Origin of the sequence: Streptomyces sp. E2N166, from assembly GCF_003671715.1 — a bacterium.
Lineage (GTDB): Bacteria > Actinomycetota > Actinomycetes > Streptomycetales > Streptomycetaceae > Streptomyces > Streptomyces thinghirensis.
Genome location: NZ_RAIF01000025.1, coordinates 448,246 through 493,317, shown reverse-complemented (window position 1 = coordinate 493,317; position 45,072 = coordinate 448,246). Strand labels below are relative to the sequence as shown.

General features: G+C 72.3%; 41 protein-coding genes. 17 read left to right on the top strand and 24 right to left on the bottom strand.

Annotated elements, in window-relative coordinates:
* The coding region (locus EBH09_RS20340; protein WP_238697376.1) for a histidine kinase at positions 1 to 1,196 on the bottom strand (1,196 nt) is incomplete at its 3' end.
* 118 nt (positions 1,197 to 1,314) lie between these two features.
* Between EBH09_RS20340 and EBH09_RS20335 the strand changes: the two genes are divergently transcribed.
* The 5 genes from EBH09_RS20335 (at position 1,315) to cseC (ending at position 6,056) form a co-directional block, all read left to right on the top strand.
* On the top strand, positions 1,315 to 2,310 hold the full coding sequence (locus EBH09_RS20335; RefSeq protein WP_121748387.1) for an A/G-specific adenine glycosylase: 996 nt from the start codon (positions 1,315 to 1,317) through the stop codon (positions 2,308 to 2,310).
* 250 nt (positions 2,311 to 2,560) lie between these two features.
* The gene (locus EBH09_RS20330) at positions 2,561 to 3,094 is read left to right on the top strand and encodes a SigE family RNA polymerase sigma factor (RefSeq protein WP_121748386.1); all 534 of its coding nucleotides are present in this window, start codon (positions 2,561 to 2,563) and stop codon (positions 3,092 to 3,094) included.
* Complete coding sequence (locus tag EBH09_RS20325) at positions 3,082 to 3,753, top strand: hypothetical protein (protein ID WP_193776425.1); 672 nt, start codon at positions 3,082 to 3,084, stop codon at positions 3,751 to 3,753. The genes EBH09_RS20330 and EBH09_RS20325 overlap by 13 nt, the downstream gene beginning before the upstream one ends.
* 219 nt (positions 3,754 to 3,972) lie before the next feature.
* Entirely contained in the window at positions 3,973 to 4,677 is a 705-nt protein-coding gene (cseB, locus tag EBH09_RS20320; protein WP_121748384.1) for a two-component system response regulator CseB, read from the top strand.
* A gap of 23 nt (positions 4,678 to 4,700) precedes the next feature.
* The gene (gene cseC / locus EBH09_RS20315; protein WP_121748383.1) at positions 4,701 to 6,056 is read left to right on the top strand and encodes a two-component system sensor histidine kinase CseC; all 1,356 of its coding nucleotides are present in this window, start codon (positions 4,701 to 4,703) and stop codon (positions 6,054 to 6,056) included.
* A gap of 22 nt (positions 6,057 to 6,078) precedes the next feature.
* On the opposite strand, the gene EBH09_RS20310 is transcribed toward cseC, so the two are convergent.
* The 4 genes from EBH09_RS20310 to EBH09_RS20295 form a co-directional block, all read right to left on the bottom strand.
* The gene (locus tag EBH09_RS20310; protein WP_121748382.1) at positions 6,079 to 6,525 is read right to left on the bottom strand and encodes a VOC family protein; all 447 of its coding nucleotides are present in this window, start codon (positions 6,523 to 6,525) and stop codon (positions 6,079 to 6,081) included.
* A 73-nt stretch (positions 6,526 to 6,598) separates the two neighbouring features.
* The gene (locus tag EBH09_RS20305) at positions 6,599 to 7,009 is read right to left on the bottom strand and encodes a helix-turn-helix transcriptional regulator (protein ID WP_121748381.1); all 411 of its coding nucleotides are present in this window, start codon (positions 7,007 to 7,009) and stop codon (positions 6,599 to 6,601) included.
* Between the two features lie 243 nt (positions 7,010 to 7,252).
* A complete protein-coding gene (locus tag EBH09_RS20300) occupies positions 7,253 to 7,450 on the bottom strand; it encodes a DUF397 domain-containing protein (protein WP_121748380.1) in 198 nt (65 codons plus the stop codon).
* Positions 7,410 to 8,258: a helix-turn-helix transcriptional regulator gene (locus EBH09_RS20295; RefSeq protein WP_121748379.1), complete on the bottom strand. Its 849-nt coding sequence runs from the start codon at positions 8,256 to 8,258 to the stop codon at positions 7,410 to 7,412. The genes EBH09_RS20300 and EBH09_RS20295 overlap by 41 nt, the downstream gene beginning before the upstream one ends.
* A gap of 95 nt (positions 8,259 to 8,353) precedes the next feature.
* On the opposite strand from EBH09_RS20295, the gene EBH09_RS20290 reads away from it, so the two are divergent.
* Entirely contained in the window at positions 8,354 to 8,797 is a 444-nt protein-coding gene (locus EBH09_RS20290; RefSeq protein WP_345940947.1) for an ATP-binding protein, read from the top strand.
* A 114-nt stretch (positions 8,798 to 8,911) separates the two neighbouring features.
* Here the strand turns inward: EBH09_RS20290 and EBH09_RS20285 are convergent, their stop codons facing one another.
* Entirely contained in the window at positions 8,912 to 10,531 is a 1,620-nt protein-coding gene (locus tag EBH09_RS20285) for an MDR family MFS transporter (RefSeq protein WP_121748377.1), read from the bottom strand.
* 149 nt (positions 10,532 to 10,680) lie between these two features.
* Here EBH09_RS20285 and EBH09_RS20280 point away from each other — a divergent pair, with 149 nt between their 5' ends.
* Positions 10,681 to 11,280 carry a TetR/AcrR family transcriptional regulator gene (locus EBH09_RS20280; RefSeq protein ID WP_193776424.1) on the top strand — a complete coding sequence of 200 codons (600 nt, stop codon included), beginning with the start codon at positions 10,681 to 10,683 and terminating at the stop codon, positions 11,278 to 11,280.
* Positions 11,281 to 11,289: 9 nt separating this feature from the next.
* Here EBH09_RS20280 and EBH09_RS20275 read toward each other — a convergent pair whose 3' ends face one another.
* Positions 11,290 to 11,967 (bottom strand): M23 family metallopeptidase, encoded by a 678-nt coding sequence (locus EBH09_RS20275; RefSeq protein ID WP_121748376.1) that lies wholly within the window; start codon positions 11,965 to 11,967, stop codon positions 11,290 to 11,292.
* A 399-nt stretch (positions 11,968 to 12,366) separates the two neighbouring features.
* Here EBH09_RS20275 and EBH09_RS20270 point away from each other — a divergent pair, with 399 nt between their 5' ends.
* The 4 genes from EBH09_RS20270 to EBH09_RS20255 all read left to right on the top strand — a co-directional run bounded on the left by EBH09_RS20270 (position 12,367) and on the right by EBH09_RS20255 (position 21,410).
* The gene (locus tag EBH09_RS20270; RefSeq protein ID WP_121748375.1) at positions 12,367 to 14,943 is read left to right on the top strand and encodes an NACHT domain-containing protein; all 2,577 of its coding nucleotides are present in this window, start codon (positions 12,367 to 12,369) and stop codon (positions 14,941 to 14,943) included.
* Between the two features lie 9 nt (positions 14,944 to 14,952).
* Entirely contained in the window at positions 14,953 to 17,517 is a 2,565-nt protein-coding gene (locus EBH09_RS20265) for an NACHT domain-containing protein (protein ID WP_121748374.1), read from the top strand.
* A gap of 133 nt (positions 17,518 to 17,650) precedes the next feature.
* Positions 17,651 to 18,328: an HAD family acid phosphatase gene (locus tag EBH09_RS20260; RefSeq protein ID WP_121748373.1), complete on the top strand. Its 678-nt coding sequence runs from the start codon at positions 17,651 to 17,653 to the stop codon at positions 18,326 to 18,328.
* Between the two features lie 43 nt (positions 18,329 to 18,371).
* Complete coding sequence (locus EBH09_RS20255) at positions 18,372 to 21,410, top strand: NACHT domain-containing protein (protein ID WP_121748372.1); 3,039 nt, start codon at positions 18,372 to 18,374, stop codon at positions 21,408 to 21,410.
* Positions 21,411 to 21,482: 72 nt separating this feature from the next.
* On the opposite strand, the gene EBH09_RS20250 is transcribed toward EBH09_RS20255, so the two are convergent.
* A complete protein-coding gene (locus EBH09_RS20250) occupies positions 21,483 to 24,008 on the bottom strand; it encodes an ATP-dependent Clp protease ATP-binding subunit (RefSeq protein ID WP_121748371.1) in 2,526 nt (841 codons plus the stop codon).
* Positions 24,009 to 24,533: 525 nt separating this feature from the next.
* Here EBH09_RS20250 and EBH09_RS20240 point away from each other — a divergent pair.
* Entirely contained in the window at positions 24,534 to 25,181 is a 648-nt protein-coding gene (locus EBH09_RS20240; protein ID WP_121748447.1) for an SCO3374 family protein, read from the top strand.
* Positions 25,182 to 25,219: 38 nt separating this feature from the next.
* Here the strand turns inward: EBH09_RS20240 and EBH09_RS20235 are convergent, their stop codons facing one another.
* The 10 genes from EBH09_RS20235 to EBH09_RS20190 form a co-directional block, all read right to left on the bottom strand.
* Complete coding sequence (locus EBH09_RS20235; RefSeq protein ID WP_121748369.1) at positions 25,220 to 25,555, bottom strand: Lsr2 family protein; 336 nt, start codon at positions 25,553 to 25,555, stop codon at positions 25,220 to 25,222.
* A 265-nt stretch (positions 25,556 to 25,820) separates the two neighbouring features.
* Positions 25,821 to 26,330, bottom strand: a complete 510-nt coding sequence (locus EBH09_RS20230) for an amino-acid N-acetyltransferase (protein ID WP_121748368.1) — start codon at positions 26,328 to 26,330, stop codon at positions 25,821 to 25,823.
* Between the two features lie 9 nt (positions 26,331 to 26,339).
* A complete protein-coding gene (locus EBH09_RS20225) occupies positions 26,340 to 26,750 on the bottom strand; it encodes a BlaI/MecI/CopY family transcriptional regulator (protein ID WP_193776423.1) in 411 nt (136 codons plus the stop codon).
* A 144-nt stretch (positions 26,751 to 26,894) separates the two neighbouring features.
* Positions 26,895 to 27,074, bottom strand: coding sequence for a hypothetical protein (locus EBH09_RS20220; protein ID WP_121748366.1), 180 nt, complete (start codon positions 27,072 to 27,074; stop codon positions 26,895 to 26,897).
* A gap of 23 nt (positions 27,075 to 27,097) precedes the next feature.
* Positions 27,098 to 27,703: a hypothetical protein gene (locus EBH09_RS20215; RefSeq protein WP_121748365.1), complete on the bottom strand. Its 606-nt coding sequence runs from the start codon at positions 27,701 to 27,703 to the stop codon at positions 27,098 to 27,100.
* A 233-nt stretch (positions 27,704 to 27,936) separates the two neighbouring features.
* Positions 27,937 to 28,734, bottom strand: a complete 798-nt coding sequence (locus tag EBH09_RS20210) for a type III pantothenate kinase (protein ID WP_121748364.1) — start codon at positions 28,732 to 28,734, stop codon at positions 27,937 to 27,939.
* 5 nt (positions 28,735 to 28,739) lie between these two features.
* Entirely contained in the window at positions 28,740 to 29,720 is a 981-nt protein-coding gene (gene nadC, locus EBH09_RS20205) for a carboxylating nicotinate-nucleotide diphosphorylase (RefSeq protein ID WP_193776434.1), read from the bottom strand.
* Between the two features lie 5 nt (positions 29,721 to 29,725).
* Positions 29,726 to 31,459 carry an L-aspartate oxidase gene (locus EBH09_RS20200; protein WP_121748362.1) on the bottom strand — a complete coding sequence of 578 codons (1,734 nt, stop codon included), beginning with the start codon at positions 31,457 to 31,459 and terminating at the stop codon, positions 29,726 to 29,728.
* Entirely contained in the window at positions 31,456 to 32,466 is a 1,011-nt protein-coding gene (panC, locus tag EBH09_RS20195; RefSeq protein ID WP_121748361.1) for a pantoate--beta-alanine ligase, read from the bottom strand. Before panC ends, EBH09_RS20200 begins: the two co-directional genes overlap by 4 nt.
* Positions 32,463 to 33,527, bottom strand: coding sequence for a DUF2520 domain-containing protein (locus EBH09_RS20190; protein ID WP_121748360.1), 1,065 nt, complete (start codon positions 33,525 to 33,527; stop codon positions 32,463 to 32,465). Before EBH09_RS20190 ends, panC begins: the two co-directional genes overlap by 4 nt.
* A gap of 212 nt (positions 33,528 to 33,739) precedes the next feature.
* Here EBH09_RS20190 and EBH09_RS20185 point away from each other — a divergent pair, with 212 nt between their 5' ends.
* On the top strand, positions 33,740 to 34,936 hold the full coding sequence (locus tag EBH09_RS20185) for a beta-eliminating lyase-related protein (RefSeq protein WP_121748359.1): 1,197 nt from the start codon (positions 33,740 to 33,742) through the stop codon (positions 34,934 to 34,936).
* Between the two features lie 28 nt (positions 34,937 to 34,964).
* Here the strand turns inward: EBH09_RS20185 and EBH09_RS37920 are convergent, their stop codons facing one another.
* The gene (locus EBH09_RS37920) at positions 34,965 to 35,180 is read right to left on the bottom strand and encodes a hypothetical protein (protein WP_193776422.1); all 216 of its coding nucleotides are present in this window, start codon (positions 35,178 to 35,180) and stop codon (positions 34,965 to 34,967) included.
* 171 nt (positions 35,181 to 35,351) lie between these two features.
* On the opposite strand from EBH09_RS37920, the gene EBH09_RS20175 reads away from it, so the two are divergent.
* Positions 35,352 to 36,458, top strand: a complete 1,107-nt coding sequence (locus tag EBH09_RS20175; RefSeq protein ID WP_121748358.1) for a DUF5937 family protein — start codon at positions 35,352 to 35,354, stop codon at positions 36,456 to 36,458.
* Positions 36,459 to 36,496: 38 nt separating this feature from the next.
* Here the strand turns inward: EBH09_RS20175 and EBH09_RS20170 are convergent, their stop codons facing one another.
* Both EBH09_RS20170 and EBH09_RS20165 read right to left on the bottom strand, forming a co-directional pair.
* The gene (locus EBH09_RS20170) at positions 36,497 to 37,171 is read right to left on the bottom strand and encodes a response regulator transcription factor (RefSeq protein WP_121748357.1); all 675 of its coding nucleotides are present in this window, start codon (positions 37,169 to 37,171) and stop codon (positions 36,497 to 36,499) included.
* 69 nt (positions 37,172 to 37,240) lie between these two features.
* Entirely contained in the window at positions 37,241 to 38,443 is a 1,203-nt protein-coding gene (locus EBH09_RS20165; protein ID WP_121748356.1) for a sensor histidine kinase, read from the bottom strand.
* A 118-nt stretch (positions 38,444 to 38,561) separates the two neighbouring features.
* Here EBH09_RS20165 and EBH09_RS20160 point away from each other — a divergent pair, with 118 nt between their 5' ends.
* Positions 38,562 to 39,662, top strand: a complete 1,101-nt coding sequence (locus tag EBH09_RS20160) for an SAM-dependent methyltransferase (protein WP_121748355.1) — start codon at positions 38,562 to 38,564, stop codon at positions 39,660 to 39,662.
* Here the strand turns inward: EBH09_RS20160 and EBH09_RS20155 are convergent.
* Positions 39,627 to 40,778: an NADH-quinone oxidoreductase subunit D gene (locus EBH09_RS20155; RefSeq protein ID WP_121748354.1), complete on the bottom strand. Its 1,152-nt coding sequence runs from the start codon at positions 40,776 to 40,778 to the stop codon at positions 39,627 to 39,629. The genes EBH09_RS20160 and EBH09_RS20155 overlap by 36 nt on opposite strands.
* Before the next feature lie 31 nt (positions 40,779 to 40,809).
* Here EBH09_RS20155 and EBH09_RS20150 point away from each other — a divergent pair, with 31 nt between their 5' ends.
* Both EBH09_RS20150 and EBH09_RS20145 read left to right on the top strand, forming a co-directional pair.
* Positions 40,810 to 41,331 carry a PH domain-containing protein gene (locus EBH09_RS20150; protein ID WP_193776421.1) on the top strand — a complete coding sequence of 174 codons (522 nt, stop codon included), beginning with the start codon at positions 40,810 to 40,812 and terminating at the stop codon, positions 41,329 to 41,331.
* 104 nt (positions 41,332 to 41,435) lie between these two features.
* The gene (locus tag EBH09_RS20145) at positions 41,436 to 42,788 is read left to right on the top strand and encodes a PH domain-containing protein (RefSeq protein WP_238697380.1); all 1,353 of its coding nucleotides are present in this window, start codon (positions 41,436 to 41,438) and stop codon (positions 42,786 to 42,788) included.
* Between the two features lie 36 nt (positions 42,789 to 42,824).
* On the opposite strand, the gene EBH09_RS20140 is transcribed toward EBH09_RS20145, so the two are convergent.
* Positions 42,825 to 44,123, bottom strand: a complete 1,299-nt coding sequence (locus EBH09_RS20140; protein WP_193776420.1) for a hypothetical protein — start codon at positions 44,121 to 44,123, stop codon at positions 42,825 to 42,827.
* 144 nt (positions 44,124 to 44,267) lie between these two features.
* Positions 44,268 to 45,072, bottom strand: an 805-nt coding sequence (locus EBH09_RS20135) for an alpha/beta hydrolase-fold protein (RefSeq protein WP_121748352.1), incomplete at its 5' end; no start/stop codon positions are given.

Genomic DNA, 45,072 nt, shown 5'->3' with positions numbered 1-45,072 from the left:
TACGCCCGGACTCGGAAGCCGTCCCCGTGCGGGCCCGCGTCGAAGTCGCCGCCGGCCGAGGCGACGGCGGCGCGCAGCCCGAGCAGGCCCGAACCGCCCGACGAAGGGGGCGCCTCCTGGGCGGCCGGTCCGCTGGTGACGGTGACCGTCGTGCCGCGGGCCTGCCCGGTGACCGCTACGACGACGGGGGCGCCCGGCGCGTGCCGGGCCGCGTTGGTCAGGGCCTCGCGCACCACCCGGTGCAGCAGGCGCTCCGTGATGCCGCCGGGTTCCGGGGCCGGGGCGGCGGTGTCGTCCCGCGGTTCCCAGCGAACGGGGAGGCCCGATTCGGCGGCGCGGGCGACGAGGTCCTCGACGCTCTCGCCCGCCGGGGTCAGCGGGGCGGGTTCGTCGTTGACGGACACCTCGCGCAGTACGCCGATGATGCGGTGCAGGTGGTCGGTGGCGTCGGCGGCGGCGACGCGCAGGTCGGCCGCGGCGGCACGGTGGTCGGCGGCGAGGCCCGGTGCGACCTGGAGGGCCGCGGCGCGCAGGGCGAGCAGGCTCAGTTCGTGGCCGAGGGAGTCGTGCATGTCCTGGGCGATCCGGGCCCGTTCGCGCAGTCTGGCCCGTTCCTCGGCGTGCCGCTGTTCGTCCTCCAGCCGGGCGGCCCTGAGCCAGCCGGCCTCGGCGAGCACCCGGCTCTGCCGCCAGTAGCGTCCGGCGAGCCAGGGGAAGACGCAACCGAAGAGCAGCGTGCCGGTCAGGACCAGCCACTCGGGCGCCGGGTCGACCCCGACCAGCGCGATCCGCGCCGTGCCGACGACACCGGCACCGACGAAGCCGGCCACCGCGGGACGCGGCCGCCGCGCGCGCAGGCCGAGCAGCAGGGCGAAGACGCCGAGGGCGGGGCCGTAGGAGACGCTGAACAGAGCGGGGGTCGCGGCGAGGCTCAGGCCCGCCGCCAGCGCGAAGGCGGCGAGCGGCTGCCGCCGGGAGAGCGCGACGGCCACGGCGAGGACTCCCAGGCCGGCCAGCTGCTGCCAGAGGGGGCGCGGCTCGTTCATCCCGAGCCGGTCCGCGGTGACCGCGGGAAGGACGAGGGCGGCCCAGAGGAGGGCACCGCTGCCGAGGGCGGCGAGGCGGGTGGGCCCGACGCCGTCACCGACGCGCCCACCGCCGGCCCCGGGCTCGTCGGCCGGGTGAGTTACGTTCACGGGCCGACGCTACAAGCGGGCGGCGGGGCGGCGCCCCTGTCGATCGTCAGGGGTCGTGGCCGATACCGGGTGGCGGTGCGCCCGTGCGGTGGTCCTCCCGTGGCAGGATCGGAGGGTCATGACTGCGCCCACGAAGCCCTCGCACAACGGCCCCTCCGACCCCGCCGCGACCCCGGCCTCCGCCGCCGTCTCCGGTGCCCCGGCGTCCGCCGCCGTCCCGGTCGGTGAGCGGGCCGTGTCCGGTGTGCCGCTGCACGCCCCCGTCATCGACTGGTTCGACGAGCACGCCCGCGACCTGCCGTGGCGGCGCCCGGAGGCCGGCGCTTGGGGCGTGATGGTCAGCGAGTTCATGCTCCAGCAGACGCCGGTGAGCCGTGTCCTGCCCGTCTACGAGCAGTGGCTGGCCCGCTGGCCGCGCCCCGCCGACCTCGCCGCGGAGGCGCCCGGCGAGGCCGTCCGCGCCTGGGGCCGGCTCGGTTATCCGCGTCGCGCCCTGCGCCTGCACGGCGCCGCCGCGGCCATAACGGAACGGCACGGCGGCGACGTACCGGCGGACCACGCCCAACTGCTGGCGCTGCCCGGCATCGGCGAGTACACGGCCGCCGCGGTCGCCTCCTTCGCCTACGGCCAGCGGCACGCCGTACTGGACACCAACGTCCGCCGGGTGTTCGCCCGGGCGGTCACCGGTGCGCAGTACCCGCCGAACGCCACCACCGCCGCCGAGCGGAAGCTGGCGCGGGCGCTGCTGCCGGACGACGAGGCGGGCGCGGCCCGCTGGGCGGCCGCCTCCATGGAGCTGGGCGCGCTCGTCTGCACGGCGAAGAACGAGTCGTGTCACCGCTGTCCGATCGCGGACCGGTGCGCGTGGCGGCTGGCCGGCAAGCCCGCGCACGACGGGCCGCCACGGCGCGGCCAGACGTACGCGGGTACCGACCGGCAGGTGCGCGGCCGGCTGCTCGCGGTGCTGCGGGAGGCGCACGGGCCGGTGCCGCAGGCGGCACTCGACCAGGTCTGGCACGAACCGGTCCAGCGCGCACGAGCCCTGGACGGCCTCGTCGCCGACGGTCTGGTGGAGCCGCTGGCGGACGGGCTGTACCGGCTGCCGCTGAGCTGACGTACGGCCGGAGCACAGCGGTGAGCACAGCCGTGGCAGTACTTTCGTGACAGGTCACATAGCGGGGGAATCGGTCATTACCCGCACCAAGTGGCCGGTCGTTCCAGCCGGTCTCTCCTTCCGTTACACAACCGACGGACAGCCGAGGCCCCTCCGCAGGCTGCATCGCACAGCGCCGTGACAACGCTTCCCTAACTTCGTTTCCGTGCCCCGCAGGCACAGCAGGGCTACGGATCGGAAGGCGGTTGACATGGGCGAGGTGCTCGAGTTCGAGGAGTACGTCCGGACCCGGCAGGACGCGCTGCTGCGCAGCGCCCGGCGCCTGGTCCCGGATCCCGTGGACGCCCAGGACCTCCTGCAGACCGCGCTGGTGCGCACGTACCGCCGCTGGGAGACCATCGAGGACAAGCGGCTGGCGGACGCCTACCTGCGCCGGGTGATGATCAACACGCGTACCGAGTGGTGGCGGGCGCGGAAGCTGGAGGAAGTGCCGACCGAGCAGCTCCCGGAGTCGTGCGTGGACGACTCCACCGAGCAGCACGCGGACCGCGCCCTGCTGATGGACGTCATGAAGGTGCTCGCCCCGAAGCAGCGCAGCGTCGTGGTGCTGCGACACTGGGAGCAGATGTCCACGGAGGAGACCGCCGCCGCCCTCGGCATGTCGGCGGGAACGGTCAAGAGCACGCTGCACCGGGCGCTCGCCCGGCTCCGCGAGGAGCTGGTCGCCCGCGATCTGGACGCACGGGCGCTGGAGCGTGAGGAGCGGGAGCGTTGCGCGGCCTGACCGTCGGTCGATCACCCGGGGATGCCCGGAGGAGTAAACAGGCGGCGGGTACGGCGGTGGCCGTGCTCGTCGCCCTCGGCCTTTCCCTCTCCGGCTGCGGCGCGGGCGGCACCGGCGCCCGTGACGAGGGGCCGGCCCACGCGGAAGCGGTGGCGGGCGCCGCCTCCTCCTCGCCCACGGCCTCCCCCTCCAAGGCTCCCGACCGCGTGAACGCGGTCCGGCTCGTCAAGGCCGACCCCAAGGTCTCCGCCGAGGTCAAGCGCGAGCTGAAGCCGTGCGTCGCCGACGAGTACCCCGTCGACGTGTCGTACGGGGAGCTGACCGGAGGGTCGGGATCGGCCGAGGACGTCGTCGTCAACGTGCTGACGTGCGGTGACGCGGTCGGTGTGGGCAGTTACGTGTACCGCGAGGAGGACGGCGCGTACCAGAATGTGTTCAAGGCCGAGGAGCCGCCGGTCTACGCGGAGATCGACCGCGGCGACCTGGTGGTGACCAAGCAGGTGTACGAGAAGGGCGACCCGGTGTCCAGTCCGTCCGGCGAGAACGTGATCACGTACCGCTGGGCCTCGGGCCGGTTCACCGAGGAGTTCCGCACCCACAACGACTACAGCAACGCCGCCGGGAACGTGCCGACCCCGGCCCCGGAACCGGACAGCTGACGCGCACGGCGAGAGAACCGGCCGGGCCGTGTGAACCGATCGGGCCGCCCGGACCGATGGAGACATGAAGACCCCGATGGAGACTTGGACACCGGCGGAGACGTGAACCCCGCGGAGAGACGACCACCGGCGGAGACGTGAACCCCGGTGGAGAAATGAACGCGGCGCACGCCCCCCGCGTCTACCGAGTGACCGCACACGAGGACTGAGAGCACCCGGATGGCAGACCAGACCCACGTCCTGTTCGTCGAGGACGACGACGTCATCCGCGAGGCCACCCAGCTCGCCCTGGAGCGGGACGGTTTCGCGGTCACCGCGATGCCCGACGGGCTGTCGGGCCTGGAGGCGTTCCGGGCCGACCGCCCCGACATCGCGCTCCTCGACGTCATGGTCCCCGGTCTGGACGGCGTCAGCCTGTGCCGCCGTATCCGGGACGAGTCCACCGTGCCGGTGATCATGCTGTCCGCGCGGGCGGACTCCATCGACGTCGTACTGGGGCTGGAGGCCGGCGCCGACGACTACGTCACCAAGCCGTTCGACGGGGCCGTGCTGGTCGCCCGCATCCGCGCGGTGCTGCGCCGCTTCGGGCACGCGGGCGGCGGCGACCGGGGGGACGCGGGGGCCGCCGACGACACCGGGGGCGTGCTCGCCTTCGGCGAGCTGGAGGTCGACACCGACGGCATGGAGGTGCGCCGGGCCGGGCGGCCGGTGGCGCTCACCCCGACCGAGATGCGGCTGCTGCTGGAGTTCTCCTCCGCGCCGGGCACGGTGCTCTCGCGCGACAAGCTCCTGGAGCGCGTGTGGGACTACGGCTGGGGCGGTGACACCCGCGTCGTGGACGTCCATGTGCAGCGACTGCGCACCAAGATCGGCCAGGACCGTATCGAGACGGTCCGCGGCTTCGGCTACAAGCTGAAGGCCTGAGCGGGGATTCGGGGATACAGGACATGCGGGGGTTCTTCCGTACGAGGCTGAGCATCCGTACCGGGCTGCGCTGGAAGCTCAGCGCGGCCATCGCGCTGGTCGGCGCGCTGGTCGCGGTGGCGCTGAGCCTGGTCGTGCACAACGCGGCCCGGGTGTCGATGCTGGACAACGCGCGTGACCTCGCGGACGACCGGGTCCTGATCGCCCAGCGCAACTACGAGCTGTCCGGACGGCAGAACTTCCCCAACGCCAAGATCGACGACCCCGAGCTGCCCGCGGAGCTGCGCCGCAAGGTCGAGAACGGGCGGCGGGCGACGTACGTCGCCGAGCGGGCCGACGGGGTGACGGACATCTGGGCCGCCGTGCCGCTCAAGGACGGGCACGTGATGTCCCTGCACTCCGGGTTCACCGACCGCAGCGCGGACATCCTCGATGACCTCGACCAGGCCCTGGTCATCGGCTCCATCGCGGTCGTCCTCGGCGGCAGCGCGCTCGGCGTGCTCATCGGCGGTCAGCTGTCGCGGCGGCTGCGCAAGGCCGCCGCCGCCGCGCACCAGGTAGCCAACGGCGAGCCGGACGTCCGCGTGAGGGACGCCATCGGCGGGGTCGTCCGGGACGAGACCGACGACCTCGCGAGCGCCGTGGACGCGATGGCGGACGCCTTGCAGAAGCGGCTGGACGCCGAGCGCCGGGTCACCGCGGACATCGCGCACGAGCTGCGCACCCCGGTGACCGGCCTGCTCACCGCCGCCGAGCTGCTGCCGCCGGGCCGGCCGACCGAGCTGGTCCTCGACCGCGCGAAGGCGATGCGGACGCTCGTCGAGGACGTCCTGGAGGTGGCCCGGCTCGACGGGGCCTCGGAGCGGGCCGAGCTGCAGGACATCATGCTGGGCGACTTCGTGTCCCGGCGGGTGGCGGCCAAGGACCCGGACGTGGAGGTGCGGGTGATCCACGAGTCGGAGGTCACCACCGACCCGCGACGCCTGGAGCGCGTGCTGATCAACCTGCTCGCCAACGCGGCCCGGCACGGCCGGCCCCCCGTCGAGGTCAGCGTCGAGGGCCGGGTGATCCGGGTTCGCGACCACGGGCCGGGCTTCCCCGAGGCCCTCCTCGCCGAGGGCCCGAGCCGCTTCCGCACCGGCAGCACGGACCGGGCGGGCCGCGGGCACGGGCTGGGCCTGACCATCGCCGCCGGTCAGGCGCGGGTACTGGGCGCCCGGCTCACCTTCCGCAACGTACGGCCCGCCGGCGCCCCGGAGCACGTACCGGCCGAGGGCGCGGTCGCCGTGCTGTGGCTGCCGGAGCACGCGCCGACGAACACCGGGAGCTACCCGATGCTGCCGGACCGGGCCCACAGCGGCTCCCCGGGCCGGTCTTAGCCCCGCTCGGCTGCTCAGCCGCTCAGCAGGCGAAGTCCTGGTCCATGTCGAGGCCGCCCTCGCGGGGCTGGGTGAAGGAGAACCAGTTGCCGGAGTCGTCGCGGAAGAGGGCCTCCGTGCCGTACGGGCGCTCCTGCGGCTCCTGGAGGAACTCGACCCCGCGGTCCTTGAGCTTCTTGTAGTCGCCGTGGACGTCATCGGTGGTCAGCACGCCGGCACCGAGTGCGCCCTTGGCGACCAGCTTCTTGATCATCTCGGCGGACTCGGGGTCCATCGAGGGGCCGGACGGGACCATCAGCGTCAGTTCGACGTCGGGCTGGTTCGGGGAGCCGACCGTCAGCCAGCGCATGCCGCCCTCGCCCATGGTCATGTCGGTGCGGACCTCCAGGCCCAGCTTCTCGGTGTAGAACTCCTTGGCCCGGTCCTGGTCGAGGACCCAGACGGTCGAGATGGCGAGGCCTTCGATCATGGCGTGCTCCTGTTTGTACGCGCTGATTGCGCGGCCGTTCCCGCTTGCCCTGCCACGGTAGGCAGCGGGGGTCTCAGTCCGCTTCTCCGGAATTGCGCCGCACTCCGCCGGCCCAGTGCATGACGTAGCAGCCGGGTATGAGGGCGGTGCCCCGGCCCACGTACTTCGTCCGGTACTCGCTCGGGGGCAGTCCGGTCAACGCCTTGAACCGGGTGGAGAAGGTGCCCAGGCTGCTGAAGCCGACCAGGTGGCAGACCTCGGTCACGGACAGGTTGGCGGTGCGCAGCATGTCCTCGGCGCGCTCGATACGGCGGCGGGTGAGGTACTGGCCCGGTGTCTCGCCGTACGCCTCCTTGAAGGCGCGCAGGAAGTGATACCGGGAGTATCCGGCATGCGCGGCCACGGCGTCGAGATCGAGCGCCGGGTCGGCCCAGTCACGGTCCATGGCGTCCTTCGCCAGCCGCAACTGCCGCAGCTTGTCCATACGCCGATGGTGGCACGGGCCACTGACAGCGGCCGGTGGAGGCACGGGCGGTGGTCGCCTCACGCCTGGACCCGGCGAGGCGCACCGGCTTGAGGAGAAGGCCCGCGAGGAGTTCCTTGCCCGGCAGGCGGACCGGGGGGAGTAGTGGCGAGCGTGAGCATATTAGGGGCAACTGTCATCGAGCCGCTCATTTGAGCGGCTCGATGACAGTTTGGGGTGCGGTGTTCGGGCTGTGGGCGGTGACTACCGCAGGCCGTGGACGAACGCCTGCCAGGCCCCGGCCCCGACGGTGACAACCGGCCCGGCCGCGTTCTTACTGTCCCGCACGGGCACGGAGCCGGTGGGGCACTTGTCGGCGACCTCGACGCAGTCACCACCGGTATTTCCGCTGTAACTGGACTTACGCCACTGACTGTTCCTCTGGCTGGGAGCCGTGTCCATAGCGTTCCTCCATCACCCGGATGATCAGTTCCGCCGAATCCTCCACGGAGAGGGCAGCGGCCTGCAAGCGAGCGTAACGGAGCGCGGCTTCCCTGATGGTCTCCGGATTGGCCGTCATGTGGCCGGAGATGATGTCCTCCGTGTAGACGATGTCCGGGTTGTCGTCGAAGCGGAGGAAGTTGAACGAACCAGCGAGGCTGGCGTGAGCCCCGGCTTTGTTCGGCAGCACCTGCACATGCATCCACCGGTGACCGGCGAACTCCAACAGCCGGGCCAGTTGCCGCCGCATGACCTCGGGGCCGCCGATGGGGCGGTGCAGCACTGCCTCGTCCAGCACCACCCAGGCCAGCGGCGGCTGCTCGCGCTCCAGAATGCGCTGGCGTTCCATTCGGGCGGCCAGCAGGCCTCCCAGGTCGTCCGGCATGCCGGTAGCCAGGACCGCCCGCGCATACTCCTCCGTCTGCAGCAGCCCGTAAACCAACTGCGCCTGGTACGTGGAGATGTACGCCGCCTTCGCCTCCATCTCCGCGTATGGCTGGAACCACGTGGGGAGTTGACTCCGCAGGACCAGGCCGATCAGGCGCGAGAACAGACCGTCCGTGCCCAGCGCAGCATCCACCCGCTCGGAGAAGTCCCGCGTCGGGACCTTCTTCGTGGTCTCGATCTGGCCGACCAGCGAACCGGTGCAGAAGATGATCTCGCCGAGCTGACCCTGCCGGAGACCGTGGGCCTCGCGCTGGCGGCGCAGCTCCCAGCCGTAGTAGTCGAGTGGGGACGCGGTCGGGTCGAGGGACTGGATGTTGGCCACTGCGGCACCTCACTCCGGAACTACCGACGGCAACGCCTTCCGGCGTTCGTTTCTGTGCGTAGTCGAACGTACGCAATGAGTCGCAGCCTTGTGTCGTGAACCACGTAACCGGTCCGCAAGAGACGGACGTTCGGAGTCAGTACCACGCCGAGTTCGCCATGGGCGCGCACTCGGCCCGCCATCTGCGCCGCGTGCTGCGGCTTTACCTCGTCCGCTCGGGCCTGCGGGACGTCGCCGACGCCGCCGAGCTGGCGCTCACCGAGCTGGTCGCCAACGTCGTACGGCACGTGCCCGGCCGTCGCTGCCGCGTGTGCTTCCTGCTGTACCCCGGCGGAGTGCGGGTGGAGGTCGCCGACGGCTGCCCGGAGCTGCCGGTCGTGGCGGCTGCCGACACGCTGAGCGACGGCGGGCGCGGACTCGTGATCGTCGCGGCGGTGGCCGACCGGTGGGGTGTCGCACCGTACGCCGACGGGCGGGGCAAGACGGTGTGGTTCGAGTGCGTCAGCCGAGCGGCTCCCCTGCCTGCCCGGATCCGCTGAGACACGGCCCTGGGCCGGCAGCCGAGAATGGCGGACACGACGAGGCCCCCGGGCGGCCGAAACCCACCCGGAGGCCTCGTCGGCGAGCGGCGGACACCGGGCCGCCGCCCATGGTCAGACCGCCTCGGTCACCGGCGCCTTCCCCGTGGCCGTGTCGCCGTCGCCGTCGGCCGGGGCGTCGGCCGCCTTCGGGCCCGCCCCCTTCAGCGGGACCTCCTTGACGAAGACCGCCGCGACCAGGGCGACCACCGCCACCAGGGCGCCGAGCAGGAACGCGCCGTGGGTGCCGGAGGAGACCGCGTCCTGGTACGCCACGCGCGCCGCCTCCGGCAGCTTGGCCAGGCTCGCCGCGTCCAGCTGCGCCGACTGCTCGGTGACCTCGGAGCCCAGCGCCCCGGTCTTCTCCGCCATGACGTCCTGGACCCGGTGGTTGAACAGGGCACCCATGATCGCCACGCCGAAGGAGGAGCCGAGGGTGCGGAAGAGGGTGGTGGAGGAGGACGCGACGCCCATGTCCTTCATCTCCACGCTGTTCTGCGCCACCAGCATGGTGATCTGCATCAGGCAGCCCATGCCGAGACCGACGACGGCCATGTACACCCCGGAGGTGAAGCGGCTGGTGTCGGTGTCCATCAGCGACAACAGGTACAGCCCGACGGTCATCAGGGCGCCGCCGGCCACCGGGAAGATCTTGTAGCGGCCAGTGTTGGTCGTCACCCGCCCCGCGACCATCGACGTGACGAGCATCGCGCCCAGCAGCGGCAGGAGCAGCAGCCCGGAGTTGGTCGCGGACGCGCCCTGCACCGCCTGCTGGTACAGCGGCAGGAAGAGGGTGGCGCCGAACATCACGAAGCCGACGATGAAGCCGATGAGGGACATCAGCGTGAAGTTGCGGCTGCGGAAGATGTGCAGCGGCATGATCGGCTCGGCGGCCCGGGTCTGCCAGAACACGAACCCGACCAGCGCGGCGACGCCGATGCCGATCAGCTCCATGATCCGCACGGAGGTCCAGGCGTACTCGGTGCCGCCCCAGGTGGTGACGAGCACGATCGCGGTGATGCCGACGGTCAGCAGCGCGGCGCCCAGGTAGTCGATGCGCGCCTGGCTGCGCTTCCTCGGCAGGTGCAGTACGGCGCTGACGGCGACCAGCGCGACCGCGCCGAGCGGGATGTTGATGTAGAAGGACCAGCGCCAGCCCCAGTGGTCGGTGATGGTGCCGCCGACCAGCGGTCCGCCGATCATCGCCAGCGCCATGACGCCGGCCATCATGCCCTGGTACTTGCCGCGCTCCCGCGGCGGTATCAGGTCGCCGATGATGGCCATGACGCCGACCATCAGACCGCCGGCACCGAGGCCCTGGACGGCGCGGAAGCCGATGAGCTGGCCCATGTCCTGGGCCATGCCGCTGAGCGCCGAGCCGATCAGGAAGATCACGATCGACGTCATGAACGAGCCCTTGCGCCCGTACATGTCGCCGATCTTGCCCCAGAGGGGGGTGGAGGCCGCGGTCGCGAGAGTGTAGGCGGTGACGACCCAGGAGAGGTGCTCCAGGCCGCCCAGCTCGCCCACGATCGTCGGCATCGCGGTGCCGATGATCATGTTGTCGAGCATCGCGAGCATCATCGCGATCATGAGCGCGAGCAGGACGACCCGTACGCTCCTCGGCTGCTTGCCGCCGGCCTCGCCGGCTTGTACTCCCGGCGCGTCAGCGCCCGCTCCCGGTGTGTCCGCCATCGCTCCCACTCCCCCAGCTGCCCGCTGTTCCACTCGCCCACTTACTTGCCGCCCGGCAAGCTGACTACACTCGGGAAGGTAGACGCGTAACTAGCCGGTCGTCAAGTAAGTTTTTCGGAAAGTGCGCGGAACAGGAGGTGCGTAGGAGGATGGGCGGCACGATGGACGGCACCAAGCAGCAGCGACGCCGCGGGAACACCCGCCAGCGCATCCAGGACGTGGCACTCGAACTCTTCGCCGAGCAGGGGTACGAGAAGACCTCGCTGCGCGAGATCGCCGAGAGCCTGGACGTCACCAAGGCCGCGCTCTACTACCACTTCAAGACCAAGGAAGAGATCCTCGTCGGCATCTTCGAGGATCTCTCACGGCCCATGGAGGACCTGATCGCGTGGGCGCGTGAGCAGCCGCACACCCTGGAGACCAAACAGGAGATCATCCGCCGCTACAGCGAGGCGCTGGCGGGCGCGGCGCCGCTGTTCCGCTTCATGCAGGAGAACCAGGCGACGGTGCGGGACCTGCGCATCGGCGAGATGTTCAAGACCCGCATGCTCGGCCTGCGCGACAGCCTCATCGACCCGGAAGCGGACCTGGTCGACCAGGTCCGCTGCGTCAGTGCGCTGTTCACGCTGCACGCCGGGATGTTCGTCCTCAGCGACCTCGAAGGCGACCCCGAGGAACAGCGCGCGGCTGTTCTCGAGGTCGCCACCGATCTGGTCACCCAGGCGCACCGGGGCTCATCGGGCGCGTAGCCCTGCTCCTCAGACGGTCACGCCCTTGGCGCGCAGGAAGGAGACCGGGTCGACGGCCGAGCCGTAGTTCGGGGTCGTACGGATCTCGAAGTGCAGGTGCGGGCCGCTGGAGTTGCCGGTGTTGCCGGACTTGGCGATGGACTGGCCGGTCTTCACGATCTGGCCGGCCTTCACGTTGATCTTGGACAGGTGCGCGTACTGGGAGTACGTGCCGTTGCCGTGCTTGATGACGATCGCGTTGCCGTAGGCGGGGCCGTCACCGGCGCCGTTGCCACCGGCCTTGACGACGGTGCCGCCGTGCGTGGCGACGACGTTGGTGCCGATCGGCACGGCGAAGTCCTGGCCGCTGTGCTTGGAGGCCCACATGCCGCCGTTCTGGGCGAAGCTCGCGGTCAGCTTGTACTTCTTGACCGGGTCCACCCAGGAGGCGGCCTTCTTCTTGGTGGCCGTCTTCTTGGCGGCGACGGTCTTCGCGCCGGCCTTCTCGGCCTTCGCCGCCTTGGCCTGCGCCGCGGCCTGGGCCTCGACTGCGCTCGCGGCGGTGGAGGTGCTGGAAGCCGCCGTGGTGCCGGTGGCGGCCGCGACCCCGGCTCCCAGTGCGACCGAGGCTCCAAGGCCTGCGGCCATCACCGCGGCGCGGGTGCGGATGGTCGTACGGGAAGAACGGGACGTGACACGCGGGAACATTCGAACCTCATGGGGACGGGTGCAGAGGAAAGCCCCTCCGGCGGGACGCACAGGGCGCTCGTCGGGCGGGCTCCACCTTGGTAACCCGGCGGGCCCGAACCGCACAAAGGTGTGATCTACGACGCTATTTAGTACTTCAGCCCGAAACTTCACGAGTCTCGACAGAGCCCTCATTCGGGACAAAACCAGCTCAGAGCCCCGGAAACCGACCACCACTCTGGCCCGATGTGTCCGTTTTCGTAGTTCTTGCGGCTTCCACTATTCCTCGTAGTACAGGCCGAATCGCCTGTGCGGCATGTCACCGGCGCCCATGATCGAAGGCCCGGTGAATGTGACGGGGGCTACTCCCGTCCCGGCTAACCCGCCCCCCTCGCAAGGGCGTTCACCTAGGCTCGGAACATGGTCGACGTCACAGCACTCGGGGCCCGTGTCGCGTCCAGCGCGGTCGCTCCACTCGTCCGCAGACTCTTCGTCCGGGACGGGCCGGGGGCCGGGCTCGTCGACCGGCCGGTGCGGATATCCGCGCTGGTCTCCTTCCGGAGCGAGAAGCGGAGCGTCACGCCCGGGGACGTCGACAAGGTCGCCGCGGAGCTGGTCCGCAGGGCGCTCGCGGCGACCGGCCCGCGGGAGCGGCCCGTCGACGCCGCCGACGCGACGGCGGTCAAGGACGCCCTGGCCCGCACCCTCGCCCGGCTCGGCGAGATCACCATCGAGGACTACGAGGCCGTCGGACTCGGACCGGACCGCTTCGCCCGCGAGCTGCGTACGAACGTGCCGCTGTCCCCGTACGGCCTGGACGAGGGCGGCCTGCTGCTGTACGAGCGGCTGCTGCACACCGCCTCGCTGCACATCCTGAACTTCCTCACCCAGCGCTCCACCTACGTCGCCCGCCAGCAGACCGTCCAGACCCGGCAACTGGCCCGGCTGGTCCAGGCCGTCGACGTACTCCTGGAACGCCTGCCGTCCCAGTCGGCCGAGGACGCCGGGTTCGAGGAGTGTTACGCGGACCACATCGCCGACCGGTACGGCACGCTCACCATCTACGGACTGGACGCCGGGACCCGTGAGTGGCCGCTGGACACGGCGTACCTGAGCCTGGAGGCGACCCGGCCGCAGGACGGACGCCGGGACGCGGAGTACTCGGCCGTCGCCGCCGAGCAGGTGCTCGCCGGGCATGACCAGGTGTTCCTCCGTGGCGTCGCCGGCTCGGGCAAGACCACGCTCGTGCAGTGGCTGGCGGTCACGGCGGCGAGCCGCGCCTACGACCACGGGCTGACCCACCTCATCGGACGGGTCCCGTTCGTGCTGCCGATGCGCCGGATCGTCCGGCCGGGGGCCGAGCTGCCCTTCCCCGGCGACTTCCTGCGGGCGGTCGGCTGTCCCGTCGCCGGGGAGCAGCCGCCGGGGTGGGTGGAGCGCGTCCTGCGCGCCCGGCGCGGGGTGCTGCTCGTCGACGGCATCGACGAGATCGCCGGCGACCGCCGCGCCGCCGCCCGGCGGTGGCTGCGCGAGCTGGTGCGGGCCTTCCCCGGGAACCTGTGGCTGGTCACCTCCCGCCCCTCGGCCGTGCCGGAGGACTGGCTGGCCGCCGAGGGATTCGGTGAGCGCGCGCTCGCCCGGATGTCCCAGGACGACGTCGCCACCTTCGTACGGCGCTGGCACCGCGCGGCAGGCGCGGACCCCGCCACCGGCGAGTCGCTGCTGCGGTCCGTGCGGACCACGTCCGAGCTGAACAGGCTGGCCACCAATCCACTGATGTGCGGCATGCTGTGCGCCCTGCACCGCGACCGGCGCGGCTTCCTGCCGCAGGACCGCAGGTCCCTGTACGAGGCCGCCCTGACCATGCTCCTGGAACGCCGGGACCGGGAGCGGGAGCTGCACGGCCCCGACGGGGCACGGCTGCCGTACGCGGTCCAGGTGCAGCTGCTGCAGAAGCTGGCGTGGTGGCTGATCCGCAACGGCCGCCAGGAGATGGACCGGGCCGAGGCCCACCAGATCATCGGCCGGGCGCTGCCCGCGCTGAACCTGGCGGACACCGGCCACGAGGAGGTCTACCGCGCGCTGCTGCTGCGCTCCGGGCTGCTGCGCGAGCCCGCCGAGGGGCGGGTGGACTTCCTCCACCGCACCTTCCGGGACTATCTCGGTGCCCGGCTGGCCGTGCAGGAGATGGACTTCGACCTGCTGGTCAACCACGCGGAGCTGGACGACTGGGAGGACGTCGTCCTGCTCGCCCTCGCGCACGCCCGGCCCAGGGAAGCGGAGTACATCCTGCGCCGGCTCGCGGACTCGGGCCACGCCCGCGGCACCCTGCTGGCGGCCGCGGGGCTGCGGTACGTGGCGGAAGCCGAACCCGGGGTGCGCAAGCGGGTGGAGGACGGGCTGCGGACGCACATACCGCCGGCGACCTTCGACGCGGCGCAGGAGCTGGCGCGCGCCGGGGGCGATCTGGTACTGGGCCTGCTGCCGGGACCGGAGGAGGTCGATCCCCGCGCGGCGGCCCGCGTGGTGCACACGGCGGTGGGCGTGGGCAGCGAGGCGGCGCTCCGGTTCCTGTGCCGTTTCCGCGATCACCACGGCTCCGGTGTGCAGCAGGCCCTCGCCGGCGCCTGGCACCTGTTCGACCGGGAACGGTACGCCCACGAGATCCTCGCCCATGTGCCGCGCCAGTGGGCCGTCGGCGTGTCCACGGCCGACGACCTGCGCACGCTGCGCTCACTCGGCGGCTGGGAACACGTCCATGTCCGCGGCGCGTACCGCGTCGACGACCTGACCGAACTGATCGTCGCGGAGCGCCTCGTCCACCTGACGCTGGACGCGGCGCATCCGGTGGAGGGGCTGGCCTGGCTCTCGGCCTTTCCCGGTCTGCGCTCCGTGACCGTGCTGATGGACACGGACCCGGCCGTGACCCGGCAGGTACCGGACGGAGTGGTGGTCCAGCTCCCCGCATCCGACTCGTTCTCCCGACCCCAGGGGTAAGCCGTATCCATGGATCCCGCCGTCCGCACCCCCTCCCGTCTCGCCGCCCCTCTCGTCCGCAGGCTCTTCCGCGACCCCGTCCGGCCTCCCGTGTTCTCCGAACCGGTCCCCGGCCTCGTCACCTGGCACGGCCGGGACGCGCCCGCCACCCCGGACGACGTCCACCGCACCGCCGCCGACCTGGTCCACCTCGCCGCCGAGCGGCACGCCGCGCCCACCGCGGAACTGGCCCCGGTCGTCGACGTCCTGGCCCGCACCCTCCTCGCGGTCGCCGAGGTCGACATCACCGACGCCGACGCCGTACGGCTCGGCCCGCAGGACTACGCGCGGCGGCTGCGGGGCGCGGTGCAGGGCGCGGACCGGGAACTGTCGCCGGACGCCGCCTGGTTCCACGACGCGCTGCTGGTCTCCGTGTGCCTGCACGTCCTGCACCATCTGGTGCGGCGCTCCCCCTATCTCCAGCGCCACCTGGCGGGGCGGGCCGGCCGGATCGCCCAGCTCGTCGACCTGGGCGACGCGGAGGCGGCGGCCCGGCAGCCCGAACGGTCTCAGGAGGACGCGGTGTTCGAGGCCGAGTACGCCCAGTGGGTGGCCCGGCGGCACGGCTGGCTGACCATCGTCGGCGTGGACTTCCCCAACGCCCCGGACCGTTGGCCGCTGGAGGAGACCTACTTGAGCCTGGAGGCGGAGGAGCGCAGCGGCGGCGCGGAGGACGAGCAGCGCACCGTGCTGCTCGCGGACCGCGCCCTGGAGGACCACGAACGCGTCCTGCTGCGCGGCGGCGCGGGGTCCGGCAAGACGACCCTGGTCCAGTGGCTGGCCGTGGCCGCCGCCCGCCAGGGCCCCCGGGTCCCCTTCGTCCTGCCCGTACGCCGCTTCGCCCGCGAGGGCTTCCCCGCACCGGACGACTTCCTGCACGCGGTCCGGCACCCGCTGGCCGACCGGGCGCCGGAGGGGTGGGTGGTGCGCACCCTGCTCGCGGGCCGTGCCCTGCTGCTCGTCGACGGCATCGACGAAGCCCCGGAGAAGACGCGCGGCGAACTGCGCGACCGGCTCCGTCGGCTGCTGCGCGTCTTCTCCGGCAACGCCTGCCTGGTCACCTCCCGGCCCTCCGCCGTGTCGGACGGCTGGCTCTCGGGGGGCGGGCTGGCCGAGGAGGACTTCGTGGAGCTGTCCCTCGCGCCGATGTCGCGGGACCAGGTGACGCGGTTCATCCGGGACTGGCACTCGGCGGCCCGGCTGGACGAGCGGAGCCGCTCGACCGGGCCGCGGGAGCTCGGCGCACTGGACGAGTACGAGCAGCGGCTGCTGCACTCCGTACGGATCTACCGCGAGCTGCGCCAGCTCGCCACCAACCCCCTGATGTGCGGCCTGATATGTGCCCTGAACCGGGACCGCGCCGGCTCCCTCCCCAGCGGCCGCAAGGAGCTCTACGACGCCGCCCTGGAGATGCTGCTCCAGCGCCGCGACCCCGAACGGGACGTGCTGTACGCCGACGACGTGCGGCTCCAGCAGAGCACCCGGGAACGGCTGCTCCAGAAGCTGGCCCACGCGATGCTGGAGGAGGACGCCTCCGAGCTGACGCGCGAGCGGGCGGTCGGCATCCTGGACGCCGCGCTGCCCGCCATGCCCGCCGCCCGTGCGCAGGGGGACGGCGCGAAGATCTTCCGCCATCTGCTGCACCGCACCGGCCTGCTGCGCGAACGGTCCGGCGAGTCGGTCGACTTCGTCCACCGCACCTTCCAGGACTACCTGGCCGCCAAGGAGATCGTGGCGCGCGGACGGTTCCCCACTCTGGTGGACCGCGCCCACCGGTCCGAGTGGGAGGAGGTCATCCGCATGGCCGCCGCCCACGCCCGCCCCGAGGAGTGCTCCCAGTTCCTGGAGCGGCTCCTGGCTGCGGCTCCCGGACTGCGCCGCCCGCAGATCAACCACCGCCGGCTGATGGCCGCGGCCTGTCTGGAGCACGTCACCGAACTCGACCCGGCCGTCCAGCGGCTCGTCCACGACCGTACGAAGAACCTGGTGCGCCCCACGACCGAGCCGGCCGCCCGCGGGCTGGGCTGGGTCGGCCCCATCGTCCTGGAGCTGCTGCCCGACCCGGGGCAGGTCCCCGACGACCGGCAGGCGCTGCTGCTCGCCATCACCGCCACCCGGGTCCAGGACGACGCCGCCATCGACTACCTGGTCCGCCTCCGCTCCCGCTCCGCCCTGCCGGTTCGCGCCGAACTCGCGCGGGGCTGGCGGCACTTCGACACCGAGCGGTACGCCCACGAGATCATCGCCCACCTGGACCCGGACGGCCTCTACTTCCCCGTCGCCGACACCACCGAACTGGCGGCGCTGCGCGAACTCGGCGGGCGCCCGCGCATCCAGGTGGCCGGCGTGATGCGCGCCGAGGAACTGCTGGCGGGACTGGCCCCCGATCAGCTGACCCACCTCTGGCTCAACGCGGAGCTGCCCGACACGGACGTCTCCTGGCTGTCCGGCTTCCCCCGGCTGCGGGTGCTGCGGGTCAATCCCCGCCTGCCGCGGGTGCGGAACGTGCCGAACGGGGTGGAGATCACGGCGTGAGGTCGGCGCGACAGAGCTGACTACTACTCAGTAACCCAATCGTTGCCCTCCGGCCACTTGTTCGGGCAAGCATGCACGCGACAACTTTGTTGCCGTCCAGCATCCGCGCAGGCATGAGAGGACCCAACCCCCCATGACCGAACAGACCGGACAGACCAGACAGACCCGCCAGTCCCGGCGTACGTGGAAGCGGGCGGCGGGCACGGCCGCGGCCACCGCTGCGGCGCTCACCGCGACGGTCACGCCGGCCGTCGCCGCCCCGGCCGAGACACCGCGCGCCGCCGCGACCTCGGCCGCGTCCGCCTCTGCGGCCGCGGACGTCGACTACGACACCTGGCAGCGGGACTGCAAGGCCGTGATGGACCGGGCCCTGCCCTACCTGAAGGAGCGGATCGCCGACGCCGCCCCCGGCGAGAAGCAGGCGATCGTCCTCGACATCGACAACACGTCCCTGGAGACCGACTTCGGCTTCAGCTACCCGCAGCCCGCCAACCGGCCGGTCCTGGAGGCCGCCCAGTACGCCCAGGAGCACGGCGTCGCCCTGTTCTTCGTGACCGCCCGCCCGGGCATCATCGAGGCGCCCACCGAGTGGAACCTCGACCACGCCGGCTACGAGTCCTCCGGTCTGTACGTCCGCGGCTTCCTCGACCTGTTCCGGGACGTCGCCGAGTACAAGACCGAACAGCGCGCCGAGATCGAGTCCAAGGGCTACACGATCATCGCGAACATCGGCAACAGCGCCACCGACCTGTCCGGCGGCCACGCCGAGAAGACCTTCAAACTCCCGGACTACGACGGCCAGCTGTCCTGACGCTCGATAGGCTCCCCTCGTCGATCAACCACGGGGGTGGCGCATGGAACCGGCGGTACTCGGCGGGAAGTTGGCGTCCAGCCTGGTCGCCCCGCTGGTGAGGAAGCTCTTCGTCACGGGCGGCCCCGGCGCCGGACTGGTCGACAAACCGGTCCGGCTGGCCCACCTCGTCGCGTTCCGGGGCGAGCAGCGCACACTCGGCGAGAGGGAGGTGCGCAGGCTCGCGGAGCGGCTCGTCGGGGACTCCCTGGACTCCCCGGGCGAGCCGCCCTTCCCGCGCGACGAGGCGACCGCCGTCACCGACGCCCTGGCCGCCCGGCTGCTCGCCCTCGGTGACCTGGACATGGACGACGTGCAGGCGGTGCGCATGGGGCACCGGGAACTGGCCAAGCAGTTGCAATACCGGGGGAACGGCGTCTTCGGCGTCCTGTCCGCCGACGCCTGCTACTTCCTCGACTCCGCGACGGAATGGGCCTGCCTGCACATCCTGGAGTTCTTCACCCGGCGCTCCACCTTCGTCGCCCGCACGCTCGTGGAACAGACCCGCGGGCAGGCCGAGCTGATCGCCAAGGTCGACGAACTGATCACCCGCACGCCGCGGCCGGACTCCCGGGACACCGCCTTCGAGCGCCGGTACCTGCCGTACGCGGCCGAGCAGCACAACCGCATCACCATCTACGGCATCGACCTGCGCGACTCTCCGGACAGATGGCCGCTGGAGGTCGCCTACCTGAGCCTGGAGGCGACGGGCACCGAGGAGCGTGCCGCCCTCCCGGGGGAGCACACCGAACCGGAGCGCACCGTCCGCCTGTCCGCCGAGGACGCCCTCCTCACCCACGACCGCGTGCTGCTGCGCGGCGACGCGGGCTCCGGCAAGACGACCCTCGTGCAGTGGCTGGCGGTGACCGCCGCCGGGGACGGCGACCGGGTCCCCTACGTCCTGCCGCTGCGCACCCTGATCCGTGCGGGCACCCTTCCTCCCCCGGCGGCCTTCCTCACCGCCGTGGGCTGCCCGCTCACCCCACCCGAGGGCTGGGCCGAGCGCGTCCTCACGGCCGGCCGGGGCCTGGTCCTCGTCGACGGCCTGGACGAGATCCCCGCCGCCGAACGGCACCGCACCCGCGACTGGCTGCTCGCCCTCATCCGGGCCTTCCCCGGCAACCGCTGGCTGCTCACCTCCCGCCCCACCGCCGTACGCCCCGACTGGCTGGCCACCGAGGGCTTCCGGGAACTCGCCCTCACGCCGATGCGCCAGGACGACGTGACGACCTTCGTACAGCGCTGGCACGCGGCCGCCCAGGCACCCGAGTACGAGGCGCAACTGCTGGACGCCCTGCGCACCAAGCGCGACCTGGCCCGCCTCACCACCAACCCGCTGATGTGCGGCCTGATCTGCGCCCTGCACCGCGAACGCCGCGGCTACCTCCCCACGGGACGCAAGGAGTTGTACGACGCCGCCCTCACGATGCTGCTCGCCCGCCGGGACCGGGAGCGGGGCATGGCCGCGGTGGAGCTGAGCGAGGAGGCCCAACTGGAGCTGCTCCAGCGGCTGGCGTACGCGCTGGTGCTGAGCGGGCGTACGGAGATGGACCTCGCCACGGCCGAGGGGATCGTGGAACGCGCCCTGCCTTCGGTCGCCTCGGCGGCGGGGCAGGGAGACGCGGTGACGGTCCTGCGGGCGCTGGTCCTGCGCAGCGGGCTGCTCCGGCGGCCCGCCGAGGGGGTGCTGGATTTCGTCCACCGCACCTTCCAGGACTACCTGGGGGCGCGGTACGCGGTCGAGGAGGGCCACCTCGACGTCATCGCGGGCCGCGCGGACGACACCCAGTGGGAGGACGTGATCCGTATGGCCGTGGCCCACGCCCGGCCCGGCGAGCGGGCGGCGCTGCTACGGCGGCTCCTCGCGGAGAACACCCCGCGGCTGACGCTGCTGGCCCTGGCCTGCCTGGAGCACGCCACCGCGCTGGACCCGGCGGTGCGGGCGGAGGTGGAGTCGCGGGCGGGGGCGCTGATCCCGCCGGGCTCCAAGGAGGACGCGAAGGCCCTGGCGGAGGCGGGGCCACTGGTCCTGGAACTGCTGCCGGGGCCGGAAGGACTCACGGACGCGGAGGCGCACGGGGTCACGGTGACGGCCTCGCTCCTCGCCGAACGTGAACCGGGCGGGGCGCTCGCCGTGCTGCGCCGGTTCCGGGAGCATCCGGCGCTCGATGTGCGGCGGCAGCTGGTGGGGACGTGGGAGCGGTTCGACGCGCGGGAGTACGCCGCCGAGGTACTGGACCACCTCGACCGGACAGACCTGTTCCTGAGCTGCTCGTCGGACGAGCAACGCGCGGCGATCGCCGGGATGAGGCCGTGGCGCGGGCTGGAGTTCATCGGAGCGCACGGTTTGTCCGACGTCCTCGCCTGCGTGGCGGAGCCGCACGCGGTCGAGGAACTGCACGTAGCGGACAACCCGGAACCCATCGATGCCAGTGTGCTGCCTGCTTTCGGGTCTCTGCGGCGCCTTGGTCTGTTCCACTCCGGGCCGGCAGGGGGCGTCGGGCAGCTCACCGCGCTGTCACTCGAGGAGCTCGCGATAGTCCAGATCCCCGACCTCGGCGGTCTTCGAACGCTGGGCTCACTGAACATGCTGTCCGTGGTGCAGCGGCTCCCCGGCACGCGGCTGACTGACGTCCTCCCCACCTCCGCTCCCCTGCAGTACCTGTTCCTCGGCCAGGACACCACCGCGGAGACCGGCCTTCTGGGCTTGTCCCACTGGAGTGCTCTGGAGTGCCTGGTCCTGCCTGTCGAGACGCCCCTCACCCCTGAAGACTGGGCCGAAATGGCTCGGCTACCACTGCTGACCACGCTGGGCCTGGGAGCGTCGCTCTTCCCGGACGACCTCGAGGCGGCAGTCGCCCTCCCCAAGGTCACCGAGCTGAGTTTCTCGGACGTCCTCGGCGACGAGGACTTCTCCGCTCTCCCGGCCCGCTTCCCCGGCGTACGCGCCGTCACCCTCGAGACCGCCCACGGTGCTCGCTTCAGCACCGTCCGGTACGAGGCGCTCTTCCCGAACGCCCAGGTGATCCTGGACGAACGCTGACGCGGCCGAAAGAAAGGGGCTGCCCGGGACCGAAGTCCCGGGCAGCCCCTTTCCAGGCTCACCCCCGGAGGGCTACGCCTCCTTGCTCAGGTTCGGTCCCGCGCCGCCGGCCGCCTGCTCGATCGGCGGGACGTCGGGGAGCGCCGACTTCTCCTCACCCCGGAAGGTGAAGGTCTTGGCGTCGCCCTCGCCCTCGGTGTCCACGACCACGATGTGGCCGGGGCGCAGCTCGCCGAAGAGGATCTTCTCCGACAGCGTGTCCTCGACCTCGCGCTGGATCGTGCGACGCAGCGGACGCGCGCCCAGCACCGGGTCGTAGCCCTTCTGGGACAGCAGCTCCTTGGCGGACTGGGAGAGCTCGATGCCCATGTCCCGGTCCTTGAGGCGCTCGTCGACCTTGTCGATCATCAGGTCGACGATCCGCAGGATGTCCTCCTGGCTCAGCTGCGGGAAGACGACCACGTCGTCGACGCGGTTGAGGAACTCGGGCCGGAAGTGCTGCTTCAGCTCGTCCTGGACCTTGTTCTTCATGCGCTCGTAGTTGGTCTTCTTGTCACCCGAGGCCGCGAAGCCGAGGTTGAAGCCCTTGGAGATGTCCCGGGTGCCGAGGTTGGTCGTCATGATGATGACCGTGTTCTTGAAGTCCACGACCCGGCCCTGGGAGTCGGTCAGGCGACCGTCCTCCAGGATCTGCAGCAGCGAGTTGAAGATGTCCGGGTGGGCCTTCTCGACCTCGTCGAAGAGGACGACCGAGAACGGCTTGCGGCGCACCTTCTCCGTCAGCTGACCGCCCTCCTCGTAGCCCACGTAACCGGGGGGCGAACCGAAGAGACGCGACACCGTGTGCTTCTCGCTGAACTCCGACATGTCGAGGGAGATCAGCGCGTCCTCGTCACCGAAGAGGAACTCCGCGAGCGCCTTGGACAGCTCGGTCTTACCGACACCGGACGGACCGGCGAAGATGAACGAGCCACCGGGACGCTTCGGGTCCTTCAGGCCGGCACGGGTACGGCGGATCGCCTTGGACAGCGCCTTAACGGCGTCGACCTGGCCGATGACCCGCTTGTGGAGCTCGTCCTCCATGCGCAGCAGACGGGACGACTCCTCCTCCGTGAGCTTGAAGACCGGGATGCCCGTCGCCGTGGCGAGGACCTCGGCGATCAGCTCGCCGTCGACCTCGGCGACGACGTCCATGTCGCCGGCCTTCCACTCCTTCTCCCGCTTGGCCTTGGCGGCCAGGAGCTGCTTCTCCTTGTCACGGAGGGATGCGGCCTTCTCGAAGTCCTGCGAGTCGATCGCGGACTCCTTGTCGCGGCGGACGCCGGCGATCTTCTCGTCGAACTCGCGCAGGTCCGGCGGCGCGGTCATCCGGCGGATGCGCATCCGGGAACCGGCCTCGTCGATCAGGTCGATCGCCTTGTCCGGCAGGAAGCGGTCCGAGATGTAGCGGTCGGCGAGCGTCGCCGCCTGGACCAGGGCCTCGTCCGTGATGGAGACGCGGTGGTGGGCCTCGTAACGGTCCCGCAGGCCCTTGAGGATCTCGATCGTGTGCGGCAGCGACGGCTCCGCGACCTGGATCGGCTGGAAGCGGCGCTCCAGGGCCGCGTCCTTCTCCAGGTGCTTGCGGTACTCGTCCAGCGTGGTCGCACCGATGGTCTGCAGCTCACCTCGGGCCAGCATCGGCTTGAGGATGCTCGCGGCGTCGATGGCGCCCTCGGCGGCACCCGCACCGACCAGCGTGTGCAGCTCGTCGATGAACAGGATGATGTCGCCGCGGGTGCGGATCTCCTTGAGCACCTTCTTCAGGCGCTCCTCGAAGTCACCGCGGTAGCGGGAGCCGGCGACCAGCGCGCCGAGGTCCAGGGTGTAGAGGTGCTTGTCCTTGAGGGTCTCGGGCACCTCGCCCTTGACGATGGCCTGCGCGAGGCCCTCGACGACGGCGGTCTTGCCGACGCCGGGCTCACCGATGAGCACCGGGTTGTTCTTGGTACGGCGGGACAGCACCTGCATGACCCGCTCGATCTCCTTCTCGCGCCCGATGACCGGGTCGAGCTTGGACTCACGAGCGGCCTGGGTGAGGTTCCGGCCGAACTGGTCGAGGACCAGGGACGTGGAGGGCGTGCCCTCCGCAGGACCGCCGGCGGTGGCGGTCTCCTTGCCCTGGTAACCGGAGAGCAGCTGGATGACCTGCTGCCGCACCCGGTTCAGATCTGCGCCCAGCTTGACCAGGACCTGGGCGGCGACGCCCTCGCCCTCACGGATCAGGCCGAGCAGGATGTGCTCCGTGCCGATGTAGTTGTGGCCCAGCTGGAGGGCCTCGCGGAGCGAGAGCTCCAGAACCTTCTTGGCACGGGGGGTGAAGGGGATGTGACCGGAGGGGGCCTGCTGGCCCTGGCCGATGATCTCCTCCACCTGCTGGCGGACCGCCTCGAGCGAAATCCCGAGGCTCTCAAGGGCCTTGGCGGCGACACCCTCACCCTCGTGGATCAGGCCCAGGAGGATGTGCTCGGTGCCGATGTAGTTGTGGTTGAGCATCCGGGCTTCTTCCTGAGCCAGGACGACAACCCGCCGCGCGCGGTCGGTGAACCTCTCGAACATCGTTAATCGCTCCTCAGAGCGGTCAGGCAGTAAGGGGAACTTCCCCTCCCTGTCCTTCCGCAGCTTAGTCCCGCAAGCGGGGACCGCTCATTCCAACTGCCGACACCGTCGATGGCCTCCTGACCCCTGACGCCGACATCTGCCACAACCCGATGGTGCGAGACGATGTTCCCGCAGGCCAGGCACTTACCCCACTCGCCAGTACGCCGATGGCGAACGTGAGACGGCCCAATCTGCGTGTCGTCCCCTCCCACTAGGGATGTCTTACCCGCTCGGACTGACACTCCATGCCGCGCGCCCCGGTTCCCTCCGCTACGGGCGAACAACCTTGCGCCTCCCCACACCCCCGCACGCCCCTCCTTCGGAACTCAGCGCATTCACCTCGCGACCCAGCGTAACCTGAGCGCTCTTTCGGCTGTTGCACTTGGCATGGTCGGCGCCCCGCCCCCGTTCCCTCCGGTCCCCCCGGCCCGGACGGCAGCCTCTGCCCACCCCTCCGCCCCGGCGGCACCCGCCGCCCCCTCGGTGCCGTTCCCCCGCCGGCCGCTCGACGCGGATGGCACGTGGGAGCGGGTGCGGTGGTGGTACGAGGGCGTGCTCGGCTGGCCGACGGCGCCCGGGGCCCCGGTACGGCTCCGCGTGGGCGTCCGCTTCGACGTACTGGACGTCCCGGCCGAGGCCGGCCGCGCGGCACTGGAGCGGTTCGGGCTGCTCCGGCGGTCCGGGCCGGTCCCGCGGCGGCCCGGCTTTCCGGTGGCCGTCCGGGGCGAGCGGATGCTGCTGCTCGTGGCGGCGGGTGGCGCGGAGGAGATGCCCGGGCTGCTGGAGTGGCTGGAGTGGGGCTCGCTGCCGCTCGACCTGACGGCGGTCGGCGCGGGCGGCCTCATGGAGGCGCCCCTGGCCCCCGAACCGGACTCGACCGGCCTGCCGCCGCGTCCCCCGGGTCGCGACGGCCTGCAGGGCGCCGCCGTCTGGCTGCGCGCCCCGGAGCCGGGGTACGAGGACGAGGCCTCGCTGCCGACGCTGTCGGCCATGGGGGGCGCCGGAACCGCTCCCGATCTCGCGCGGCTGGTCCAGACGCTGGCGACTGAGTGCCACCGGGTCCGGCTCTCCCTGCCCTCGCCGTCCTCCCCGTCCCTCCCGGTCTCCCCGTTCCAGCGGATGACGTTCTGAGGGCGTTCGGGGCGGAGTCCGTGGCGCGGGTCGGGTGATCAGCCGTTGGCCTTCTCGTACGCCTCGCGAATCATCGCGGGAACACGGCCGCGGTCGTTGACCTCGTAGCCGTTCTCCTTCGCCCACGCGCGGATCGCCGCGGTGTCCTGACCGCCGCCGGAAGAGGCGCGCGCCTTGCCGCGTCCGCCCGAAGCACGGCCCCCGGTACGACGACCGCCCTTCAGGTAGGGATCGAGAAGCCCACGGAGCTTGTCCGCATTGGCGGTGGTGAGATCGATCTCGTACGTCTTGCCGTCCAGCGCGAACGTCACGGTCTCGTCTGCCTCGCCACCGTCGAGGTCATCGACAAGAAGGACCTGAACCTTCTGTGCCACCGGATTTCCTTTCATCGATAACTGAGGGCCGGAGATCCGCCGACGTCCGCCGTATCGCCGTCCCTTGTTATATGCAGTACTGCAGTACGTCGGAAAGCAAACCGCTTTTGCCGGAAAAACACAAACCCTCGACGGAGACCGGCAGCTCACCTCCGGGCCGAAAAGATGCGCGTTTCGGACATAGGGAACCCGCGAGCGGTCCGTCGGTGGAATAAACCTGGCGAAGGGCTGCGAAGAGCTACGGATGCCCGCTGTTGCCCGACGATCACAGATGCAGAAGCATCCGGCTGTTGCCCAAGGTGTTCGGTTTCACTCGTTCGAGACCCAGGAACTCCGCTACGCCCTCGTCATAGGAACGCAGCAGCTCCGCGTAGACATCGGTGTCGACGGGCGTCTCCCCGATCTCCACGAAGCCGTGCTTGCCGAAGAAGTCCACTTCGAAGGTCAGGCAGAATACGCGGCGAACACCGAGCCAGCGTGCCGTCTCCACCAACTTCTCCAGTAGCCGGTGGCCGACGCCGTAGCCCTTCAGGCCCGGCTTCACCGCGAGAGTGCGTACTTCCGCGAGGTCTTCCCACATCACGTGCAGGGCGCCGCAGCCGACCACCTCGGCGTTGTCGTCCCGTTCCGCCACCCAGAACTCCTGGATGCTCTCGTAAAGCGTCACCATCGCTTTGTCGAGCAGGATGCGGTCACGGACGTACGTGTCGAGGAGCCGGCGTACGTCGGGGACATCGCTGGTGCGGGCCCGCCGGACGGTGATGGCTTTTGACATGTGGGGACGCTATCGCTCGCCCGCGTCCGGTACCGAGCCGGGGTTGGGCGCGGGGGTTTCCGGTCCCTGCACGATGCGGATGGCGTCTCTGAGCGCCTCGCGCTGTTCCTCGCTCATCATGCCGAAGAAGGCGATGAGGGCGGCGGTGGGGTTGTCGCTCTGGGACCACGCGTCGTTCATCAGCGCGGCGGCGTAGGCGGCGCGGGTGGAGACCGCCTCATATCGATAGGCCCGGCCTTCCGCCTCGCGGCGCACCCAGCCCTTCTGATGGAGATTGTCCAAAACGGTCATCACCGTGGTGTACGCGATGGACCGTTCCTGTTGCAGGTCTTCCAGGACTTCCCGAACGGTCACGGGGCGGTTCCACTTCCACACCCTCGTCATGACCGCGTCTTCGAGTTCTCCCAATGGGCGAGGCACGCTCTGAACGATAGTGGGAGATCTGGTCGATGGCGTGCCGGACGGGCGATTTTGCGAGCAAATGAGCACAAAAAGGGCGTACGACTCCTCGTGGTGGGTGCGGGGAGTCGTACGCGAGTGCGGTGGCGGGCGTCCGGGGCTCGGTCAGGCCTCGGGGTGGGCGGGCGACTGGCGGGCGCCCTCCGCTCGGGCGAGGGCGGCGTCGACGGCCGCGTCCTCCTTGGCCTTGTTGGCGCCGCCCTGGGTCTTCACGATCACCCTGATCACGCCGATGAAGAACACGGCCATGACGGCCGGGGGCAGGAGCGCGGAGACGTAGTCCATGGATCCAGGGTAGCCAGGCCGCATCACCCGGCCGCGAGGTGGTGCCGGGAGCCGGGGGCCGGCGGAGCCGGCCTGCGGCGCGGGAAAACCTCGCCCGGGGTGGGGACGGGGCGCTTCGGGGTGGCCGGGGCGGGGTGGGGGGCCGGTTTCTGGGCGGGCTTCTGCGCGGGCTTCTTGTCGGGCTGCTGGCCGCCGGGGAGAGCGTGGAGGCGGGTACGAGCGGCCGGGAGGACGACTGTGGCCGCGCGGGACGCCGTGGGCGCCGCCGGGCCGCAGCGGGCCAGGAGAGCGGCTGCGGCGGGGTTGCCGCGCAGGGCCCCGAGGGCGGCGAGGTCGTCCGCGTCCGGGCGGTGCCCGGCCCCCAGTGCCTCGTCCAGGAGCGCGAGGTAACCGGTGACGGTGCCGGGGAGCGCGGCGCGGTACCGGGCGAGGTCGGCCACCAGGAAGGCGCGCAGCCTGGCGCTCTCCCGCATCGCCTCGTCGAGCGACTCTGCGAGGCGGAGACAGTCCTGGGCCTCCTCCGCCGAGACGGGGCTGGGGTTCAGGGCGAGGGCGAGGGCGCGCCGGAGCACACGCAGCTCCTGAGCACCGAACGCCATGCCGCCGCGGGATCCGTAGGGCGTGGGCATGCGGCGACGATACGCGCTAATCAGACAAACTCGGCATAGGGGGCGGGTGTGGCGTGGGGTGCCACTCGTATGCGGGTGGCACCCCCTCACCTCCCCGTTGCGGGCAGTCGTGCCTGGTAGGTGCCCCGATCCCCAGGGGCGGCGCGGGTGGGCGCAGCGGCCCCCGCAGCGCCGGGCCACGACACCCGCACTCCCACCCGCACCCGCACCCGCACCCGCACCCACGCCGACCGCTACATGCGGGACACGTTCCGCTCGTACACCAGGCGGAGCCCCATCAGCGTCAGCCACGGCTCGTGTTCGTCGATGACCGAGGACTCGCCGAGGACCATCGGCGCGAGCCCGCCCGTCGCGATGACCGTGACCTCGTCGGGGTCGTCGGCCAGCTCGCGGGCCATGCGGTTGACGACCCCGTCGACCTGGCCGGCGAAGCCGTACACGATGCCGGACTGCATCGCCTCGACCGTGTTCTTGCCGATCACGCTCCGCGGCCGGGCCACCTCGATCTTGCGGAGCTGGGCGCCCTTGACGCCGAGCGCCTCGACCGAGATCTCGATGCCGGGGGCGATGACCCCGCCGATGTACTCCCCGCGCGCGCTGACGGCGTCGAACGTCGTCGCCGTGCCGAAGTCCACGACGATCGCCGGCCCGCCGTAGAGCTCGACGGCCGCGACCGCGTTGATGATGCGGTCGGCGCCGACCTCCTTGGGGTGGTCGGTGAGGATCGGGACGCCCGTCTTGACGCCCGGTTCGACGAGGACCGCCGGGACGTCGCCGTAGTAGCGGCGGGTGACCTCGCGCAGTTCGTGCAGGACCGAGGGGACCGTCGCGCAGATGGCGATGCCGTCGATGCCATCGCCCAGCTCGTCGCCGAGGAGCGGGTGCATGCCCATCAGGCCCTGGAGGAGGACCGCCAGCTCGTCGGCGGTGCGGCGCGAGTCCGTGGAGATGCGCCAGTGTTCGACGATGTCCTCGCCGTCGAAGAGACCCAGGACGGTGTGCGTGTTGCCTACGTCGATCGTCAGCAGCATGGGCTCTACTCCGCCGCTCGCAGGTCCAGGCCGATGTCCAGGATCGGGGAGCTGTGGGTGAGGGCGCCCACGGCCAGGTAGTCGACGCCCGTGGCCGCGTACGCCTTGGCGTTGGTGAGGGTCAGGCGGCCCGAGGCCTCCAGTGCGGCCCGGCCGGCGACCAGGGCCACCGCTTCCTCGCACTCGTCCGGGGTGAAGTTGTCCAGGAGGATCAGGTCCGCGCCCGCGTCCACGACCTCGCGGAGCTGGTGCAGGGTGTCGACCTCGACCTCGATGGGGACTTCGGGGAAGCGCTCGCGGACGGCCTGGAAGGCCGCTGCCACGCCGCCGGCGGCCACCACGTGGTTGTCCTTGACCAGGGCGGCGTCCGAGAGGGACATGCGGTGGTTGACGCCGCCGCCGCAGCGGACGGCGAACTTCTCGAGGGAGCGCAGCCCGGGGGTCGTCTTGCGGGTGTCCCGGACCTTCGCCTTCGTGCCCTCCAGGACGTCCGCCCACGCGCGCGTGGCCGTCGCGATGCCCGACAGGCGGCACAGGAGGTTCAGTGCGCTGCGCTCGGCGGTGAGGATGTCGCGGGTGCGGGTGGTGACGGAGAGGAGCTTCTGGCCGGCTTCGACGCGGTCGCCGTCCTCGACGTGGCGTTCCACCTCGAACTCGTCCGTGCAGACGACCGACATCACCGCCTCGGCGACCCGGAGACCGGCCACCACACCCGCCTCACGCGCGGTGAAGTCGGCGGTGGCCACGGCGTCCTCGGGGATGGTCGCGACCGTCGTCACGTCCACGCCGCCCGCCAGGTCCTCCTGGATGGCGAGGTTCGCGAGGTCCTCGACCTCCACGGGGTCGAGTCCGGAGTCCAGCATCAGGGCCGCGAGCGCGGGGTCGAGGCCGCACTCCATGAAGGCGTCCTCGTCGGTGTCCGCGCCGCAGGCGCAGCCGTCGCCGCAGCCTCCGGTGGAGGCGAGGGGAAGGTCGGGGGTGTTCACTGCTGTCACTGCTCCTGGGGACGCTGCGCCGGCTGGGGGCCGTGGGTGGTCGGGGGGAATTCTGGCGTGTCCGTGGTGTGCACGGCGAGGGATCGGTCGGGGTTCAGGCGTACGACGATGTGGCGGCGCCACGTCGTGTCGTCGCGGTCCGCGTGGTCCTCGCGCCAGTGACAGCCGCGGGTCTCCTCGCGCCGCGCCGCCGCGGCCACCAGGACGCGGGCCACGCAGAGGAGATTGGTGGCCTCCCAGGTGTCCACGCCCGGCTCGGACGTCTTGCCGTTCTCGTGCAGGGCTTCGCGGGCATCGGTGTGGAGGTGGAGCAGCTGGTCCGCCGCCCGCGTGAGGGAGTCGGCCGAGCGCAGGACGCCGGCGCCGTCGGTCATGATCCGCTGGATGGTCAGGCGGGACTCGGGCGGCAGGAGCGGGTGCGCCGGGTGAGCGGGCTGCCGGAGGGGTGCGGGCACACGCGCGTGGAGTGTGCCGTCCGCGTGGCCGGCGGCTATGTCCGCGGCGATGCGCTCGGCGTAGACCAGGCCCTCCAGGAGTGAGTTGGAGGCCAGGCGGTTGGCGCCGTGCACACCCGTGCAGGCGACCTCGCCGCACGCGTACAGGCCGGGGACCGTCGTACGGCCGCGGGCGTCGGTGCGGACGCCGCCGGAGGCGTAGTGGGCGGCCGGGGCGACCGGGACCGGCTCGGTGACCGGGTCGATGCCGTGGGCGCGGCAGGCGGCGAGGATCGTGGGGAAGCGGTGCTCCCACATCTCCGCGCCGAAGTGGCGCGCGTCCAGGTACATGTGCTCGGCGTCCCGCTCCTGCATGCGGCGCGTGATGCCCTTGGCGACGATGTCCCGGGGGGCGAGTTCCGCCAGTTCGTGCTGCCCCCGCATGAAGCGCACTCCGTCGGCGTCCACCAGGTGGGCGCCCTCGCCCCGTACCGCCTCCGAGACCAGGGGCTGCTGGCCCTCGGCGTCCGGACCGAGGAAGAGGACGGTGGGGTGGAACTGGACGAATTCGAGGTCGCTCACCTCGGCGCCCGCGCGGAGGGCGAGCGCGACACCGTCGCCCGTGGAGACGGACGGGTTCGTCGTCGCCGAGAAGACCTGGCCCATGCCGCCGGTGGCGAGGACGACGGCGGGGGCGTGCACCGCTCCGACGCCGTCGTGCTGGCCCTCGCCCATGACGTGCAGGGTGACGCCGGCGGTACGGCCGTCCGCGTCCGTGAGGAGGTCCAGGACGAGGGCGTTCTCGATCGTGCGCATCCCACGCGCGCGTACCGCCTCGACCAGGGCACGGGAGATCTCCGCGCCCGTGGCGTCGCCGCCCGCGTGGGCGATGCGGCGTCGGTGGTGGCCGCCCTCGCGGGTGAGGGCCAGTCCGCCCTCGGTGGACTCGTCGAAGTGCGCGCCGGTCGCGATGAGCCGCCGTACCGCGTCGGGGCCCTCGGTGACCAGGATGCGGACCGCCTCCTCGTCGCACAGCCCCGCGCCGGCGACCAGGGTGTCGTCCAGGTGCTGCGCGGGGGTGTCGCCCTCGCCGAGGGCCGCCGCGATGCCACCCTGCGCCCAGCGGGTGGATCCGTCGTCGAGGCGGGCCTTGGTGACGACGACCGTGCGCAGACCGGCCGCCTCGCAGCGCAGGGCGGCGGTGAGGCCGGCGACGCCGGAGCCGACGACCACCACGTCCGCGGCGATGGCCCAGCCGGGTGCGGGTGCGTGCAGTCGTATGCCTGTGCTGGTCACGAGGCGGCTCCGAAGCTTCCGAAGGTGAGGGGGACGTTGTCGATCAACCGGGTCGCACCGACCCGGGCGGCGACGGCGAGGACGGCCTCGCCGGTGTGGTCGTCGCCGATCTCGGTGAAGTCGGACGGGTCGACCAGGGCGAGGTAGTCCAGCTCCAGCGGCGGATCGGCGCGGGCCGCGTCGTCCAGCACCAGGTGGGCGGCGGCCCGGACGGCCGTGACGCTGCCGGGAGCCGACGTGGCGACGGCGTGGGCGTCGGCCGCCGCGCGGGACTCGCCCAGGGCGCTGAGCGCCTCGGCACGGGCGTGTGTGGCGGGCACCTCGCGGGCCCGTGCGCGCAGCGCCTCCTGGGCCGCGTGCCGGTCGAGGCCGGCGAACAGGGCCTGGGAGAGCGCGAGGGCGGTGCGGCGCTCCCGGGTCGAGAGGTAGCGGTTGCGGCTGGACAGGGCCAGGCCGTCCTCCTCGCGCACGGTGGGGACGCCGACGATCTCCACGCCGAAGTTCAGGTCGCGGACCATGCGGCGGATCAGGGCGAGCTGCTGGGCGTCCTTCTGCCCGTAGAGGGCCAGGTCGGGGCGGGTGAGGTGGAGCAGTTTGGCGACGACGGTGAGCATGCCGTCGAAGTGGCCGGGGCGGGAGGCGCCCTCCAGGCGTTCGCCCATGGGGCCGGCCGTGACGCGCACCTGGGGTTCGCCGCCGGGGTAGACCTCGTCGACGGCGGGGGCGAAGACGGCGTCCGCGCCCGCCCGTCCGGCGATCCCCAGGTCGGCTTCCAGGGTGCGCGGGTAGCGGTCGAGGTCCTCGCCGGCACCGAACTGCAGCGGGTTGACGAAGACGGTGACGACGACCTCGCCGTCCGGGCCGACGAGGTCGCGGGCCGTGCGGACCAGGGTGGCGTGGCCCTCGTGCAGGGCGCCCATGGTCATCACGACGGCCCGGCGGCCGTGCCGCACGCGCGCGTGCAGCTCGTCGGCGGTCCGCAGCAGGGCGGGCGGGGTGGTGGTCATCGGGCGTCTCCCCCGGGGCCGTCGGTGCCGTCGCTTTCGTCCGTGCCGTCGCTGTCGTCGATGCCGTCCGTCCCGTCGATGCCGTCGATGCGGTCGATGCCGTCGATGCCGTCGGTGCGGTCGGTGCGGTCCTCCGGGGCCGTGCGGTTGCCGCCGTCCGTGCCGTCGGCGAGTACCCCCAGCAGGTCCTCGGCCAGTTCGGCCTTCAGCAGCCCGTGGTCCAGGGCCCGGTCGGCGGTGGCGCGGGCCATGGCCAGGTAGCCGGCGACGGCCTGCGGGGCGTGTGCGCGCAGTTCCACGATGTGCGCGGCGACCGTGCCCGCGTCCCCGCGCGCGACCGGGCCGGTGAGGGCCGCGTCGCCGGAGCGCAGGGCGTTGTCGAGGGAGGCGCCCAGCAGCGGGCCGAGCATCCGGTCGGGGGCCTCGACGCCGGCCGTGCGCAGCAGCTCCATGGACTGGGCGACCAAGGTGACCAGGTGGTTGGCGCCCAGGGCGAGCGCGGCGTGGTAAAGCGGGCGCTTGTCCTCGGCGATCCACTCCGGCTCGCCGCCCATCTCGATGACCAGGGCCTCGGCGGCCAGCCGCAGCTCCTCGGGCGCGGTGACGCCGAAGGAACAGCCGGCCAGGCGCTGGACGTCCACGGGGGTGCCGGTGAAGGTCATCGCCGGGTGCAGGGCCAGCGGCAGGGCGCCGGCCCGCAGCGCGGGGTCCAGGACCCTCGCGCCGTACCGCCCGGAGGTGTGCACGAGCAGCTGGCCCGGTCGCACCGCGCCGGTCTCGGCGAGCCCGGTCACCAGGCCGGGCAGGGCGTCGTCGGGGACCGTCAGCAGGACCAGCTCGGCGCGCTGGAGGACCTCGGCGGGCCGCATGAGCGGCACGTCGGGGAGGAGCGCGGCGGCACGCCGCCGGGAGGCGTCGGAGACACCGGAGACGGCCACCGGGCGGTGCCCGGCGAGCTGGAGGGACGCGGCGAGCGCGGGGCCCACGCGTCCGGCGCCGACGACGCCTACGGTGAGACGCGCGGGGCGGTCCCTGGGATCTGGCTGTGGGGTTGTATTCACGCGACGGCGGCCTTCCCGTTCCAGTCCGCTCGGGGTACCGGACGATTTCTCGTCATGTTAACGCGATTGGTTCGGAGGGCGTCCGGTTGTCCACAGGCTGTGGGTTTCCGTGCGGTGACGGGGCACACCCTCACGCGCGCGTGCAAACGTGTGACGGAACCCGTGGGAAAACCCGGGTGCCCGCGCCGACGTCCGCGCGGCATGATCCCGGGATGAGCGATACGGCAGCGGGACAAGCGGAATCGACGCGATCGACCGAGTCGGCGAAATCGGCGGAGGAGCGCGGCGCGCGGCTCCGGGAGCGGCGCGTGGCCGCCCATCGCGACGCCCGGCGCGTACTCGTCGGCCCGGGTTTCACCACGACCCTGCGCGAGCGGCTCGCCCTGCTGGACGGGGCCGCCGAGCTGTACGACCTCGACGAGCCGTCCGACGTGTACGGCAACGGCATCGTGGAGTCCCTGGAGGAGAAGGTCGCCGCTCTGCTCGGCGCCGAGGCCGCGGCTTTCTTCCCGACCGGCACCATGGCCCAGCAGGTGGCCCTTCGCTGCTGGGCGGGCCGCACCGGCAACCCGGTCGTCGCCCTGCACGGGCTCAGTCATCCCGAGATGCACGAGCGCGATGCCTTCAGCCGGGTCAGCGGGCTGCGCCCGGTGCGGGTGACCAGCGAGCCCCGGCTGCCGACCGCCGACGAGGTGCGCGACTTCGACGAGCCGTTCGGGGCGCTGATGCTGGAGCTGCCGCTCAGGGAGGCCGGTTTCGTACTGCCCACCTGGGAGGAGCTCACCGAGGTCGTCGAGGCCGCGCGGGAGCGCGACGCGGTGGTCCACTTCGACGGGGCCCGACTGTGGGAGTCAACCGTCCGCTTCGGCCGCCCACTGGACCGGATCGCGAGCCTGGCGGACAGCGTGTACGTGTCGTTCTACAAGTCGCTCAAGGGCTACGGCGGCGCCGCCCTGGCCGGTCCCCGGACGCTGATCGAGGAGGCGAAGGCCTGGCGGCACCGGTACGGCGGCGCGGTGTTCCAGCAGTTCCCCACGGTGCTGTCGGCCCTGGCCGGTCTGGAGCGCGAGCTGCCGCGGCTGCCGGAGTACGTGGCCCACGCGCGCGTGGTGGCCGCCGCGCTGCGGGAGGGCTTCGCGGCGGCCGGGCTGCCATGGGCGCGGGTGCACCCCGAGGAGCCGCACACCCACGAGTTCCAGGTCTGGCTGCCGTACGACGCCGATGTGGTCGGCGAGGCCGCGGTGCGGCAGGGCGAGGAGACGGGGACCCTGCTCTTCTCCCGCGGCTGGGACACAGCCGGACCGGGACTCGCCGTCACCGAGGTCGGGGTGGACGCGGCGGGCCTGGACTGGACGGCCGACGAGGTGCAGGCGGCGGTCGCCGACTTCGCGGCCCGGCTGACGGGCTGAACGGCGGCGCGCCCGACGGCCGCCCGCGTCAGCCGAGAGCCCGCGGCCACAGGGACCACCACCGGCGCAGGGCGCGCCGCACTCGGCCGCGCGCCGGGCGACCGGCGAGCACGGCCCAAAACCGGCGGCGGTCGTGCCACTCGCGCACGACCCGCCGGTCGTGGGTGCCGGGCGCGGGCGGCGAGGGCTCGCCGAGCTGCCGGGCACGGTAGGTGTCGAGGAGGTACTGCTGCGTGATGCTCATGGGAATCGCCTTCTCGGGGGACGTGGAAGTGGAGACGAGCGGAAGAGGGAACGGGCTCCGCGGCTGCCCCGGTGACTCCAGCCTGCTCCGGCACGGCTCCGCGGTCGCGCCGATTGACGGCGGCGGTCAATCGGCGGCGGCGTTGTCGGTGGCGGGGGGCACCATGAGGGCATGAGCGTGCGCATCGACATCGCGGGTCTGCGGCCGGAGAGGATCGCCGTCGTGCCCTCGCCCCTGGCCGAGCTGGGCATGGCGCTGCACGCGCTGTCCGAGCCGGGGCACCACCCGGGCCTGCAGGGCTGGGCGACGGGGGTGACCGCCCGGCTCGACTCGCATCTGGCCGACCGGATGTGCGAGGCCGACTTCCTGTGGCGGACGACCTTCTCGGACCTGTTCATGCCGTTCGCCGGCGTGCCGGGCCGCAGCACGCTGCCCGGCGCCACCCTCGCCGAGGACCTGGACCTGCTCGACAAGCTGTCCGACGATCAGTTCGTGGACGCGGCGCTGGAGTTCACCTGCGCCCTGCCGTACAGCAACGGCGGGGCCTCCGCGCTCGCGGACGCCGAGGTTCGCCGGCGCGCACTGGACCTGGCCGCCGCGCGCGGACCGCAACAGCTGCGCTTCAGCGAGCGGCTGCTGGCCGATCCGCCGCTGATCCGCGGCTGGCTGCGGCAGTTCGCGCAGGACTGCGACGAGGCATTCTTCGCGGAGGCCTGGTCGCGGCTGCGCCACCAGCTCGCGGCGGACGCCCGCCACAAGACGGACCTGCTGCACCGCAAGGGCCTCGCCGAGGCGCTGGCCGCCGTGTCCCCGGCGGTCACGCTGGACGAGGGCGCCGCGCGGATCACGGTCGACAAGCTGGGCGACGGCCGTTCGGCGACGGCGGACGGCGGGCTCCTGCTCGTCCCGACGAGTCTGGGCTGGCCGCATCTGATGGTCCTGCACCGGCACGACTGGCAGCCGGTACTGCACTACCCCGTCGGCTCCCCCGAGCTGGCCTCGCCGCCGTCGGTCGAGCAGCTCACGCTGCGGATGACCGCGCTGTCCCACCCGGTCCGGATGCGGATCTGCCGCCACCTGGCCCGCAGCGCGTACACCACGAGCGAGCTGGCGCAGGCGCACGGCATGACGGCCCCGGAGATATCCCGGCACCTGGGCGTGCTGAAGAAGGCCGGCCTGATCACCACCCGCCGCCGCGGACGGTACGTCCTGCACCAGCTGGACGTGACGGTGGTGGCCCGGCTGGGCAGCGACTTCCTGGAGGGCATACTCCGGTAGCCGCCGTGCGGCCGGTCAGGCGCCCATCGCAAGGGGTGTCAGCCCTGTCCCCCGCCCGCCCGCACCAGCCCGGTCTCGTAGGCGAGGACCACCACCTGCACCCGGTCCCGCAGGCCCAGCTTGGTCAGGATGCGGCCCACGTGCGTCTTCACGGTCGCCTCCGACAGTACGAGCCGGGCCGCGATCTCCCCGTTGGAGAGCCCCTGCGCCACCAGCACCATCACCTCGCGCTCCCGCTCGGTGAGCCGCTGGAGTTCCTTGTGCCGGGGCTCCTGACCGGTGGCCGGCAGCATCGGCGCGAACCGGTCCAGGAGCCGGCGCGTGGTCGAGGGGGCGACCACCGCGTCGCCGCTGTGCACGGAGCGGATCGCGGCGAGCAGCTCGCTCGGCGGCACGTCCTTGAGCATGAAGCCGGAGGCGCCCGCCTTCAGCGCCGAGAAGGCGTACTCGTCGAGGTCGAAGGTGGTCAGGATCAGCACCTTCGGCGCGGCCGGGTCCACACAGATCCGGCTGGTGGTCTCGACGCCGTCGAGCTTGGGCATGCGGACGTCCATCAGGACGACGTCCACGGCCGTCGAACGCAGCACTTGGAGGGCCTCGACGCCGTCGCCCGCCTCCGCGACGACCTCCATGTCCGGCTGGGCCGCCAGCACCATCCGGAACCCGGTGCGCAGCAGCACCTGGTCGTCGACGAGCATTACGCGGATCGCCATCGGCGCCTCTTCCTTACAGGCTTACAGGCTTACAGGTGTAAACGCGGTACGTGCGTACGGGCGCGGGTGTCAGTGTGCGGGTTTCAGCGGCAGCAGCACACTGATGCGGAATCCTCCGCCCTGCCGCGGCCCGGCGTCCAGGGTGCCGCCGACCATGCCGACCCGCTCGCGCATGCCGATCAGTCCGTGGCCCTGGCCGTCGAAGCCGCCCTCCTCGTACAACTCGTGCGGGGCGCCCTTGCCGTCGTCCTCGATGAGCAGCCCGAGCCCGTCGTCGAAGTAGACCAGGCGCACGCTCGCGCCCGCGTTGGGACCGCCGTGCTTGCGCGTGTTGGTCAGCGCCTCCTGCACGATGCGGTACGCGGTGAGCTCAAGGCCGCTGGGCAGCCGGCGCGGGGTGCCCTCGACCTTGAAGTCGACGGGCAGCCCGGAGCTGCGGCACTCCTCCACGAGGTCCTCGATCTGCTGGACGTCGGGCTGCGGGACGTACTCGCCGGCCTCCTGGTGCTCACCGGTGCGCAGCACGCCGAGCAGGCGGCGCATCTCCGCGAGGGCCTGGCGGCCCGTGGAGGAGATGGTCTCCAGCGCCTTCTTCGCCTGGTCGGGGGCGGCGTCCAGGACGTAGGCGGCGCCGTCGGCCTGCACCACCATCACGGAGACGTTGTGCGCCACGACGTCGTGCAGTTCGCGCGCGATCCGGGCGCGTTCGGCGGCTACCGCCACCTTGGCCTGCGCCTCGCGCTCCTTCTCCAGCCGTGCGGCCCGTTCCTCCAGCTGCGCGAAGTAGGCGCGGCGGGTGCGGATGGAGTCGCCGAGCACCCAGGCGAGGGCGAAGGGCACCGCCTGGAAGACCGTTATGGCGATGTTGCCACCTATGCCCGCGTCCTCCATCGGCCAGCGGAGCTGGGCGACGGGGGCCGCGCACAGCCCCATGGCCAGTGCGGTCCGGGAGGCCCAGCGGGCGCCGGTCGCGGCCACGGTGTAGACGATCACCAGGAGGGCGAAGTCGGCCGGCATGGTCGACACGTCCAGCGCCAGCTGCCCCAGGCCCAGCGCGGCGGCCAGCAGCAGCATCTTCTCCGGCATCAGCCTGCGCAGCGCGATCACCACGCACAACAGCAGGACGAAGGGAAAGATCAGCGCCGTCATGTCCGTCCCCCGGGCCTCCTCCTGCGGAGCCACGGACATGACTGAGATCCCGACCAGGACGAGGGCCCAGAAACAGTCGACCCCGATCGGGTGTCTGCGGAGGAAATCGTAGAGGCGCTGCACGTAACCCAGCGTAGGGAAGGGTGATAGGTGCAGGGGTCAACCGGAGGGCCGATCCGCATCACCCGCGCGTACTCCGCAAGGTGGAGGCTCCGTTCTCCTGTGCGCCTAGCCTGGCCCTGTGACGCGAGGGACAGCAGGGACCACAGGGACGCCAGGGGTGCAGCGCGAGTGGCGGGGCTGGAGGGAAGCGACGCAGGACGCTCTCTACGGACCGGCCGGTTTCTACCGCGGATCCGAGGGGCCTGCCGGGCACTTCCGAACGTCCGTGCACGCGTCGCCGCTGTTCGCCGGGGCCGTGGCGCGGCTGCTGTGCCGGGTCGACGAGGCGCTGGGACGGCCTGCGGCCCTGGACTTCGTGGACATGGCGGCCGGGCGGGGCGAGTTGGTCACCGGGGTGCTGGCCGCGCTGCCCGCCGAGGTGGCCGGCCGCACGCGCGCGTACGCCGTCGAGGTGGCCGGCCGCCCCGAGGGGCTGGACCACCGGATCGAGTGGCTCGCCGAGCCGCCGGGCGGTGGGGTGACGGGGCTGCTGTTCGCCAACGAGTGGCTGGACAACGTCCCGTTGGAGGTGGCGGAGGTGGACTCGGCGGGCGTGCCGCGGCGGGTGCTCGTGCGGGGCGACGGGGCCGAACGGCTCGGGGAGCCGGTGGACGGGGCGGAGGCCGAGTGGCTGGCGCGGTGGTGGCCGCCGGCCGGTGAGGAAGGGCCGCGGGAGTGGCTGCGGGCCGAGATCGGGCTCCCCCGGGACACCGCCTGGGCGTCCGCCGTGGCGGCCCTGGACGGCGGGCTGGCCGTGGCCGCCGACTACGCGCACACCAGGGACGCCCGCCCGCCGTTCGGGACGCTCACCGGCTTCCGGGAGGGGCGGGAGACGCGACCGGTGCCGGACGGGTCGTGCGACATCACCGCGCATGTGGCGCTGGACGCGTGCGCGGCGGCCCACGCGGCGAGGTGCGCTCCGGAGCGCACGCCGCCGGCTGCTCTTCTGCTCCCCCAGCGCGATGCCTTGCGCGCCCTGGGCGTCACGGGCGCACGCCCCCCGCTCGCGTTGGCCTCCACCGACCCGGCGGCGTACGTACGCGCCCTCGCGGGCGCCTCGGAGGCCGCGGAACTGCTCGCGCGCGGCGGGCTGGGCGACTTCGTGTGGCTGCTCCAGCCGGTGGGGTCCCTCGACGCCGCCGCGCTACTTGTCGATGTCCCCGACCACGAAGAAGAGTGACCCGAGGATCGCCACCATGTCCGCGACCAGCGTCCCGGGCAGCAGCTCCGCCAGCGCCTGGATGTTGTTGTACGAGGCCGAGCGCAGCTTCAGCCGGTACGGGGTCTTCTCGCCCTTGCTGACCAGGTAGTAGCCGTTGATGCCGAGCGGGTTCTCGGTCCACGCGTAGGTGTGGCCCTCGGGCGCCTTCAGCACCTTCGGGAGCCGCTGGTTGATCGGCCCGGGCGGCAGCTCGGCCAGGTGGTCCAGGCAGGCGTCGGCGAGGTCGAGGGCGTTGTGGGTCTGCTCCAGGAGGCACTCGAAGCGGGCGAGGCAGTCTCCGTCGGCGCGGGTGACGACCTTCAGGGTGTCCCGGAGTTCGCCGTAGGCGAGGTACGGCTCGTCGCGGCGCAGGTCGAAGTCGACGCCGGAGGCGCGGGCGATCGGGCCGCTGACGCCGTAGGCGTGCACGGCCTCGGGCGACAGGGCGCCCACCCCGCGCGTACGCCCCCGGAAGATCTCGTTGCCGAGTACCAGGTCGTCGAAGACGTCCATGCGCGAGCGCACGGCGGCGACGGCGGCACGCGCGCGCGTGTGCCAGCCCGCCGGCAGGTCCTCCTTGAGGCCGCCGACGCGGTTGAACATGTAGTGCATGCGCCCGCCGGAGACCTCCTCCATGACGTTCTGGAGGATCTCCCGCTCCCGGAAGGCGTAGAAGACCGGGGTGATGCCGCCCAGCTCCAGCGGGTACGACCCCAGGAACATCAGGTGGTTGAGCACCCGGTTCAGCTCGGCGAGCAGCGTCCGCGTCCACACCGCGCGCGTGGGGACCTCCATGCCGAGCATCCGCTCCACGGCGAGGACCACACCCAGCTCGTTGGAGAACGCCGACAGCCAGTCGTGGCGGTTGGCGAGCACGATGATCTGACGGTAGTCACGGGCCTCGAACAGCTTCTCCGCGCCGCGGTGCATGTAGCCGATCACGGGTTCCGCGCTCGTGATGCGCTCACCGTCCAGGACGAGCCGCAGCCGCAGCACGCCGTGCGTGGACGGATGCTGGGGCCCGATGTTGAGCACCATGTCGGTGCTCTCCGCGGCGCCGCCGATACCGACCGTGGTCTCCGTCGTAGGAGTCATGCGCACAGTGTCTCCTACGTACGCTGGCCCCATGGAGACGGGGAGCCCTGACGACACGGGCACGGCGGGGGCGACGGAGCCGGTGCGGGACCAGCCGGTGTGGACCGGCCTGCCGCCGGGGCTGCTACGCATGCGGCGACTGCTGCTGGTGGTGTGGCTGGGACTGCTGACGCTCGCCGCGGGTCTGCTGCCCGGGTTGTTCCTGGGCCCCTTCTGGGCGGCCCTGGCACTGCTGCCGGGGGCCCTGCTGGCGTGGGGCTGGGTGATGCTGGAGCGCAACTGGCGCTCCTGGCGGTACGCCGAGCGCGCCGACGATCTGCTGATCAGCCGGGGCGTGCTGTGGTGGGAGGAGACCGTCGTCCCGTACGGGCGCATGCAGCTGGTCGAGGTGACCTCGGGCCCGGTGGAGCGCCACTTCGGCCTGGCCAGTGTGCAGCTCCACACGGCCGCCGCGGCGACCGACGCGACCATCCCGGGCCTCGACCCGGCCGAGGCGGAGCGCCTCCGCGACCGGCTCACCGAGCTGGGCGAGGCCCGATCGGCGGGGCTGTGACGAGGCCCGGGGCGGAGAAGGGCCCGCCGGAGGCGCGGAACGGCCCACCGGGGGCCACAGACGCCGCGGCCGGGGCCGAGGACCGCTCGGGCGCCGGCGCGGACATGAGCGGGGCCGAGGGCCGCCTGAGCGGGGACGAGAGCGGCGCCCACGGCCCCGGAGACGGTGTCGTCGAGCGGCGCCTGCACCCCGTCACGCCGTTGCGGCGAGCCTGGGCGCCGGTCGCCGTGATCGTCGGGTGGGCCGTGCACGACCCCGACCAGGCGCAGCGCCAGCTGTCGCGGCTGACCACGACCACGCTGCTGCTCGGGCTCGCCGTACTGATCCCGGCCGCCGCCCTGTACGGCTTCCTGACCTGGTGGTTCACCCACTTCGCGGTGACCGACACCGAGCTGCGCATCCGTACCGGACTGCTGTTCCGGCGCACCGCGCACATCCGGCTCGAACGGATCCAGGCCGTCGACGTCACCCAGCCGCTGCTCGCCCGCGTCGCGGGGGTCGCCAAGCTGAAACTCGACGTCATAGGCACCGGCAAGAAGGACGAACTGGCCTTTCTGGGCGCCGACGAGGCACGCGCGCTGCGGGCCGAGCTGCTCGCGCGCGCGGCCGGCCTCGCGCCCGAGACCGCGCACGAGGTCGGCGAGGCCCCCTCCCGGCAACTGCTGCGCGTACCGCCCGGCGTCCTCGCCGTCTCGCTGCTGCTGACCGGCGCGACCTGGGGCACCCTGATCGCCGCCGTCGTCGTGCCGACACTGTTGTGGCTGGCCACCCACAACCTGTGGACGGTGCTGGCGACCGCCCTGCCCCTGCTGGGCGCCGCGGGCGCGAGCAGCGCGGGCCGGTTCGTCGGGGAGTACGACTGGACGGTGGCCGAGTCCCCGGACGGGCTCCGCCTCGACCATGGGCTGCTGGACCGCGTCCACGAGACCGTTCCGCCGGGCCGGGTGCAGACGGTGCGGATCGTGGAGCCGGTGCTGTGGCGGCGGCGCGGCTGGGTGCGGGTGGAGCTGGACGTGGCCGGGTCGTCGAACTCCGTGCTGGTGCCGGTCGCCCCGCGCGAGATCGCCGAGTCGGTCGTCACGCGCGTGCTGCCCGGGGTGACCGTGCCGACGGACGCGATGCTGTGGCGCGCGCCGCGGCGGGCCGCGCGTTGCCGGCCGCTGTGGTGGCGGGGCTACGGACTCGCCGTCACCGACGCGGTCTTCGCCGCCCGGTACGGACTGCTGCGCCGCAGCCTGGCGCTGGTGCCGCACGCCAAGGTGCAGAGCGTCCGGCTCACGCAGGGGCCGTGGCAGCGGGCGCTGCGGCTGGCCGACGTACGGGTGGACACGGGCGCGAACAAGACCGCGACCGCGCGGCTGCGCGACGCCGACGAGGCGGCACGGCTGCTGCGGGCGCAGGCGGAGCGCTCCCGGACCGGACGGCGGGACGCGCTGCCGGACCGGTGGATGGCCTGAGCCCCCGCCGGCCGCGCCGCCCGGTGCCGGCCGGCGTCAGGACACCGCGCTGCGCAGCTGCTGCACGTCGATCTGCTCGGTCTCGTCGTGGGCCGTCAGGTCGATCACCTGCCCCACACCGCGGGACTCCTCGCCGGCCGGCTTGAAGGCGGCCTCCGCCTCGGCCTTGTGCAGGGCGAGGGCCTCCTGGCCGACCACGTCGGCGAGGTCCTCGTTCTGTACGGCCTCCAGGGCCTCGGACGACGACGTCCCGTCCTCGGACTCGGCGTTCTTCGTGCCGAAGAAGTCGAAGCCGCCCTCGACCAGCGGACGCCGCGCGGGAGTCGTCGGTGCGACGGCCACCGCGGTCGGCACCGTGAAGTGGCCGGCGGTCCGCCGGGTGGCCTGGTCGGGCCGCTCGGGCCGCGCGTCGGAACGATCGGACCGATCGGACTGGCCGGGCTCATCGGACTGGCCGGGCTCATCGGGCTGGCCGGGCTCATCGGGCTGAGCGGCCGGGGAGGCGGCGACGGTGCGCTCGTGCCCGTCGACCGCCTCGGGCTGCCCCTGTGCCTCGTCCTCCCGCGCGGCCTCGGCCGCCTCCGCGCTCTCTCCGCCGCCGCTGCCGCCGCCGTCGTCGCCGTCGTCGCCGTCGTCGCCGCCGCCGTCGGAGTCACCGCCGTCGTCGCGGCCGCCACCGTCCGCGGCGGGGGACGGCCGTCCCTCGTCGAAGCGCGCCAGCGCCGCGTTCGCCCGCAGGAACAGCCGGGAACCCTCGGGGGAGAACACGGCGGGGGTCTCCTCGACCGCCTCGGCGGCCTCCTCGGTGGCCGCGGTGTCCTCGGCGGGCGTCTCCTCCACCGGCGCCGGCCGTGCCGCCGGCAGCGCGGGCGCCTGCGGCACGGCCTCTATCTCCAGCAGGCGACGGCCCTCCAGCGCGGTGGCCCGCTCGGTCTCCGCCGTGGCGTAGCGCCGCAGCAGGGCGGCGTGCTCGTTGCGCAGTCCCGCCAGCTCCGTGCGCTTCGCCCGCAGCCGGTGCTCCAGCTTCATGCGCAGCTCGCGCGACTCCTCCAGGTCGGACTCCAGTTCGGCGACCCGTTCCTCGTAACGCCACTCGTCGCTCGCACGCGCGCGCGTGAGGTCGGCGACGCGCCTGCCCGCCTGCGCGTCCCAGTGACGCATGACGACCGCGCCGACGACGGCCGTCACCGCGGCGGCCGCGGCCAGTGAGCGCAGGATCATCGCTTCGCTGAACACCCATGGGCCGACGGCACAGACGACGGAGACGCCGGCGATCGCCGACGGAGGAAGCAGCCTGTGCAGGGGCGGGGAATGGCGGTGACGTCCACGTGGCATGGCCAGAAACTTACCGCGCGTAGGCGAATCTTGGCGCCCCGCCCCGTAAAAACACAGCCATCCCCGGCGCTTTCACACGGCATCAGGAATCCACATGCCCGACGGCGGGCGAATTACTTCAAGATCATTTCTGGTGTTCGCACGTCACCGCCCGCCGAGCCGTCCGTCGGGCCGTCCGTCGGGCCGCCCGCCGAGCCGCCCGCCGAGCCACTCCAAGGTCGCGGGAATCTCGCGCCGCCACGTATTGAAGTTGTGCCCGCCGCTTTCCAGGATGATCGACGAGATCCGCGTCGGCTTCCTGTCCTTCACCCGCTCAATGAACTCCAGCGTGTCCTTGTAGTTCGTCTCGCCGGACCTGCTGCTGGTGACGAGCAGTGAAGTGTCGGGCGCGGGCAGGTTCCTGAGACACCACCACAGGTCGGCCCGATTCTTCCGTCCCTTGTCGCCCTGGAAGAGGTCGCCCGTGGTGGGATCGCTGGGCGCGTCGTAGTAGGCGGAGAGCCCGGCCCCCGCGCCGTACACCTCGGGATGGTGCATGGCGAGCTTGAGGGCGCAGTAGCCGCCGGTCGAGTTGCCGACGACGCCCCAGCCGCCCGGCCCGCGGTCCACGCGGTAGTGGGCACTCACGGCCTCGGGCAGGTCCTTGGCGAAGAACGACTCCGTCTGCGGGCCGCCCGGGACGTCCACGCACTCCGTGTCGCGCGGCGGCGCCACCGTGGGCCGCAGCATCACCAGGATCATCGGCCGCATCCGGCCCGCCTCGGCCAGGTCCAACGCCGTACGCGGATAGTGCAGCTTGTCCACCAGCGCCGACGCCGTCCCGGGATAGCCGGTCAGGACGACGGCCGCGGGGAACGTACGGGCGCGGTGCCGCGCCTGGAAGTACTCCGGCGGCAGATACACGTACGCGGGCGACGCGATCCGCGTCGTACGGCCGACGACCTGTATC

What these genes read in the sequence shown, in the direction of transcription:
- EBH09_RS20335 (WP_121748387.1), top strand. Translation starts at nt 1,315, where the DNA reads ATGACTGCGCCCACGAAGCCCTCGCACAACGGCCCCTCCGACCCCGCC.
- EBH09_RS20330 (WP_121748386.1), top strand. Translation starts at nt 2,561, where the DNA reads ATGGGCGAGGTGCTCGAGTTCGAGGAGTACGTCCGGACCCGGCAGGAC.
- cseB (WP_121748384.1), top strand. Translation starts at nt 3,973, where the DNA reads ATGGCAGACCAGACCCACGTCCTGTTCGTCGAGGACGACGACGTCATC.
- cseC (WP_121748383.1), top strand. Translation starts at nt 4,701, where the DNA reads ATGCGGGGGTTCTTCCGTACGAGGCTGAGCATCCGTACCGGGCTGCGC.
- EBH09_RS20310 (WP_121748382.1), bottom strand. Translation starts at nt 6,525, where the DNA reads ATGATCGAAGGCCTCGCCATCTCGACCGTCTGGGTCCTCGACCAGGAC.
- EBH09_RS20305 (WP_121748381.1), bottom strand. Translation starts at nt 7,009, where the DNA reads ATGGACAAGCTGCGGCAGTTGCGGCTGGCGAAGGACGCCATGGACCGT.
- EBH09_RS20300 (WP_121748380.1), bottom strand. Translation starts at nt 7,450, where the DNA reads ATGGACACGGCTCCCAGCCAGAGGAACAGTCAGTGGCGTAAGTCCAGT.
- EBH09_RS20285 (WP_121748377.1), bottom strand. Translation starts at nt 10,531, where the DNA reads ATGGCGGACACACCGGGAGCGGGCGCTGACGCGCCGGGAGTACAAGCC.
- EBH09_RS20280 (WP_193776424.1), top strand. Translation starts at nt 10,681, where the DNA reads ATGGGCGGCACGATGGACGGCACCAAGCAGCAGCGACGCCGCGGGAAC.
- EBH09_RS20275 (WP_121748376.1), bottom strand. Translation starts at nt 11,967, where the DNA reads ATGTTCCCGCGTGTCACGTCCCGTTCTTCCCGTACGACCATCCGCACC.
- EBH09_RS20270 (WP_121748375.1), top strand. Translation starts at nt 12,367, where the DNA reads ATGGTCGACGTCACAGCACTCGGGGCCCGTGTCGCGTCCAGCGCGGTC.
- EBH09_RS20265 (WP_121748374.1), top strand. Translation starts at nt 14,953, where the DNA reads ATGGATCCCGCCGTCCGCACCCCCTCCCGTCTCGCCGCCCCTCTCGTC.
- EBH09_RS20260 (WP_121748373.1), top strand. Translation starts at nt 17,651, where the DNA reads ATGACCGAACAGACCGGACAGACCAGACAGACCCGCCAGTCCCGGCGT.
- EBH09_RS20255 (WP_121748372.1), top strand. Translation starts at nt 18,372, where the DNA reads ATGGAACCGGCGGTACTCGGCGGGAAGTTGGCGTCCAGCCTGGTCGCC.
- EBH09_RS20250 (WP_121748371.1), bottom strand. Translation starts at nt 24,008, where the DNA reads ATGTTCGAGAGGTTCACCGACCGCGCGCGGCGGGTTGTCGTCCTGGCT.
- EBH09_RS20230 (WP_121748368.1), bottom strand. Translation starts at nt 26,330, where the DNA reads ATGTCAAAAGCCATCACCGTCCGGCGGGCCCGCACCAGCGATGTCCCC.
- EBH09_RS20220 (WP_121748366.1), bottom strand. Translation starts at nt 27,074, where the DNA reads ATGGACTACGTCTCCGCGCTCCTGCCCCCGGCCGTCATGGCCGTGTTC.
- EBH09_RS20215 (WP_121748365.1), bottom strand. Translation starts at nt 27,703, where the DNA reads ATGCCCACGCCCTACGGATCCCGCGGCGGCATGGCGTTCGGTGCTCAG.
- EBH09_RS20210 (WP_121748364.1), bottom strand. Translation starts at nt 28,734, where the DNA reads ATGCTGCTGACGATCGACGTAGGCAACACGCACACCGTCCTGGGTCTC.
- panC (WP_121748361.1), bottom strand. Translation starts at nt 32,466, where the DNA reads ATGACCACCACCCCGCCCGCCCTGCTGCGGACCGCCGACGAGCTGCAC.
- EBH09_RS20185 (WP_121748359.1), top strand. Translation starts at nt 33,740, where the DNA reads ATGAGCGATACGGCAGCGGGACAAGCGGAATCGACGCGATCGACCGAG.
- EBH09_RS37920 (WP_193776422.1), bottom strand. Translation starts at nt 35,180, where the DNA reads ATGAGCATCACGCAGCAGTACCTCCTCGACACCTACCGTGCCCGGCAG.
- EBH09_RS20175 (WP_121748358.1), top strand. Translation starts at nt 35,352, where the DNA reads ATGAGCGTGCGCATCGACATCGCGGGTCTGCGGCCGGAGAGGATCGCC.
- EBH09_RS20170 (WP_121748357.1), bottom strand. Translation starts at nt 37,171, where the DNA reads ATGGCGATCCGCGTAATGCTCGTCGACGACCAGGTGCTGCTGCGCACC.
- EBH09_RS20155 (WP_121748354.1), bottom strand. Translation starts at nt 40,778, where the DNA reads ATGACTCCTACGACGGAGACCACGGTCGGTATCGGCGGCGCCGCGGAG.
- EBH09_RS20150 (WP_193776421.1), top strand. Translation starts at nt 40,810, where the DNA reads ATGGAGACGGGGAGCCCTGACGACACGGGCACGGCGGGGGCGACGGAG.
- EBH09_RS20145 (WP_238697380.1), top strand. Translation starts at nt 41,436, where the DNA reads ATGAGCGGGGCCGAGGGCCGCCTGAGCGGGGACGAGAGCGGCGCCCAC.
- EBH09_RS20140 (WP_193776420.1), bottom strand. Translation starts at nt 44,123, where the DNA reads ATGCCACGTGGACGTCACCGCCATTCCCCGCCCCTGCACAGGCTGCTT.